Raw genomic sequence first — 55,566 nt, 5'->3', positions numbered from 1 at the left:
CCGCAGATGAACGGCATCGAGACCCTGCGCCGCCTGCGCGCCATGCACTACACCGGCAAGGTGCTGCTGTTCACCGTGTCCGATGCCGAGGACGACATCCGCGATGCCCTGCGCCTGGACGCCAACGGCTACTTGCTCAAGGACATGGAACCGGAGTTGCTGATCCAGTACATCCGCGACGCCCTCAACGGCGCCCTGGTGATCAGTCCCGGCCTGACCCGCGTCATGGCCCAGGCCCTGCGCTCGCCACCGCGCCAGGCCGACGTGGAACTGACCGAACGCGAACGCCAGGTCCTCAAGACCATCGCCGGCGGCTACAGCAACAAGGTCATCGGCCACAAGCTGGGCATCACCGAAGGCACGGTCAAGGTCCATGTGAAGAACCTGCTGCACAAGCTCGGCTTGCGTTCGCGGGTGGAAGCGGCGGTGTGGGCGATGGAGCATTTGCGCGGGGCCGGCTGAGCCCCCTGGAACCCATGAATTAACACACAACCCGTGGCGAGGGAACTTGCTCCCGCTGGGCTGCGCAGCAGCCCCTGGTTCAGCCGCTGAGGTGGATCAGGTCGATCGCATTCAGCCTTTTTGGGGCTGCTACGCAGCCCAGCGGGAGCAAGCTCCCTCGCCACGGGATTTGCGCCAGCAATCAGATCCCATCCCTCTTCCGAGGTAGGCCTGCCGAGGCATAGGCCGACTGCGAGTTGGGCTCTACCATGACGGCACGCGGAGGTACGCCATGCTGACCCACCCTTCCATCGTTTTACTGTTGCGTCGTCATCACCTGTTCAGCCAATTGCCGGAGCGGGTATTCGAGGACGTCTGCAACCTGGCCGTGCTCAAGCGCCTGGCCTGCAACAGCACACTCATGCACCAGGGCGATCCGGCCAAACGATTTTTCTTGCTGGTCAGTGGCCAGATCAAGCTGTTCCGGGTCACCGGCGAGGGCCAGGAAAACCTGGTGGAAATCATCCAGCCCGGGCAGACCTTCGCCGAGGCCCTGCTGTTCAGCCAGGCCCGTTGCTACCCGGTCAGCGCGTCGGCGATCAAGGACAGCGTGCTGGTGAGTATCGAGGGCACGCATTATCGCAAGGCCCTGGAGGACCAGCCCAAGGTCTGCCTGGCGATCCTGGCGAGCATGAGTATTCATTTACACCAGCGGCTCAAGGATATCGATAACTTGACCTTGGCCAGTGCCAGTCGGCGGGTGATCAATTTCCTGTTGCAGGAGCGGGATCCAAGGGATGGCCAGGTGGTGTTGCAAGTGTCCAAGCGGCTGGTGGCTTCGAAGCTGGGGATCCAGCCGGAGACGTTTTCGCGGATTCTTCATCGGTTGGTGGATGGGGGGTTGATTGCCATGGAGCGGCGGCAGATTCGTATCTTGTCCGAAGGTGATTTGGAGGCTTATCAGCAGTAAGCTCGGTGTGTATATCCGTTTCTTCCGGTCGTACACCCATCAACATCTGTGGGAGCAAAGCTTGCTCGCGATAGCGGTGGTTCAGTCAGTGAAGAGGTTGGATGCGCCGGCCTCTTCGCGAGCAAGCTCGCTCCCACAGGGGTTCTGTGTTGGATATAAATTTTGTGCTCACTGAAGACCGAATGTGGGAGCGAGCTTGCTCGCGATAGCGGTGGTTCAGTCAATGAAGATGTTGGATGTGCCGGCCCCTTCGCGAGCAAGCTCGCTCCCACAGGGGTTCTGTGTTGGATATAAATTCTGGGGCCACTGAAGACCGAATGTGGGAGCGAGCTTGCTCGCGATAGCGGTGGTTCAGTCAGTGAAGAGGTTGGATGCGCCGGCCTCTTCGCGAGCAAGCTCGCTCCCACAGGGGATCCATCTCTAACCCACATCAATCAAGGCAATCACCCGAGAAAATACCAATTCCATCTCGGGCTCACCGCAGTCCACCCCAAACCGCTTCCGCAACCCCAGCTGACTCAGAATCACATGCACATCCGCCAGCAATTCATGCTGCCGCAAACACGCCCGGACGCACTGCAACGAACAACCATCCAACGCAATGATCCGCCGCCCTGAGCGCGCCTTGTCAACCAGCGGCGCCACACCCCCGCCCACCCCGACAATGCAGGACATCTCAGCCAGCCCCGCACGATCCAGCCGCAGCGCAACGGTATTGGCCAGTTGCGCCACATTGGAACAACCGGAACACGAATACACCAAGGGAAGCGCGTTCGAAGCTTTCATCAGACCGCCGCCAACCCCTTCCCCGCCCGCTCCAGATTGCGCCAAAGCCACGGCGGCAACACCTCCGGATCAAGACTGTCGATCAAGTTCTTCAACGCCAGCCCCAACTCGGTGTCCCCCTCGATCACCAACCGACGACGAAAGAACAACGTATCCGGATCCTCCTGACGGCTGGCCAGCAACAGGAACTCACGCCAGTTGCCGCTGATGGTGACCTGGGCCTCGGCCCGTTCGGCGATGCGCAATCCATCCCGGGCCAGGGTCAGGTACCAACACAACTTCAGGTCAGGCACCCGCAGGCACAACCAGCGCCCACGCAGTACATCGAAACCACCGTCGCGCAACGGCTCGGCCAGGCAGCGATTGAGCGCCTGCTGCAACGCCAGTCGCTGCACCACGAACGGCACCTTGCCCACCAGCGGCAGCAAGCGATCAGCACCTTTGAGCACCCACTTCTTCGGACTCAACACAGGCCCGCCTCCTCTACCTTCAACATGCCGGCATGGCCGTGCCAATAACCATTGCATCCTTCCACGAACAACGGCGGTGCTTCGCCCTGGCGAACCTTGTCGAAAGCCGTGACCACCTCGGCCATGCCTTGGGCGCGCGGGCTCAGGCGCAGGACGTCGGCACCACAGGCCTGCAGCGCGGTGTAATCGGCCAGCAGGTTCGTGACCTCGCCGGACATCGTCTGGATACCGTTGAGGGTGAACAACTGTTGGCCTTCCTGGCTGCTCAACGCCAGGCCGTCGGGGTAGTTGATGCAGCAGAACTGGCAGTCGTCCTTGGGCCGGTTCTCGGCCCGGGCGGTAAAGCAGCGCGCCGAGTACGCCAAGGGCAGATGCCCATAGGAAAAAATCTCCACTTCGGGCACTTCGCGGTCCATGTCCCGCACTTGCTCCAGCACGTCGCCGATCAGCGCCGCCGAGCACTCCACGGGCGGCACCCAGCGGATCATGCCGCTGTCGAGCAATTGCCCCAGGGCGTGGCCGTTGTACAAGTTCAGCGCCGGGCCGCCAACGAAAGGCAGCTTGCGTTCGGCCATGAACTGCACCGCGCCCATGTCGTTGGCTTCCACCAACAATTGGCCGTTGTCACACAGGCGGCGCAGCGAAGAAAGCTCCGAGGCCGCTTCGATCAGCGTCAGGCTCGACAACACAATCTGTGCCTGGCCGCACGCTTGCAGCTCGCGCGCCAACCCCAGCCACTGATCCAGGGAGAACGCCCGGCGTTTCGAACACACGGTTTCCCCCAGGTAAATCACGTCCAGCGGCAAGGCCGACATCTCGGCGTAGAAATTCCCCAGTTGCGCTTTGTCCCAGTAAAACAGGACCGGTCCCAGGCTGAGTTTCATCTGGCCTCCTTCATTGCCATGATCGATGGTAGGCACCCAGGGTGGTCTGGCTGCCTTCGGACAAACCGGCCAACACCTGGCGCCATTCTTCCCGCACGCGAAACCGTTGCGGCGCGGCCTGGTGGGCATCCAGTGCGGCGCGCCAGACCCGGGTCACTTGCTCGACGTAGGCCGGGCTGCGTTGGCGGCCTTCGATTTTCACCGCTTCAACGCCGATGGCCGTCAGTTCCGGCAGCAGGTCGAGGGTGTCGAGGCTGGTGGGTTCTTCCAGGGCGTGGAAACGCTTGCCGCCGACCAGGAAGCGGCCTTTGCACAGGGTCGGATAACCGGCCGGTTCTTCAGGGGTGTAGCGGTCGATCAGCACTTCGCTCAAGCGTGCGCTCAAGCCTTGGGCGTCTTCGCTCCAGCGTACGGCCTTGGCGGGCGAACAGACGCCGCACAGGTTCGGCGATTCGCCGGTGATGTAGGAAGACAAATGACAACGGCCCTCGGCCATGATGCACAGGCTGCCGAAACCGAAGACTTCGATCGGCACTGGGCTGCCCGCCGCCACCTGCCGCACCTGGGCCAGGGACAGCACCCGCGGCAGTACCGCACGGCGGATGTCGTAGCGCTGGGCGTAAAAAGCCAGGGCGGCTGCGTGTGTGGCCGAGCCTTGTACGGAAAGGTGCAGCGCCAACCGAGGATGGCGCTGGCTGGCGTAGCTGAGCACGCCGGGATCGGCGGCGATCAGGGCATCCACGCCGAAATCGGCGGCACGGTCCACGGCCCGTTGCCAGCGCTCCCAGCCCTTGGGTTGCGGGTAGGTATTGACCGCCACGTAGAGCTTGCGTTGGTGCTGGCGGATATGCGCGACGGCCGCGTCGAACTGCTTGTCGTCCATGTTCAGCCCGGCGAAATGCCGGGCATTGGTGTCATCGCGAAAGCCGACATAGACGGCATCGGCGCCTTGGCGCACCGCCGCTTTGAGGGCAGGCAGATTCCCTGCCGGGCAAACCAGTTGCATGGGGGCAACCTCGTGAGAAAACTAAGGGCGCCGCCAGTCTAGCCAGCCAGCCGGCGGCGACCTTGACGGCAATCAATTGCCGTCAATGCATCAGGCTCGCGAACGGCAGATACAGCACCCGGTCGTGCTTGTGCACCAGCGCCTCACGCTCGACCACTGCCAGGCCATCGGCCCAACAGGCCGCGGTCAGCATCGCTGAACTTTGCTGGGGATGCAGTTCGACACACAACTGGCCGTCGATGCCTGCAACCAATCGGGCTCGCAGGTATTGCCGGCGCCGGTTGCGCTTGAGCCAGTCGAACCCGGCCGGCACCTGCAACGGCACAGGTAACACGTCGCTCATGCCCTGGGCCCGGAACAGGAACGGCCGCACGACGATCAGCGCGGTAATCAACGCCGCCGTCGGGTTGCCCGGCAGCCCGATCCAAGGCTTGCCTTCCACATCGCCAAAGGCCAGGGGCTTGCCCGGCTGGATCGCCAGGCGCCAGAGGTCAATGCTGCCCAAGGTTTCGATAGCGTGCTTGAGGTGATCCTCTTCACCCACCGAGACACCGCCCGAGGTGATCAGCACATCGCATTCGGCAGCGCCCAGGCGCAATGCCTGTCGACTGGCCAAGAGCTGGTCAGGCATGACCCCGAAGTCGTGCACCTCGATCCCCCAACCGCGCAACAGGGCGGCGAGGCTGTGGCGATTGCTGTTGTAGATCTGTCCTGGCGCCAGTGGCTCGCCCGGTTCGCGCAGCTCATCGCCGCTGCTGAGCAAGCCCACTTGCAGGGGGCGATAAACGTCCACCTGGCCGACGCCGGCACCGGCGAGCAACCCCAACTCCTGGGCGCGCAAGCGCGTGCCGGCTTCAAGCAGCCGGTCGCCTCGACGCAGTTCCTCGCCTTCCTTGCGAACATGGTCGCCGCCATTGACCGACGGCAACCAGACCCGCTCGCCATCGACGCGACAGCTTTCCTGCGGCACCACCGTGTCGGCACCCGGTGGCAGCGGCGCACCAGTAAAAATCCGCACGGCCTGCCCGGCCTGCAACGCTTCGCCCGGCTGGTCACCGGCGGCGATGCGCCCGGCCAACAGCAGGTAGCCGCCCTCCACCGGCAGGTCGGCAGCCCGCAGGGCATAACCGTCCATCGCGCTGTTATCCCAGGCCGGCAGGTTCATCGGGCAGATAATGTCAGCGGCCAGCACACGCGCCAGGGCCTGGTCCAGGCCGACCCGTTGCACGGGCGGTGGCGGCGGCGCCTGGTCGAGCAGATGCCGGATCGCTTCATCCACCGGCATCAGCACGCCGCTGTCGCACACCCGGCCGCTCACGAGCGCGTCTCGCACGCCGTCGGGGCGATGCCGCCCTGGGGCTTGAGGTGCGGGGTGAAATTGCACGGGCCGGTGCGGCTGTCCAATTGCCCGGCGAGGATCTGCTCCCAACCGGTCCGGCACGCCCCCGGCGAACCCGGCAAGCAGCACACCAGCACCCCATTGCTCATGCCCGCCAAGGCGCGCGATTGCAGGGTGGACATGCCGATCTCCGCCAGCGACACCTGGCGGAACAACTCGCCAAAACCGTCCACCTGTTTGTCCAGCAACGGTGCCACCGCCTGGGGCGTGTTGTCCCGCGGGGTGAAACCGGTGCCGCCGGTCATCAACACCACCTGGACCTTGGGGTCGGCGATCCATTGGGAGACCTGGGCGCGGATCTGGTAGATATCGTCCTTCACCAGCCCCCGGTCAACGAGCGCGTGCCCAGCGGTTTGCAGCAGATCCGCCAGGGTCTGGCCCGAGGTGTCGGTGTCAAAGGTGCGGGTGTCGCTGATGGTGAGGACCGCGATGTTCAGCGGTTGAAAGTGGCGTTGCGTCAGATGGGCCATGATCAGCCGTCCTGTCAGAAAAGATGGCCCAGCCTGAACCGCAATCGTTGCCGGGCCTATTCCTCCTTGGAGGTACCTCCCTTGGCGTCAGGGTGCCAGGCGGCTGCGCTGCCAGGCGCCATCCTGCCGGCGGTAGTCGAGGCGATCGTGCAAACGGTCGGCGCGGCCCTGCCAGAACTCCAGCCGCTGCGGTTGCAGGCAATAGCCGCCCCAATGCCCAGGTCGCCGCACAGGTTGCTCGGCGAAGCGTTGTTCGGTCTGGGCCAGCAAGGTTTCCAGCGCGGCCCGATCCGGCAATGGACGGCTTTGTGGCGACGCCCAGGCGCCCAGGCGACTGCCTACGGAACGGGATTCGAAATAGGCGTCCGACAGCGCCGGATCAAGCTTGTGGACCGGTCCTTCGATGCGTACTTGCCGTTCCAGCCCCGGCCAGAAAAACGTCATGGCGGCCCAGGGATTGGCCGCCAGGTCCTGGCCCTTGAGGCTGTCGTAGTTGCCGAAAAACGAAAAGCCCTGGGCGTCGAAACCCTTGAGCAACAACACCCGGCAGTGAGGCCGGCCCTGGGCGTCCACCGTCGCCAGGGCCATGGCGTTGGCTTCCACGGGCGGACGTTCGGTATCGCGGGCCTGTTGCATCCAGAGCGCGAACAGGGCCAGGGGATCGTCTGATGCCTGGGCTTCGTCCAGGCCATCACGGGTGTACTGGCGGCGCATGTTGGCCAGGGAAAGAGGCATGAGGGGATCTCCACTGTGGGTTTGGGGCCAGTGTGGAGTCGACTGCGGTGGTTGGCCTTGATCGTTGTCAATGGCGGTTCTTGTGGTGAGTTGAAGGGCGCTATCGCGAGCAAGCTCGCTCCCACAGGTGATCTGCTGTGTTCACAAGATCCCTGTGGGAGCGAGCTTGCTCGCGATGAAGGTAACCCGTTCTGACAGGTAAATGACTACTTAAGCCCCAACCGCCGCGCCAGTTTATGCAGGTTACTCGGGTCAACCTCCAACAACCGAGCCGCCCCCGCCCAGTTCTGCCCGCAGCGTTCCAGAGCCTTGAGGATCGCCTGGCGCTGGCAACCGTCAACCGCCTCACTCAAGGGCTGCACGGGCGCCTCCAATGCTTGCAGGGCCTGTTCCGGCAGCGCCTGTGCAGAGGCGCTACTGGCGTTGACATCCAGGTCCAGCACCTGCGGTTCCAAGGTCATGATCAGGCTGCGACTGGCGCCACGACTCAGTTGCTTCAACGCCGCGCGGCTGATGACATGCTCCAGCTCGCGCACATTGCCAGGCCAGCTGTACGCCAGCAACGCCTGTTCGGCCGCCGGTGACAGGCGCAAGCCGCGCAAGCCCAGGCGCGTGCGGTTCAGTTCGAGGAAGTGCCCGGCCAGCATCAACACATCGTGGCCGCGCTCGCGCAGCGGCGGGATCGGCACCGGGTAGACCGAAAGCCGGTGGTACAGGTCGGCGCGAAACAGCCCATCGCGAATGCTGTCGGGCAAATGCCGGTTGGTGGCGGCGATGATCCGCACATCGACGTGCAGCGGCTTGTCCGCACCCAGGCGCTGGATCTCGCCGTTCTGCAAGGTGCGCAGCAACTTGGCCTGCACGCTCAACGGCAACTCACCGACCTCATCGAGAAACAGCGTGCCGCCATTGGCCGCATCGAAGCGTCCGGCGCGGTCGGTGGTCGCCCCGGAAAACGCGCCTTTGACGTGGCCGAACAACTCGCTTTCGGCCAGGGACTCGGGCAGCGCCGCGCAGTTGACCTGCACCAATGGCTTATGACCGCGCCGGGACAGGCGATGCAGCCGCCGGGCGAACAACTCCTTGCCCACGCCAGTCTCGCCCAGCAACAGCACCGGCAGTTCGGAATCGGCCAGCACATCCAGCTCGTTGAGCAATTGCTGCAAGCCTTCGCTGCGCCCAAGGATCTCGCCCTCCTCGGCTGGCAGGCGCAGGTCGGCCGGGTCGCTGCGCGATGCCCGCAGGCTACGGTTTTCCTGTTCGAGACGGGTGACGCGCACCGCCGCCTCGATCTGCAACGTACAACGCTTGAGTTCCTCCCGGGCGCGGCTGTCGAAGGTGCCGGCGTGCAGCGCATCCAGGGTGATAGCGCCCCAGAGCCGGCCTTCCACGTACAGGCTCACGCCCATGCAGTCATGCACCGGCAGCGGCTCGCCGACGTGGTGGTCGAGCAAGCCGTCATACGGATCGGGCAAACGGCTGTCCGGCTCGAACCAGGTGGGTTCGCGGGAGGCCATGATCGCCGCCAGGCGCGGATGCTGGGCGATCACGAAACGCCGGCCCAGCGCTTCGTGGACCAGGCCCACGGTAGCCACGGGCCTGAGGCTGTCGTCGTCCAGGCGCAGCAGCCCCACGGCACCACTGTTGAAGTACTCCCGCAGGGTCTGCACCAGGCGCTGCAATCGCACCGCATTGGGCAGCTCGACGATCAGGTCGGCGGCCAGGCTTTCACGCAGCATGGTAGTGATGACCCTCCAGGGTTCGTTTGACCCTTCACAGTCAGGGTGACAATCACCCTGTCAATAATTTAGTGCTTTGTTTTCAATCAGTTGAATCTGGCATGCCGGCTGCAAAGAAGCGCTCATCTGTCCCTCCCGGGATTCAACCCAAGGAAACATGATGAACCTCGATCTGCTGGAACAAAGCCTCGGCCAACTGGCCTGCGACATTCCCGGTGCGACCCGTACCTTCCATCATTACAACCTCGACTTCTGTTGCGGTGGGCAAAAATCCTTGCGCGAAGCGGCGCTGGGCAAAGGCTTGAACCCGTTGCTGATCGCCGACGCCCTCAGCACCCTGCAAGCGGCCGGGGAGCTGGGCCATGACTGGCGCAGCGAGCCCCAGGCATTGTTGATCGCCCATATCCTGGAACGCTACCACGCGCGTCATCGCGAACAACTGCCGGAACTGATCCGCCTGGCCCGGCGCGTCGAGACGGTCCATGGCGCCCGGGCCAGTTGCCCCAACGGCCTGGCCGATCACTTGCAGGACATGTATCAGGAACTCGAAGGCCACATGCTCAAGGAGGAACAGGTGCTGTTCCCGATGCTGCAACAAGGCCTGGGCGAACGCGCCTCGGCGCCGATCCAGGTACTGCGCTACGAACACGACCAGCACGGTGAGGCCCTGGAAACCATGCTGGCCCTGACCGACCAGATCACCCCGCCCGCCGACGCCTGCAACACCTGGCGCGCCCTGTACCGCGGGCTGGTGGAGTTTCGTGATGACCTGATGCAGCACATCCACCTGGAAAACAATGTGTTGTTCGTCAATGCGATGAAGCCCGTTCGCTAACGCTAAAACCACACACTACCCCCTGTGGGAGCGAGCTTGCTCGCGATGGCGTCGGATCAGTCAGTATTGAATCGCCTGACCCACCGCCATCGCGAGCAAGCTCGCTCCCATAGGGAATTGGTGGTGTTCAGCCTATTTCACAAACCCCTTGAATCAACTGCGGGCTTTCACTCTCCGCTCAAAACTGCCAATAGAACATCGCCTTCGCCAACACCACGATCAGCACCATATGCCCCAGGATACTGCGCCGCAGCCAGCAGGCGCGGCTGGGTGTCAGGCGTCCGCTCTTGAGCCAGTACGCCAGCCACAGGTAATGCCCGATGATGCTCAGCGCCAGCAGGATCTTCAGGCTCAGCAACAGACCGAAGCTGTTGCCCAGCGGCTGGATCAATGCGCCGCGATGCTGCCAGGCCAGGGCCATGCCGGCGCCGTACAACACCAGCACCACGCCATGCAGCACATGCCGCGAGCGCTGGGCGATCGCCTGGTCAGCGCCGTCCCTGACGATCTGCGTCAAAGGCCCGCGCGCGGCATGCCAGATGAACACCTCGAAAAACAGCGTGCCAATGAAAGCGATGGCCGCCAACAGGTGCGTGACCAGCAAGACCCCGTACATCATCGACCCCCTCGTCCCAATCGGCTCATCCCGGATGCCCATCCACCCGAGCCTTCAACAGCATCGGCCCATAGCGCCAGGCGTAGAGACCGAACGCCAACGTCCAGCACAGCGCCGCCAGCCACAGCCCGGCCAACGGCAACAGCAACACCAACAGCACCCGGCTCAGGCACGCCAGGTTCAGCAGGATGAATGCCAAGGTCATGCCCGCCGGTGGCTCCAGTGGGCGCCCGGTATGGCCCAGGCTGACACGGGCAATCATCGCCAGGATCAAACCGGCCATGGCGCCGATGGTCAGGCTGTGCACTGCCAGGCTCGGGCTCACCGGCACACCGAAATGCCACAGCGCCATGCCCAGGCAGGCCACCGCCAGCCAAGCGTAGGCCAGGTGCAACGACCACAGCAGTGGTACCCGCCACAAATCCCGATCATGCCAACGCACCAGTCGAATCCCGTGCCCCACCGCCAACGCGGCGAACAACAGGCCAACCCAGACGCTGGCCGTCAGCGCCGGGCCGAAGGCATACAACAACGCCACCAGCGCCGCACCCGCCAGTAACAGGCGATCGAGCCATGGCCAAGGGGCCACGCCCTCGACCCGACCGAGGCCGCGCTGGGTAAAGAATGGAATCACGCGGCCGCCAATCAAGCCCATCATGGCCGCCACCAGCCACAGGCCGGTGAGCACGCTTTGGCGCTGCAAGCCCTCGTTGTGCTGCACCAGGCCGTACACGGATAACCCGTCGGCGGCGGCCAACAGCAGCAACACCAGCACAATCGGGTAATTGCGCTTCTGCCGCACGCGCCACAACATCACGCCCATCAACACCGCGACCGCCAGGGCAAAACCCAACTCCAGCAGCGCCAACAACGGCCAAGGCGCATCGACCAGCCAGGCCAGCCGCGCGCCCAGCCACAACAACGCCAGCGTTGCCAGGCGCTTGCCGCTGAGCCCCGGGGTGCCGGTCCAGGTTTGCACCGCGGTCAGCAGGAACCCGGCGATGATCGCCAAGCCGAAACCGAATAACAGTTCATGCCGGTGCCAGGCCAACCAGCCGCCGGCCGGCTGCCAGGCCGACAACCGCCCGGTAAACGCCACGAGCCAGAAAGGAACGGCCAACAACGCCAACACACAACCGGCCAGAAAAAACGGCCGAAACGCCAGGCGCCACAACGGCGCGATGGCCATGGCCTTGCGACGGTCAAGCACTTGCATACACCACTCCTTTGCCTCGCCAGACAGCCAGCGAGGGACGACAAACCAGGGTTCGAATGATCGGCTATCGACGCCGGCCGGCCTTGTCTCAGATCAAGCCAGCGCATCGGCGACCTCCCGTCTCGAACAGGCACTTGCAAGGGGCTTGCCGAAGTGGGTCAGTGTTGGAGTTCAGTAATGCTGTTCAATAAACCCGTGGCGAGGGAGCTTGCTCCCGCTGGGCCGCGAAGCGGCCCTTAAAGCCGCCAAATGCAGGGCATCAGACACTCCGCACCGGCCGATTTACGACTGCTTCGCAGCCGAGCGGGAGCAAGCTCCCTCGCCACAGGTCCATCATTTTTCTTGTGTACCGCATTGTGCTCCCACAGGGACTGTAGCTGAACGGGGTATTTAAGACCCTTTCGTGGTTATTTTTACCCCACTACCCCAGGGTCATTTCTACCCTGTCCAGCCTCAACGCCCCAGGAATCAACGCCCCCAAGCCTGGCCCGGCTCTTGCTCAGGCACGGCATCACCTTTCTTTGCCGGGGTCCTCCATGAAATCCGTCGTCCTGCCGCTCACCTGGTTCGTCGTGCTCACCTGCGTCGTGGCGCTTGCCAGCGGCCTGTCCCTGAGCCTGGTCTGACCCCGCCCTTCTCTTTAGCCATTCCAAGGATCCACGCCATGGTGCTCCACCGCGTCCATCACCAGATTCTGCGCAGCCATCATCTGTTCGAGCCCTTGAACGAAGAACAGCTCGACGAATTGATGAGCAACAGCCAACTGCTGAGCATCGACAGGGGCGACCCGCTGTTCCGCCAGGGAGAGCCGGCGCAGGCGTTTTACTTCGTGATTTCCGGCGCGGTGAAAATCTACCGGCTGACCCCGGACGGCCAGGAAAAAGTCTTCGAAGTGATTGGCGAGCGCCAGACCTTCGCCGAAGCCATGATGTTGATGGACACGCCCAACTACGTCGCGTCCGCCGAAGCCGTCGGCCCGACCCAGTTGTATCGGCTGTCCAACGCCACCTACATGCGTCTGCTGCAAAGCAACAGCCGGCTGACCTTCGCCCTGCTCGGCAAGCTCTGCGTGCGTTTGCACCAACGGGTCAACGAGATTGAAACCCTGTCGCTGAAAAACGCCACGCACCGCGTGGTGCGCTATCTGTTGACGCAACTGGTGCGCCTGCAAACCGTCGACAGTCAGTTCGAACTGCCGATGGCCAAGCAGTTGATCGCCGGGCACTTGTCCATCCAGCCGGAAACCTTTTCACGGATCATCCGGCGCCTGATCGATGAAAAAATCATCACCCAGGACGGTCGCCAGATCGCCATTCTCGATCGCCTGCGCCTGGAGCAATTCGAATGAGCGCGCAGCCCACTTGCCTGTATTGCCAACAGGCCCATCCCGCCGATGCAAGCGAATGTCGCCAGTGCGGCATGCCCCTGCCCGCCGAAGCAGCGATGGCCGGCGAGCGCCGGCTGCGGCGCTTCACCTGGTTTTGCGTCGCCTTGACGATCTTCTGCATCGTCATGTTCTTCTGGCTACCTCGCAGCATCGCCTGAACCCTCAGTCCTGAGTCAATTGCCGGTACAACTGCGGTAGCCGCAGCGGCAGTTGCTCGGGCTGGCGAATCAAGGTGTAGCCGTTGGCCCCGAACATGTACGGCAGGTAATCCCCCGCTTCGCGGTCGATGGTGATGCAGAACGGCGTCAAGCCTTGGCACCGGGCTTCCAGCACTGCCTGGCGGGTGTCTTCCACACCGTAGCGTCCTTCGTAAAGGTCCAGGTCGTTGGGCTTGCCGTCACTGAGCAGCAACAACAATTTGCGCCGGCGCTTGCAGCCCGCCAACCGTTGCGTGGCCTGGCGGATCGCTGCGCCCATGCGCGTGTAGTAACCGGGCTTGAGGCCCTGGATCCGTCCGCGGGTGTGATCGTCGTAACGCTGGTTGAAGGCCTTGAGTTCATGCAGGCGCACCTGCTGGCGACGCAGGGACGAGAACCCGTACAACGCGAAGTCATCACCCAGCACCGACAGGGTTTCACCGAACAGCAACAGGCTGTCGCGGATCACGTCGATCACCCGGTGCTCGTCGTTGAGGTGGGCATCGGTGGACATCGACAGGTCGGCCAGCAGCAGGCAGGCCAGGTCGCGGCGGGTCTGGCGCTGGTCCATGAACAGTCCGCGTTCGCTGCATTGGCCATGCTGGCGCTCGACGTGAAAATCCAGCCAGGCTTGCAGGTCCAGTTCCGAGCCTTGGGTTTGCTGGCGCAGCCATTGGCGGTCGTTACGCAAGTGTTCGAACTGGCGACGCAGGCGCTGGGCCGAGTTTCGCAGGCGTGTGGGCAACGGCTGGGGCTGGCCATCGCGAGGAATGAAGGTTTGCAGGCTGACGAAGTCGTCCTGCAGGCGTTGCTTGCGGTAATCCCATTCCGGCAACAGGATGCCCGCACCCAACGGGATGTCGTCCACATCGGCCGGCGGCAGGTCCAGGTGCAGTTTCAAGCCCCCGCCCTTGCGCACGCGGGTGCGGGACAGGGTCAATTGGTCGAGGTCTTCGGCGACACGAGCGGCGTCCGGGTCTTCGCGGTCATCCGCCCAACGATCCAGGTCCACGTGTTCGGTCCAACTGAACAGGTTTTCCAGGCGCACGATCAGCAGCCCACCGTCACGGCTGCTGTCATCTATTCGTTCGGCGCGCTTGCGACCGCCCTGTTGTTCGCCGGGCGGTGTCGCCAGGTATTGCTCGGACTCCTCGAGGTTGGCGGCCTGGGGATTGGCCAGGTGTTGGGGTGGGTAGAGCCACAGTGGCAACGGCCAGGCGGCCCGCTCGCTGCGGGGAAAATGTTCGACACTGCCCGGTTCGCGCAAGGCTTGGCACAACGCCCGTTCCAAAGCGGCTTCGGCCGGGTTGAGCGTGGCCGGATCGGGGCGCAGGGACAGGTGCGCGTCCACCAGTCGCCGGTAGCGCGGGCGCAGCGCCGGGTAGCGCTTCAACACCGCCAGGGTCCAGCGCTGATTGTCCCGGCCCCAATGCTTCATCGGTCCCGACTGCGCGGCCAGCAAGGCCAGCCAGCGATACAACTCTTGGTTGAGCTCGACGTCAGGGAACGCCGCCAGGCTCGCCGGCAAGCGCAGATTGTCGCCGTCGCACCAGGCCAGGGGCACTTGCTTGCAGGTGCCGGCGATCTGCTGCATCAGGTTGCGCCGCAGCAGCAGGTCGCGGTCACTGACCGCTTCCAGCCCCAGGTGCGGCGCACCGCCGGTGGCCCGAAACAGCACCTGCAGCGAGCGTTGCCGCGGGATTAGCTCGACCCGTGCTTCAGGAAAATCGGCACTGGCCCGGCGGGTGATGAAACGGTGCCAGACACTGCCGACCCATTCTTCCAGCTCGAGGGTGAATGCCATGTTTTACTCTCCTATCGACCCGACTGATTCGCACTGCTCTTGTGGCGAGGGAGCTTGCTCCCGCTTGGCCGGGCTGGCGCTCCAGTGCGAAGCGCCCATCAAAAAGGGTCTGCTGCGCAGCCCAGCGGGAGCAAGCTCCCTCGCCACAAAAGCTCTCTTGCCACGAGTTCAGCGGTGGTCTTTCAAGAAGGCACCACCGCCGCCGGTGCACGCAGGGCCGCGCGGCCACGTTGACGGAAGCTGAACAGGTAGCAGAGCAGCCCGGCCAGGAACCCGACGCCGCTGACCAGTCGCGCCCAGAACAGCGGCTTCAAATGATCCATCGTCGCCATGAACGGCAAGGCACTGCCATCCTCCATCCAACGTTGCAACCAGACCTGGACGACACCGGCCGCGGTGAGGAACAAGGTGATCATCACCATCGACAGGGTCATCAACCAGAAGCCCCAGATTTCCAGGCGCTGGGAACGTTCGTCCGCCGCTTCGCCCAAGCCGCGCAAGCGTGGCATGGCGTAGCTGATCAGCGTCATCACGATCATCGCGTAGGCACCGTAGAAGGCCAGGTGGCCGTGGGCCGCGGTCAGTTGCGAACCGTGGGTGTAGTAGTTGACCGGCGCCAGGGTGTGCAGGAAACCCCAGACCCCCGCGCCGAAGAACGCGGTGATCGTGGTGCCCTTGGCCCACAACGTCGCGGCGCGGTTCGGGTGATGCCGACGGCGGTTTTTCACCATGCTGAAGGCGAAGACCACCATCGCCAGGAACGGCAGCGGTTCCATCGCCGAGAAGATCGAACCGACCCACAGCCAGACCTCGGGCGCGCCGATCCAGAAGAAGTGGTGACCGGTGCCGATGATGCCGGTGATCAGTGCCATGGCGATGATCACGTAGAGCCATTTCTCCACCACTTCCCGGTCCACGCCGGTGATCTTGATCAGGACGAAGGCCAGCATCGAACCCATGATCAATTCCCAGACGCCTTCCACCCAAAGATGCACCACCCACCACCAGTAGAACTTGTCGCGGGCGAGGTTTTCCGGGTTGTAGAAGGAGAACAGGAAGAACACCGCCAGGCCGATCAGGCCGGTCATCATCACCATGCTGACGGTGGTCTTGCGACCTTTGAGCAAGGTCATGCCGATGTTGTAGAGGAACCCCAGGCACACCACGACGATGCCCATCTTGGTGATCGTCGGCTGCTCCAGGAACTCCCGCCCCATGGTCGGCAACAAGTCGTTGCCGGTGAACTTCGCCAGCGTCGCATAAGGTACCGAGAGGTAGCCCAGGATCGTCGCCACGCCTGCGGCGGCGAATACCCAGAACAGCAACAGTGCCAGTTTCGGGCTGTGCAGTTCGCGGTCGGCCTCCTCCGGTATCAGGTAATACGCCGCGCCCATGAAGCCGAACAGCAGCCAGACGATCAGCAGGTTGGTGTGGACCATGCGGGCCACGTTGAAAGGAATCAGCGGGAACAGGAAGTCGCCGACCACGTATTGCAAGCCCATGATCAAACCGAACAGCACCTGCCCGAGGAACAACATCAGGGCAAACACGAAGTAGGGTTTGGCGACGGCCTGCGAGGCGAATTTCAGATGCGGATTAGCCATGCTCATCTCTCAGCCCTCCTTGTTTGGCGGCCAGCCATTGGTGTTGATTTTCGAGCTCCACTTGAGGAACTCGGCGATGTCGTCGACCTCCTGCTCGCTCAGGTTGAACTGCGGCATGGCCCGACGACCCGGAACGTTCAGCGGCTGCATTTTCATCCAGGCCTGCAGGAACGGCTTGAAAGCCTCGTCGCCACCGCGCCGGTTCACCACGTTGCCCAGCTCCGGCGCGAAATACGCGCCCTCGCCCAGCAAGGTATGGCAGCCGATGCAGTTGTTGCGCTCCCAGACGCCCTTGCCGCGTATCACCGATTCCGTCAATTGCGCCTGGTTGCTGCGTTCGGGAAAGGTCTGTTCCGTGTGGTAGGTCAGGGCCAGGAATATCAGGAAGAAGAAGATGCTTCCCCCGAAGTAAATATTCCTGGCCATGCCTTTGGTGAAGGTATCTGACATGGTCACTTCCTCATTGCTTGGCGTGACCATTCTAGGAAGCCAGGGGTCCGGAACCGCTTGATGGCGATCAAGAATCTCCGATGGTTTTGGTGGGTTGTTCCAACACCGCTCGAAAAGACGGGTGAGCTTTTGTGTTTTGCTGGGGTGTTCCAACACTGCCAGAAAGGCAGGTGAGCTTTTGTGGCGAGGGAGCTTGCTCCCGCTGGGTTGCGCAGCGACCCTAAAACCTGCTGGCGCGGTGTGTGTCAGATGGATTGAGTTGTTGCTGGTGGGGCCGCTTCGCAGCCCAGCGGGAGCAAGCTCCCTCGCCACGGGGGGGAATGTCGGGCGTCAGAGCGCGAACGAGATCGCAATCGCCAGCACCACCGCCCAGCTCAACACCAACCGCCGCCACAACCGCGGCGCATGGCGCAGCTCCATGAAACCGTCGGCGATCAGCCAGGCCTTGGTCACCGCGACCGCCAGGATGGCGATGGACACCAACCCGCTGGTGGCGACCTGGCCCAGGGCGACGGTGCCGCTGCTCAGCACGGCCAGCGCCATCCAGCAGGCGATCAAGACACGGGAAGCCGACATGAGCACCTCCGCTCAATCAAGGATGTAGACCACCGGGAACAGCAACACCCAGACCAGATCCACCATGTGCCAATACAGCACACCGGACTCCAGCCCACTGTTGCGCTGCGCCCCATAGCGACCTCGCCGACACCCCTCGGCCAGCCAGGCAAGGATCACCATGCCCAGCAGCACATGGAGGAAATGAAACGCGGTGAGGATCCAGTACAAGGTGAAGAACGTGTCGTGCTCCATCCCCAGCCCGTTCGCCAAGAGATGGGCATACTCCGTGAGTTTGATCGCCACATAACCGCAGGCGAGCAACAACGCCCCGCACAACAACAGCGCGGCTCGACGCGGCCGGTCCTGCCTGACTTGCTCCTGGGCCAGGGCGGCGAACAGGCCGGCGGTGAGCAGGCTGAGGGTCATCGCCAGGCCCGTGGACCGGTCCAGCAACTGCCGGCCCTCGCTGAACATCTGCGGGTACAACGCCTGGGCGACGGTGAACGCCAGGATCAACAGCGCGAACACCGACAACTCGGCGAGGATGAAAAACCACATCGCCAGGTCCCCGGGCAACCGCCGGGACACGCCAACGGCCTCAGCCGAAGTGGACATCGACCACATCCATCAACGCGGCAACGGTCTGCGGGTCGTCACTCAACGGCTCGGCCAGGCAGGCCAGGCAGGCTTGGCGCGGGTCCATGCCCGAGCCGATCATGCGCGCGGCGAAAATCAGCAAGCGCGTCGACGCCACTTCTTCCAGATCATGCTGGTCGAGCCGGCGCAGGGCCTGCCCGAGCCGCACCACTTGGGCGGCCAGTGCCAGGTCCACACCCGCCTCGCGGGCGACGATGCGTTCTTCATCGACCACTGCCGGATAACCAAAGCGCATCGCCACGAAACGCTGGCGCGTACTGGGTTTCATGCCCTTGAGCAGGTTCTGGTAACCGGGGTTGTACGACACCACCAGCATGAACGACGGCGGCGCCTGCAGCACTTCGCCGGTGCGCTCCAGGTACAACTGCCGCCGATCATCGGCCAAGGGATGCAGCACCACCGCCGTGTCCTGGCGCGCCTCGACCACCTCATCCAGATAACAAATGCCGCCCTCGCGCACGGCCCGGGTCAAGGGCCCGTCCTGCCACCAGGTGCCTTGGGCGCCGATCAGGTGACGGCCCACCAGGTCGGCCGCGCTCAAGTCATCGTGGCAAGCGACGGTGTACAGCGGCAATTTCAGGCGGTGGGCCATGTGCTGGACGAAACGGGTCTTGCCACAGCCGGTGGGGCCTTTGATCAGCACCGGCATGCCGTGATGCCAGGCTTGTTCGAACATCGCCTGTTCGTTGTCCTGGGGTTGATAAAAGGGTTCGTCGGGGTGCTGCAAAGTGTGGATAGCGTTCATGGCGAGGGCCTGATCAGACAACACGATTGCCGGCCACGCTACGGTGCCCTGCGACAACCTGGCAAGGGCGGCGGCCGGCAAACTTGATCGCCGTCAAGCGGCTCACCACCGCCCTGGGCATAGCCTTGCATCGCACCAAGAACCTGCGCGCCGAACGTCATTTACAGCGCAGCGCGGGTCATGCCTGAGGAGAAATGGAATGCTGATCAGCCACAAAAAAACGTGGGCCCTGAGGGTGACGGCGCTGTGTACAGCGCTGGTTGCTCCCTACGCCTTCGCCGACCAACCCACCACGCCGGAGTCACCCCGGGTGGTCAAGACCGAAGGCGCACCGGACCTGAGCCAGGCCGACTTCGACTCGGCCAAGGAAATCTATTTCCAGCGCTGCGCCGGCTGCCACGGGGTCCTGCGCAAAGGCGCCACCGGCAAGCCGCTGACACCCGACATCACCCAGTCCCGCGGCCAGGCTTACCTGGAAGCGCTGATCACCTATGGCTCGCCCGCCGGGATGCCTAACTGGGGCACCTCCAACGCCCTGACCAAAGACCAGATCACGGTGATGGCCAAGTTCATCCAGCACACCCCGCCGACACCGCCGGAATGGGGCATGGCCGAAACCCTCAAGACCTGGAAGGTCCTGGTCAAACCCGAGGACCGCCCGACCAAGCAGCTGAACAACCTCAACCTGCAGAACCTGTTCTCGGTGACCCTGCGCGACGACGGCAAGATTGCCTTGATCGACGGTGACAGCAAGAAAATCGTCAAGCTGATCGACACCGGCTACGCGGTGCACATCTCGCGCATCTCGGCGTCGGGGCGCTACCTGCTGGTGATCGGCCGGGACGCCAAGATCGACATGATCGACCTGTGGCCGAAAGAGCCGACCAAGGTCGCGGAAATCAAGGTCGGTATCGAAGCCCGTTCGGTGGAAACCTCCAAATTCAAGGGCTACGAGGACAAGTACACCGTCGCCGGTTCGTACTGGCCGCCGCAGTTCACCATCATGGACGGCGAGACCCTGGAGCCCAAGCAGATCGTCTCGACCCGGGGCATGACCGTCGACACCCAGCAATACCATCCCGAACCGCGTGTCGCGGCGATCATCGCCTCCCACGAGTGGCCGGAGTTCATCGTCAACGTCAAGGAAACCGGCAAGGTGATGCTGGTCAACTACCAGGACATCAAGAACCTCACCATCACCAGCATCGACGCCGCACCGTTCCTTCATGACGGCGGTTGGGACAGCAGCCATCGCTACTTCATGACGGCCGCCAACAACTCCAACAAGGTCGCGGTGATCGACTCCAAGGAACGCAAGCTCACCGCCCTGGTGGATGTCGGCAAGACCCCGCACCCAGGCCGCGGCGCCAACTTCAACCATCCGCTCTACGGACCGGTGTGGGCCACCAGCCACTTGGGCGATGCCGGGGTTTCGTTGATCGGTACCGACCCGGTCAAGCATCCGCAATACGCCTGGAAACAGGTCGCTTCGCTCCAGGGCCAAGGCGGCGGTTCGCTGTTCATCAAGACCCACCCCGCGTCGCGCCACCTGTATGTCGACACCACCCTCAGCCCCGACGCCAAGCTCAGCCAGTCGGTGGCGGTGTTCAACATCGACAAGCTCGACGCCGGCTACACCGTGCTGCCGATTGCCGAATACGCCGGCATCAAGAAAGGCGCATTACGCGTGGTGCAACCGGAATACAACAAGGCCGGCGACGAGGTCTGGTTTTCGGTCTGGAGCGGCCAGGAAGACGAGTCGGCACTGGTGGTGATCGACGACAAGACCCTCAAGGTCAAGAACGTGATCAAGGACAAGCGCCTGATCACCCCCACCGGGAAATTCAACGTCTACAACACCCAACACGACATCTATTGAGCCCCATCAATAAGAGGAAAAATCATGAAGCCTATTCTGATCGCACTGGCCTTGACCGCCGCCTACAGCCTGCCGGCGTTGGCGCAAGACGGCCCGACACTGTTCAAGAGCAAGCCCTGCGCGGCCTGTCACGCCATCGACACCAAAGTGGTGGGCCCGGCGCTCAAGGAAGTCGCGGCGAAAAACGCCGGTGTCGCAGGGGCCGAGGCGGTACTGGCCAAACACATCAAGGAAGGCACGCAAGGCAACTGGGGACCGATGCCGATGCCGGCCAACCCGGTGACTGAGGAAGAAGCCAAGATCCTCGCGGCGTGGGTCTTGACCCTTAAATAACTGGGCAGGATCTGCCTGATACCTGTGGCGAGGGAGCTTGCTCCCGCTGGGCTGCGAAGCGGCCCCAAATAGCACCCTGACGACTCGGTGTGTCAGGCAAACCCAAGGGGCTGCTGCGCAGCCCAGCGGGAGCAAGCTCCCTCGCCACAAAAGCGGTGCAATTTTTTCAGGAGGACGTCATGGAACGACACCGCATCACCACCCCGATAACCGCCCTCCTCTTCGTTTTCTCCGCCTGCGTGCTGGCCGCTCCCGACAGCCAGCGCCAGGCCCAACTGCAACACCTGCTGGACCAGGATTGCGGCGCCTGCCACGGCCTGTACCTGACCGGTGGCCTCGGCCCGCCCCTGACCCACGAAGCCCTGGCCGGAAAATCCCGCGACAGCCTCATCGCCACCGTCACCCTCGGCCGGCCCGGCAGCGCCATGCCCGGTTGGGCCGCGCTGCTCGAACCCGACGACATCCGCTGGCTGGTGGACCGGCTCCTTCAAGGAAAACCCGCCCCATGATCCGTTCTCTCCTGTCCTCCTCGGCCATCGCCCTGCTGCTCTGCGGTTGCGCCCAGACACCGTTGCGCGGCACCGGCGATTTGGGCGTGGTGGTGGAACGCGCCAGCGGCAGCCTGCAAATCATCGAAAGCGACACCCGCACCGCCCTGGGCCGTGTCGAAGGCCTGGGCGACCTGTCCCACGCCTCGGTGGTGTTCTCCCGCGACCAGCGCTACGCCTATGTGTTCGGTCGCGACGGTGGCCTGAGCAAAGTCGACCTGCTGGGCGCACAAATCGAGCGCCGGATCATCCAGGGCGGCAACAGCATCGGCGGTGCGATCAGCCAGGACGGCAAGCTGATCGCCGTCTCCAACTACGAGCCCGGCGGCGTCAAGGTATTCGATGCCCGGACCCTGGAACAGGTCGCCGACATCCCGGCCACGCCGTTGCCCGGCGGCCAGAAACGTTCACGCGTGGTCGGCTTGGTGGATGCACCGGGACAACGCTTCGTGTTCAGCCTGTTCGACACCGGCGAGATCTGGACCGCCGACTTCAGCCAGGGCCTTACCCCGCGCATCGAGCGTTTCACCGCCATCGGCCAGCAACCCTACGACGCCCTGATCACCCCCGACGGGCGTTATTACATGGCCGGGCTGTTCGGCGAGGACGGCATGGCCCAGCTCGACCTCTGGCACCCGGAGCGCGGCGTGAAACGGCTGCTCGGGCACTACGGACGCGGCCAGGACAAGTTGCCGGTGTACAAGATGCCGCATCTGGAAGGCTGGGCCATCGCCGACCAACAAGCCTTCGTACCCGCCGTCGGGCATCACCAGGTGTTGGTGATGAATGCCCAGGACTGGCAGCAGACCGACGCCATCGCCGTGGCCGGCCAACCGGTGTTCGTCACGGCGCGACCGGATGGCCGGCAACTGTGGGTCAACTTCGCTTATCCGGACAACGACCGCGTCCAGGTCATCGACACCCAGACCCACGCCATCGTCGCCGACCTACGGCCAGGCCCGGCGGTGCTGCACATGGAATTCACCGCACGGGGTGACCAGTTGTGGCTGTCCGCCCGGGACGGTGGCGAGGTCCAGGTCTGGAACCCGTATCGGCTCGAACGCCTGGGCAGCCTACCGGCCCTGAGCCCGAGCGGCATTTTCTTCAGCAGTCGCGCACACAAGTCGGGGTACTGACCATGACACCCAGCTCACTGGCCCGGCGCCTGATCGATCGATTCCAGCATGGCCTGCCATTGTGCGCCGAACCCTATCGGGCCATGGCCGAGACCTTGGGCTGCAGCGAAGCCCAGGTCATCGATTGCCTTCAACACCTGCACGTGGCCGGGACCTTATCGCGGGTCGGCCCGGTGTTCGAACACACCCGCGCCGGGGCCAGCACCCTCGCCGCCCTGGCCGTGCCCGAAGACCGCCTGCACCAAGTGGCGGCACGCGTCAGTCAATACCCGGAAGTCAATCACAACTATGCCCGGGAACATCGCTACAACCTCTGGTTCGTGCTGACCGGCCCCAACCGGGCGCACCTGGACAACATCCTCCAGGAACTGGAACACGACACCGGTCTCACGCCCCTGGACCTGCCCATGCTCACCGCCTACCGCATCGACCTGGGCTTTGCCCTGGAGGCCACCCCATGAACATCACCCTGAGCGAACAACAGTCACTGGCCTTGCGCCGTCTGCTGGAAACCGGCCTGCCCCTGACATCCCGTCCCTTCCAGGCCTTGGCCGAACAGATCGAGGCCAGCGAGCCACAGGTGCTCGAACAGGTGCAGCGCTGGCATGAACAGGGCCTGTTCCGTCGTGTCGGCTTGGTGGTCAACCATCGCGCCTTGGGGTTTGCCGCTAACGCCATGCTGGTGCTGGATGTGCCGGACGCCCTGGTCGATGAAGTCGGCCGGCGCCTCGGCCAGGCCCCGGGCATCAGCCTTTGCTACCAGCGTCCACGGCGCCTGCCCCAGTGGCAATACAACCTGTTCTGCATGATCCACGGGCGCCAGCGTGACCGCGTCGAGGCCCAGGTCCAGGCGCTGCTGGAAGAACACCTGCTGGACGACCTGCCCCACCAGCTACTGTTCAGCACGCACCTGTTCAAGCAATGCGGCGGACGTTTCGCCGCACCGGTCGGAGCCCGCAGCGATGGATGACCTCGACCGGCGCCTGATCAATCGCCTGCAATTGGGCCTGCCACTGGTCCGTCATCCTTGGCAGGCCCTGGCCGAGGAACTGGACAGCAATGCGACCGAACTGCTCGACCGCCTGCATGAACTGCTCAACGACGGCGTGCTGACCCGCTTCGGCCCGATGTTCGACATCGATCGCCTGGGCGGTGCGTTCACCCTGGCGGCACTGGCGGTGCCCGAATCGCGCTTCGAAACCATCGCCGAGCTGCTCGCGGACATGCCCGAAGTCGCCCACAACTACCGCCGCGAACACACCTGGAACATGTGGTTCGTGCTCGCCTGCCCCAGCGAACAGGCGATCAACGACACCCTGCTGCGCATCGAGCACCTGACCGGCCTGGTGCCGCTGAACCTGCCCAAAGAGGAGACCTACCATGTCGGCCTGTACTTCCCCGTCTGAGTCGTTGTGGCAAGCGCCGCCATGGCTGGATGAAACGCCCTTGGCCCTGCGTTTGGTGGAACTGACCCAGGCCGGCCTGCCCTTGCTCGAAGACCCCTGGGCCTGGCTGGCCGAACAACTGGGCTTGAGCGTGGAATCCACCCTCGACCTGCTCAAGCGCCTGCAGGCCGAAGGCGCGATCCGGCGCATCGCCGCCGTGCCCAATCACTATCGCCTGGGTTATCGCCACAACGGCATGACGGTGTGGGACGTGGCCGATGCCGATATCGCACGCCTCGGCGCCCTGCTGGGAGCACAGCCCTTTGTCAGCCACTGCTATCGGCGCCCGCGCCGACCCGGTTGGCGCTACAACCTGTTCGCCATGGTCCACGGCCGCAGCCGCGACGAAATCGACCGCTACCGCGAACACCTGCGCTATTTGCTGGGGGACGCCTGCGCCGCCGACGACATGCTGGTGAGCAGCCGTATCCTGAAAAAAACCGGCCTGCGGCTGTCGCCTGTGGGAGCAAAGCTTGCTCGCGAAACAGGGGCGTCGGTTTCTGAAGAGCGGCATCAGCTTCATCGCGGGCAAGCCTTGCTCCCACGGAGCGACTTATGTTGAGGATCAGCCACTACCTGCGAGCCCTGGCCGGGCACTGCCCCGCCCCACGTGTCGCGCCACCGGGCAGCCAGCGCCCGCCGGTGGTGATCTGGAACTTGCTCAGACGTTGCAACCTGACCTGCAAGCACTGTTACGCAACATCCGCCGACAGCGTGTTTCGCGATGAACTGGACACAGCGGCGGCACTCCGGGTCATCGACGACCTGCATGATGCCGGCGTGCGCGTGCTGATCCTGTCCGGCGGCGAACCGTTGCTGCGCGACGATCTGTTCCAGCTCAGTGCCTATGCTCGCGACAAAGGCTTTTTCCTGGCCCTGTCCACCAACGGCACATTGATCGACGCCGCCAACATCGAACTGATTGCCGCGGCGAATTTCGACTACGTCGGCATCAGCATCGATGGCCTGGAAGCGACCCACGATGAATTCCGCCAGCTCAAGGGTAGCTTCGCCAGCTCCATGGCGGCCATCCGGCTCTGCCGCGAGCAAGGGATCCGGGTCGGGTTGCGCACCACCCTCACCCAGCAAAACCATGCCCAGCTGCCACGCTTGCTGGACTTGATGGATGAATACGACGTACAGAAATTCTACCTGTCGCACCTCAACTACAGCGGCCGCGGCAAGCGCAGTCGCAAGCTCGATGCCCAGCAGCAGATGAGCCGCGAGGCCATGGACTTGATCTTCGACAGGGCCTGGCGCGACATCGAACAGGGACGCGACAGTGACTTCGTCAGCGGCAACAACGATGCCGATGCGATCCTCTTGCTGCACTGGGTATCCCGGCACTTGCCCCAGCACTACACCGCACTGGAGCAGATGCTGCGGGCCTGGGGCGGCAATGCCTCGGGCAGCGGCATTGCCAACATCGACAATACCGGCGAAGTCCACCCCGATACCTACTGGTGGCAGCACTCGGTGGGCAACGTGCGCCAGACACCGTTCAAGATCCTCTGGCTCGATCGCCCCGATGCCCTGCTGCTGAAGCTGCGCGAACACCCCCGGGCCGTGGGCGGCCGCTGCGGGCAATGCCGATGGCTGGACATCTGCAACGGCAATACCCGTACCCGCGCCTGGGCCGACGGCGACCTGTGGGGCCAGGACCCCGGCTGCCACCTCAGCGATGACGAAATTGGCGTGCACCCGATCCCCAGCGTTGCGCTGCCCTGCGCCTGATGAACCGACGGCGAACCTGATACCGAACCAAGGAAGTCCCATGCCTGCCTCCATCGTTTTGCCCGCTGCCCTGCAATCGCCCTTCAGACCGGGCGAGGTCGCCCTGGTCGGCGCCGGCCCCGGTGACCCGGGCCTGCTGACCTTGCGCGCATGGAGCCTGTTGCTGCAGGCCGACGCGGTGGTCTACGACCGCTTGATCAGCGCGCAATTGCTCACCCTGATTCCACTCACCTGCGCCCGGCATTACGTCGGCAAGGCCGCCGGCTGCCACAGCCTGCCCCAGCCACAGATCAACGAACTGCTGGCCGACCTGGCCGACCAGGGACAACGGGTGGTGCGGCTCAAGGGCGGCGATCCGTTCATCTTCGGTCGCGGCGCCGAGGAACTGGAGTATCTGCTGGCGCGAGGTATCGATTGCCAAATCGTGCCCGGTATCACCGCCGCGGCCGGTTGCAGCACTTACGCCGGCATTCCCTTGACCCATCGCGACCTGGTCAATTCCTGCCGTTTCATCACCGGTCATTTGCAACGCGAAGGCGACTTGAACTTGCCTTGGCAGAGCCTGGCGGATGACAGCCAGACCCTGGTGTTCTACATGGGCTTGTCGAACCTCGGCACCATTGCCACGCAGTTGATCGCGGCGGGCCTGGCGGCTGATACGCCGGCGGCGTTGATCAGCAACGGCACGCGCCCCGACCAGCAGGTCCTGCGCGGTACTCTCCAGCAATTGCCGGAGCTGGCGCAGGCGTGCGCCGAGGGCCTGCCAACCTTGACGGTGATCGGCAAGGTGGTCGGCTTGTTTGCCCATCAGTTGCTGGAACATCCAGCCCGTCTGCACCCGACCCTCCCGCGCCAGCCAGGTATGACCAGGGTGGCGTCATGAGGCTCGGCTGGCTTGCCCCGTTGCTATGGATCGGCGCCGTCCACGGCGCCTCCGTGCCTGAAGCGGACCTGGCATTGGCTGAACAGACCTACCAGCAACACTGCCAGCAGTGCCACGGGGTCAATCGCATCGGCGCTGCCGGGCCGGCACTGTTGCCGCAAAGCCTGAGCCGGATCAAGCCCGACGAAATTCGCCAGGTGATCGAAAATGGCCGCCCGGCCAGCCAGATGGCGGCGTTCGGTGCGGTGCTCGAGCCTGCAAAGATCGATGGCTTGACCCACTATCTCCAGCGTTCACCCGCCGTCGAACCGACCTGGAGCGAGGACGACACGCGCCGCAGCCATCGCCTGCTGGCGGATGTCGCCAGCCTGCCCGATAAACCCCAGCACCACGCCGACCCGCTGAACCTGTTCGTGGTGGTGGAGGCTGGTGATCATCACGTCGATATCGTCGACGGCGATCGCTTCGAAGTCCTGGCGCGCTTCGCCTCACATTTCGCGGTGCATGGCGGGCCGAAGTTTTCGCCGGATGGACGCTTCGTCTATTTCGCCTCCCGGGACGGCTGGATCAGCCTGTATGACCTGCACAACCTCACGCTCATCGCCGAGGTGCGGGCCGGGCTCAATACCCGCAACCTGGCGGTGAGCAAGGACGGGCGCTGGGTGCTGGTGGGCAACACCCTGCCCGGCAACCTGGTGGTGCTGGATGCCCGCGACCTGTCACTGGTCAAGACCGTTGCAACGGTGGGGCTGGACGGCCAGGCTTCGCGGGTCAGTGCGGTGTATACCGCCCCGCCGCGCAACAGTTTCATCGTGGCCTTGAAAGACGTGAAAGAGGTCTGGGAACTGCCCACCGGACCGAACCCGGACTTCGTGCCCCGGCGGATCGAGGCCGAGGATTACCTCGATGATTTTTCCTTCTCGCCTGATTACCGGCAGTTGCTCGCCACCTCCCGCAAGGCCCAGGGCGGTCAGGTGATCGACCTCGACACCGGGCGGATCGTCACTGACATCGCGCTGCCGGGCATGCCACACCTGGGCTCGGGGACCTATTGGAAACGCGATGGACACTGGGTGTTCGCCACGCCCAACATCAGCAAGGGATTGATCTCGGTGATCGATTTCGACACCTGGAAAGTCATCAAGCAGATCCCCACGCTGGGGCCGGGTTTCTTCCTGCGCAGTCACGCCAACTCCCGCTACGCCTGGACCGATGTGTTCTTCGGCCCGGACAACGATGCCATCCACCTGATCGACAAACAGACCCTGGAAATCGCCCACACCCTGCGGCCCATGCCCGGCAAGACCGCCGCCCATGTCGAGTTCACCCGCGATGGCCGCTACCTGCTGTTGAGCATCTGGGATAGCGATGGCGCGCTGATCGTCTACGACAGCGACACCCTTGAGGAAATCAAGCGACTGCCCATGAACAAGCCTTCGGGCAAGTACAACGTCGGCAACAAGATCGAGTTTGCCGAGGGGACGTCGCATTGAAAAAAAGGGGCTGATGCGCAGCCCCCAATATCAACCGCTCTGAGACACCTGGGTGTCAGGTCTCAGGACTGCTTCGCAGCCCAGCGGGAGCAAGCTCCCTCGCCACAAAAGCAGTGGTCGACTTCATTTTTGAGTACGAGCGCACCCCTGTGGCGAGGGAGCTTGCTCCCGCTGGGCTGCGAAGCGGCCCCAAAGTAGGCCTGACACACCACGTTTCACCCTTACCAGGTAAGCACCGCCCCCACCGCAAACGTGTCGGTATCTTCGTTCTGGGCGCTCGTATCGTGGCCATTGATTTCGAACTGGTTGTACTCGGCCACGAGCTTGAGGTTGTCGTTGATGTCATGGAACAGCGCAATGCCACGGGTTTCGTAATCGGCACCACTGCCCACCACGCCGTTGCCGTCGTCATCGGTCTTGCCGTAGGACAGCGCCAAGCGGTTCTTGCCCAGCTTGTACGAGCCCTGTAACAGATAGCCCTTGCTGTCGACATTGCGCAGGGTCGCTTCACCGGCGTTGTTGGTGAAAAACGGATTGATGCCCTTGGCCTGGAACCCCGAACCGGTGAGCGACAGCCCGCCCATCTTGGCCTGCACCCCGTAGCCCAGGCCTTTGGAAGTCACCGATTCGACCGTGGAATCGGTGTTGTCCGAAGTCTGGTAGCTGCCGTTGAGCCAGCTGTAGATCTTCGCCCCGCCCAGGTCGAACTGGTAGGTGATCTCGCTCTCGGTACGCGGGTTTTCCTGGTAGGCCTTGCCGGTGGCGCTGTTGTCGTTGGTGTCCACCGGGTCCATGATCCCCACCGCCACGCGCAAGCCCTCCATCACTGGCGTGCGGTAGGTGATCTGCGAGGTCGGGAACGGGTACGGATAGCCGCTGCCGATGTTGCCGAACGAGACGCCACCGCCGTCCACCAGCCCCAGGGTATCGCTGACCTGGCCATAACCGGCGAGCAGCTCGTCCAGCAGGATGTTGGAGCGGGCAAACAGGCCGAAGTCCTTGCCGACCAGCACCTCGCCCCACTCCGGATTGGCCACGGTGCCGTAGAACTGGCGCACGTCGATGGCGGTGTCGGTGCCGTTGGTTTCGCTGTCGTTGATGGTCACCCAGAACGAGGCCCGGGCGCCGAGCTTGAGGTCATCGACCTGCTTGCCCATGTTGAAACCCAGGTAGTTGGGCAAAAAGCCCATCTTGACCCGCGCCTGCCGACGGTCGTACTGCTCACCGGCGCGGTCCACGTCGCTGTTGACGTAGAAGGCGTTGATGTAGCCGTCGGTGGAAAAGGTGGTCTGGTCCTTGTCGTACAGCATGATTTCAGCGTGGGCCCAAGGCGTCAGGCCCAGGCTGGAAAGACCGGCGATGACCGCAGGCAAAAAACGCAGGCAGGTATTTTTATTGTTGTGCATGGCGCGCTCCGCAACAGGGGACGGGATGTCGGAGGCGATTATCGAAAGGCGCCAGGGCACGTCATACGCTGCCTTGGGAGCGATTGGCGGATGCTTTGGCAGCGCCGGCCCGGCGCGGCAGTTTGGGTGTAAGACGGCGAGGCTGGCGGGTGCGGTACTTTGGGTGTGGGCCGCAAGGTGGCTTGGGAGGACCAACCCATTGGGCAGTCATAGTGAGTTGGCTGGTTTGGGGCTGCTGCGCAGCCCAGCGGGAGCAAGCTCCCTCGCCACAGGGGTCGCACCCCACACTCAAAATTGAAGTCAGATCCAGCTTTTGTGATGAAGAAACTTGCTCCTACAGGGTTTGCACCGTGTTGCTTTTGTGGCGAGGGAGCTTGCTCCCGCTGGCCTGCGCAGCAGGCCCCTCGCCTTCGGCTCAGAACCGCGGCTTGACGGTCTTCCAATCCGGCCGGTAACGCTGCATCTGCCGCACATCGTCGCGCTGGCGAATGCCGCAACTGAGGAACTGTTCATGCAGCTTGCCCAGTTGATCCCGGTCCAGCTCCAAGCCAAGCCCAGGCGCCCGGGTGATCTTCACGCAGCCGTCGACAATCGGCAGCTTGCCGCCCTTGATCACTTCTTCATCCGGCTCCTGCCACGGGTAATGGGTGTCGCAGGCATAGTCCAGGTTCGGCACCGCGGCCGCGACGTGGGCCATGGCCATGAGGCTGATGCCCAGGTGCGAGTTGGAATGCATCGACACGCCCAGGCCGAAAGTGCTGCACATTTTCGCCAACACCTGGGTGTCCCGCAGGCCGCCCCAGTAATGGTGGTCGGCCAATACGATCTGCACGCTGTCCAGGGCCACGCTGCGGCGGAACTCGTCGAAATCAGTGACCACCATATTGGTCGCCAGCGGCAGCCCCGTGCGCTTGTGTAGCTCGGCCATGCCTTCCAGCCCGGGCGTCGGGTCTTCGTAATACTGCAAGTCATCCCCCAGCAGCTCGGCCATGCGAATCGAGGTCTCCAGGGACCAGTTGCCATTGGGGTCGATGCGCAACGGGTAGCCGGGAAACGCCTGTTTCAGCGCCTTGATGCAGGCGACTTCATGCTCCGGATCGAGGGCGCCAGCCTTGAGCTTGATGCTCTTGAAGCCATAGTCCTGGATCATCCGCCGGGCCTGGGCGACGATCTGCTCTTCGTTGAGCGCCTCGCCCCAATTGTCGGCCGGGTACGGCGAATCGATGTGCTCGGCGTACTTGAAAAACAGGTAGGCGCTGAACGGAATCTCGTCGCGGATCGCGCCGCCCAGCAGGTCCACCAACGGCACGTTCAGGTAATGGGCCTGCAAATCCAGGCACGCCACTTCGAACGCCGAATAGGCATTGCTCACCGCCTTGCTCGCATGGGAACCCGGCGCCAATTCGGCACCGCTGACGCTGGCCGGTTTCTGCGCAGCGACGGTCGCCTGGACGATGGCCCGCAACTGGTTGAGGTTGAACGGGTCCAGGCCGATCAACTGGCTCTGCAATTGCTGCTGGATCGCCAGGGCCGGGGCATCGCCGTAGCTCTCCCCCAGGCCGATGTAACCGTTGTCGCTCTCGATCTCGATGATCGAGCGCAGCGCGAACGGTTCATGGATACCGCTGGCGTTGAGCAAGGGTGGGTCGCGAAAAGCGATGGGGGTGACGGTGACGCGTTTGATCTTCATACAGCGGCTCCCGATGGGCCAGGGTTCAAGGCTTGGTTTTTTTCCGGTCGGCCGGACAGTGAATTCGGCTTATCGCGGCCCGGCTTGGTACGGGCGAAGAAAATCACCACGGCGGCCACCAGGGAAGTGATCGCCAGCCCATACAGTCCGCCCTCGATGGACCCGGTGGTCTGCTCCAGGAAACCGAAGGCCGTCGGTGCCACGAAGCCGCCAAGATTGCCGATGGAATTGATCAGGGCGATCACCGCCGCCGCGATGCGCGCATCCAGGTAGCCCTGGGGAATCGGCCAGAACAGCGCCGAGGCCGCCTTGAAACCGATGGCCGCGAAACAGATCGCCACGAAGGCAAAGATCGGCCCGCCGGTGGTGGACATGAACATGCCGAACGCGGCGATCACCAGCGTCACCGCGACCCAGGCCTGCTGGAATTTCCACTTGCCGGCCAGGGCGGCAAAACCGTACATCGCGACGATGGAAATGATCCACGGAATGGAATTGAGCAGACCGACCTGGAAGTCCCCCAGGTTGCCCATTTTCTTGATCATGCTCGGCAGCCAGAACGTGGCGCCGTAGATGGTCAGGGCGATGGAAAAGTAGATGAAGCAGAACAGCGCGATCTGTCGGTCGGCCAGCAACTTGAACATCGACGGCTTGATCACTTGCGTGGCTTCCCTAGCCCGCTGTTCTTCGGCAATCGCGGCGATCAGGACAGTCTTCTCTTCGGCCGTCAGCCATTTGGCCTGGCTGGGGTGCGATTGCAGCCAGAACCAGACGAACCCGCACAGCACGATGGAGGCAAAACCTTCGATCAGGAACATCCACTGCCAGCCATGCAGGCCCATCCCGCTGATGTGCAGCAAGGCGCCGGAGACCGGGCCGGAAATCACCGAGGCGATGGCCGAGCCGCTGAGGAAGATCGCCATCGCCTTGCCGCGCTCGTTGGCGGGCAGCCATTGGGTGAAGTAATAGATGATGCCGGGAAAGAACCCTGCCTCCGCCGCGCCGAGGATGAAGCGCAGCACATAAAAACTGGTCTCGCCGCGCACAAAGGCCATGGCCATGGCCGCCGCGCCCCAGGTGAACATGATGCGCGTCAGCCAGGCGCGTGCGCCGTAGCGTTGCAAGAGCATATTGGACGGAACTTCGAACAGCGCGTAGCCGATGAAGAACAGCCCCGCACCGAGCCCGTAGGCCGCGGCGCCGATGCCCAGGTCGGTTTCCAGGTGGCTGCGCACGAAGCCGATGTTGACCCGGTCGATGTAGTTGACGATGAACATCACCACCACCAACGGCAATACATGACGTTTGACCTTGGCCGCCGCGAGCGCCAGGGTGTTGTCATGGGTGGAGTCCGTTACGTTATTCAAGGGTGCCTCCCGATCGTTGTTTTTGTGGGGAACGGGACGATGATGGACGCGGCGGATTGTTCCCGTCTAATCTAACTTGGCACTTGATTGATACCTGGATTGAATCAATGTTTGAACTGGCCCAGTTGCGCTGCTTTACCACCGTGGCGACCGAACTCAACTTCCGACGAGCCGCCGAACGCCTGAACATGACCCAGCCACCGCTGAGCCGGCAGATCCAATTGCTGGAGCATCACCTGGGCGTCGAACTGTTCACCCGCAGCACCCGTAGCGTGGCGCTCACCGCCGCCGGCCGGGCGTTTTTCATCGAAGCACAAAACCTGTTGGAACAGGCGCAACAAGCCGCCGTGGCGGCCCGGCGTTTCGCCCAGGGTGACATCGGCTCGGTGACCATCAGCTTCGTCGGCAGCGCGGTGTACGAGTTCTTGCCCAAGGTGATTGCCGAGGCCCGGCTGAAACAGCCCCAGGTCAAAATCGTCCTGGCGGAAATGAACACCTACCAACAGCACGAAGCCCTGCGCGCCCGGCGCATCGACCTGGGCATCGTCCGCTCGCCGCTGCTGGAAACCGGCTACGCCACCGAATGCCTGGTGCGCGAACCCTTCGTGCTGGCGGTGCCTGCGGGTCATCCGCTGGCCAGCGCTGAAACCGTCAGCGTCCAGGACCTGGACGGACAACCGTTCCTGATGTACTCCCACGCCGCCTACCCGCCCTTCAACGAACTGCTCACCGGCATGCTGCGCTCGGCCCGGGTCGCACCGCAATTCGTGCAATGGCTGGGGTCGTCGCTGACGATCCTGGCCCTGGTCAACGCCGGCATGGGCCTGGCCCTGGTACCGCGTTGCGCCAGCAGCGTGGTGTTCAAGCACGTGGTGTTTCGCGAGATCGATTTGGGCGAAGGGGTGCAGAGTGAGTTGCACCTGGTGTGGCGGGAGGACAATGACAACCCGGCGTTTACGATGTTGCTGGAAGGGATTCGGGGGGCGGTTCGGGAAGGCTTGTGAAGGCGGAGCAACAAGGCCCATGGGGTTGGCAGTGGCTGACGGAACCCAACGTTCCACCGGGCTTCGTGGACTTAGGTTGTGGGGGCGCTTGCAGCGCCCCACAACACTACCTGGCGATTACCCAGGCTTGTGGTTATCCAGTACTCGATTGACCGCTAACTCACCCAACATGATGACCCGTTGCAGCACCAGCATCGTTTGGCGTCTTGGGCCGTCCGTCAAATCGGTGAGGTCGCTGACCATCACGCTGGCGGATGCCAAGGATTCGCACGCCTCAACGAGTAACGTTTCGTCATCCACCGCTGCGTCGATGGTGAAGATCGTGCTGGGCCTGCGGGGCTGTATCTGCGTTTTCGTTGCCCCGGGGTTCAGGTAGTGCTTGAGCGCGCGGTCTGCCGCCTCTTTCAACTTTTCAGGGTCGAGAGAGTCGCCGTAGAGTACCGAGTCGATATCCGGGGGGTTGGGAGTTACTTTGAACATAATTGACAATCCTATATTGGAGCTGCAACCGTTCTCTACTAAAAGAAGGGTGGCGGCTGTACGCAGGTTAGTAGACCGGCAGGATTGGCAAAACCCGGCGCGCCCGAGGACGCCCTGCGCACAACCACCATTTAGTTCAGGCATATAAATGACCTGACTGAACAGTGCTCAAGCACTTCACCAAACCTGATGGGCTACTAAACCCGACCACTGATGGGCAGTGGCAGGTAAACGATAGAGGCCAGGGGCAAAGCGCACAAGCCAGCGGATTCTGACGCATGCGTAAGTAAGGACGCAAGGTCTCGTAGCCTTTCAGGCGTAATGTGGAGTGTATTTAAACGTGTCGCGCTGGATATGTTTACGACAATTAAACGGGTCGATTTTTTCTTCGTTATTTATTGGGGCTGTATTGGTGTAAATACAGTGTCTTATGGGAGGCTCCGGGGTCATCGATATTAAACGAGCTCATGCCGTAGATAATACGTTGGCGGATGCTTTGGGGAATGTTCCTACAGTTGGCCGGCTACAACTTGTTGCGTTATCAAATGGCACCTTGCCCGATATTGACCTGCGGTTCCTCATAGACCGATTGGACTTTGATCGTTTGATCGTTCCCACGCTCTGCGTCACCTTCCAGAAGCGGAACGCCGAGCGTCCCTGGCGACATTCCCACGCTGGAGCGTGGGAACGATCGAACTGTGGCCTGTGAAACCCGTGGCGAGGGAGCTTGCTCCCGCTGGGCTGCGAAGCAGCCCCTGGTACTGACACCGAGGTGTGCCAGGTTTATGGGGAGCAGGTTTTTCGGGCTGCTGCGCAGCCCAGCGGGAGCAAGCTCCCTCGCCACATTATCAGCGCTCTTGAGCCATGCGCCCGGCTGGTTTGCCAACGCCTCACTTCAGGTTGTACGATGACCGACGAGCATGCTTCGCTCGCGTTCCTGATACCTACAACAACAAGGAAATCCCCATGAAAAAAGCGACATTGGTCATCGGCTTCTTGTGCCTGTTCGGCGGCTACGCTACGGCCGCTACATCGCCCGAGCAGGAAGTGGCCCAGGCGGTCGATCATTTGACCCAAGCCATGCTGCACAAAGACATCCCCCAGCTCCAGGCACTGGCCGCCGAGAACCTGACCTATGGACACTCCAGCGGCAACATCCAGGACAAGAAAGCCTTCATCGCCGACATCGAAACGGGCAAGAGTGCGTTCAAGACCCTGGAAATGAAAAATCAGAAAATCACCCTGTCCGGTGATGTGGCGCTGGTGCGCAATCACTTCTCGGCCCAGGCGCTCAAGGGCACTGAAGTGGTGCCGACGGAGATCGAGAACTTCCAGATCTGGCAGAAGCAGAAGAATGGCAAGTGGCTGCTGATCGGGCGTCAGGCGTTTCGGTTCTGATAGCGGGCTAGGCCCAGAATCTCTGCGGCAAGCGCATTATTTGAGCGCGTGGTGATCCATTGTGGCGAGGGGATTTATCCCCGCTGGGCTGCGCAGCAGCCCCAACAGCAGCGGGTGTTCAATCTGGCACACCGAGCAGTCTGAGCAAGGACTGCTTCGCAGCCCAGCGGGGATAAATCCCCTCGCCACAGATCACAATCACCTCAAGTCGCGGCCCACTGCTCCCGGTACTGCAGCAGAAAATCCACAAAAGCACGCACCCGCTGCGGTACGTACCGCCCATGGGGATACAGCAACGTGAACGGACGCGAACGTCCCGCGTACGGCGCTAGCACCTCCAGCAACTGCCCGTTGGCCAGCTCCTGTTCCACGATGAATTTGTAGGTCTGGAACAATCCTGCGCCATGCTTGGCCAACGTCACCCCGCCCAGTACATCATCCGAGCAGCAATACCCGCCCTGTCCGAACACTTCCTTCTCCTTGCCCTCGACATTGAACAGCCAGGAAATCCGTCGCCCGCTGCTGGGCAGTTCGAACTGGATGCACTCGTGGTCATCCAGGTCTTCAAGCACCTGCGGCGTGCCGGCCTTGCGCAGATACTCCGGGGAGGCGACCACCACCAGCTTCGCGTCTTCCAGCAGCCGGGCGATCATCGACGAATCGGGTTGGGCCCGCACCCGGATGGCAAGGTCATACCCTTCGGCAACGAAATCGATGTTTCGATTGCTCAGGTGCAGGTCCACCGTCACTTGCGGGTACAGCGCCCGAAAAGCCGGGAGCAAGGGCAGGATGCGATAGTGGCCGTAAGTGGTGGGCAGGCTGATGCGCAGTTGCCCGGACGGCACCGATTGCGCGCCCATCATTTCCTGTTGCGCCTCGACCAGTTGCGTCAGCGCTTGCCGGCATTGCTCGAAATAGATCCTGCCGGCTTCGGTCAGTCGGATGCTGCGGGTGGTGCGCACGAAAAGCCGAGAGCCCAGGCGCTCTTCCAAGCGAAAGATCGAGCGGCTCACTGCCGCAGGCGTAACGCCTGCCAACTGCGCCGCCGCGGTGAAACTGCCCGCCTCTGCCGCGAGGCAGAACAGTTCTATGCTGCCCAACTGCAGGTCTTCGAAATGACGCTTCATGATTCGTTACACCGCGTATCAACTGAAGTTTCCAAATGCCTGTTTATCAGTACGTGGCGTATAAATACAGTGGCCTTGCAACACGCGGGCGTTGGCCTGCGTCCATTTCCCATCAGTTGGAGTGCACCATGCCTTTCGTCAATGTGCGAATTACCCGAGACGGCGTTACCCGTGAACAGAAAGCCCAGGTGATTTCCGAAATCACCGAAACCCTCCAGCGCGTGCTGGGCAAGGACCCGCATTTGACCCATATCGTGATCGAAGAAGTCGACACGGATAATTGGGGATATGCGGGGATGACGACGACGGAGTATCGAAGTCTTCCCAAGGAATAAGGCTTGCCCCTCCCGAGCCCGGTCCAACTGACCGGGCTTTTTTCTGCCTGCCAACCCGCCGACCCTGTGGGAGCGAGCCTGCTCGCGATAGCGGTGTGTCAGTCTATATCAGTACTGACTGGCCTGACGCTATCGCGAGCAGGCTCGCTCCCACAAGGGATTGCTGGCGAACGCGGATTTTGCGATCAGCCGGGAACATTGTGGGAGCGGGCTTGCTCGCGAAGACAGAGTTTCAGTCAGAACTCTGTAGCTGACACACCGCCTTCGCGAGCAAGCCCGCTCCCACAGGGATTTATGGGTGTTCGAAATTGATTACATGACGTATCAACTCAAGTACCGGAAGCCTTATTTATCAAACCCTGGCGCATCAATACCCTGAGCTCAACCACCGCCAACACAGGCGCACCGGTTCAACTCAATGTGATCAGGAGTCAATCATGAGCCTCAACAAAACCGTCATCATCACCGGCGCTTCCAGCGGTATCGGCCTGGGCTTGGTCAAGGCATTCCTCGCTCGAGGCTACAACGTGGTGGGCAACGCCCGCTCCCCGTCCGGCCTGGACGCCGCCGCCGCCGAGCTTGGTCACCCGGCCGGTTTCCTCGGCGTGGCTGGCGACATCTCCGACCCGGCCACCTCAACCGCCCTCATTAGCCAAGCCGTCGAGGCGTTCGGCGCCGTTGACGGGTTGGTGAACAACGCTGGTTTCTTCCTGCCAAAACCCTTCGTCGAATACAGCCCCCAGGACCTGGACGCGCTGCTGGACACCAACCTCAAGGGGCTCGTCTTTGCCAGCCAGGCCGCTGCCGCGCACATGATCGGGCGCCAGCAAGGCTTCATCATCAACATCTCAGCTGCCGTGGCCCTGCAACCGAACATCCAGGTGCCGGCCGCGCTGCCGGTGCTGATCAAGGGCGGTGTCAACCAGATGACCCGCGCCCTGGCCCTGGAACTGTCGCCCCACAACATCAAGGTCAACGCGGTTGCTCCTGGCATTATTGACACGCCGATGCACGACCCGGCGCACCGCGACTTCCTCAACCACCTGGCCCCGGCCGGTCGTGTGGGCACCATCGAGGAAATTGCCGAGGCCGTGTTGTACCTGGCGGGTGCTGATTTCACGACCGGCGCGATACTGCCGGTGGACGGCGGGATGAGCACAGGCAAGTGGTAAACAGGCAAGTGGCAAAAAACAAAAACCCCGGAGGCCAGGCCTTCGGGGTTTTCGTGACGCAACGGATTCAGAGCGTGTAGGAGATACCAGCCTGCACGGTTCGCGGTGCGCCTGGATAGGCGTAGACGCCACCGAATGCACCTTCTTCGTAGTCGGCGTCAAACAGGTTCTTCAGGTCCAGGTTAACGCGGATCCGCTCATTGACCTTGTAGTAGCCGAGCAGGTCGACGACGGTGTAATTGTCCATGGTAAAGGTGCTGGCCGCCGTGTTGCCGGCCCGCTCATCAACGTACTTGGCGCCCAGGCCCAGGCCGAGACCCTTGAGGCCGCCGTCCTGGAACTCGTAGACGTTCAACAGGCTGAAGGAGTTCTTGGGCACGTTGAGCAAGCGGGTGCCGGACGGGATATTGATGTCCTTGGTCACTTCGGCATCCACATACGCATAACCGCCGATCACGCGCCATTCCGGCGTCAGGTTGCCCGCCACGTTCAAGTCAAAGCCACGGCTGCGCACTTCCCCGGCGGCCACGTTGAAGGTGGGATCCAACGGGTCGGGCGTGAGCACATTGCGCTTTTCAATCTGGTAGATCGCCGCGTCGACGCTCAACTGACGATCCGGCGCTTCCCACTTGACGCCCATTTCATAGGACTTGCCCTCTTCCGGCTTGAATCCCCCGCCTTGAAGGGCGGCACCGGTGTTGGGTTTGAACGAGCGGGCGGTATTGGCATAGACAGCCACGGTATCGGTCAGGTCGTAGATCACTCCCAGGCGTGGGGTGACGGCATTTTCAGTCTTGTCCCAGTTACGGCTACCGGGCCGAGCCTGAGGGACGAAGGATTCGTACTCATGCTCGAAATGCTCGAAACGCGCCCCTGCCAACACCTTCAAACGCTCAGTCAACGCCACCTGATCCTGGACGAACATACCAAACGTCTTGAGATTTTCCTGGTCATTGGTAGGCGTGCGCGTCAATGCCGGGCGTGGCTGGCCATGCACCGGATCGAAGATATCGATCGGGTAGGCACCTGTGCCGCCAGCGGAACGCCGGATGATCGACTGGTAATCGTAGTCTTCATACTCGATCCCCGTCAGCAACGTATGCTCGAACCCGCCAGTAGAAAAATGCCCAGTAAGGTTGAGTTGGGTGTCCCGGTCGGTCCATTCCAGCTTGCGGTAGTTGAAGTTACGACCCAGAGTGCGCCCATCTGGACCGATGCCGTTGCCTTCCACCGCGTTGCCCTGCAAGGTGCCGTCGAGCCACTGGGTGCCGCCGGCCAGGGTCCAATCGTCGTTGAGCATGTGCTCGAAACGCACCTGCAGCATGTTGTTGTCGTTGTGCAGCTTGCCCACGTCTTTCTCGCCGAAGAACGTATCCCGCGACGCGGTGCCACGTTGGCCGGCGTAATGGGTCAGGCCACGGTCCAGCGGCGCATTGTTGCGCATGAAATCGCCTTCGAAGGTCAAGCGCGTGGTGTCGTTGACCTGCCAGCTCACCACCGGCGCGATGCCGTAACGCTCGGTCTCGACGTGGTCGCGGAACGTATCGCCGCCCTCACCCACCACGTTCAAGCGATAAGCCAGGCGCCCTTCTTCGTCCAACGGACCGGACGCATCGAGCGTGCCGCGACGCATCCCCTGGTCGCTGACCTGGCTGCCCAGGGTCACCGTGCGCTCGGCCAACGGCTGCTTGGACACCACGTTGAAGGTACCGCCCGGGTCGCCACGGCCATAGAGCATGGTAGCCGGGCCACGCAGGACTTCCAGGCGTTCGATGGTGTTGGCGTCCGGCATGTTCGGGTAGCCACGGTTGATCGGGAAACCGTTGCGGTAGAACTCGCCGGTGGTGAAACCGCGGACGGTGAAGGTGGTCAGGCCCTGGCCGCCGAAGTTGTTCGCCCGGCCTACGCCGCCGGCGTAATCGAGGGCGTCTTGCAGGCGCGTGGCACTGAGGTCTTCAACGACATCGCGGGAAACGACGGAAATGGATTGCGGGGTTTCATGGATCGCCGTGTCGGTACGGGTCGCACTGGCCGAACGAGTGGCGTGATAGCCCTTCACCGGGCCCTGCGCCGTTTCATAGTCTGGATTGCCGACGATATCGGTGGCTTGCAACTCCAGGGAGGCCGGCTTGGCAGGGATCGGCTCTTCGGCCCAGGTGGGAATGGAATAAGCTTGGAGCACACACAGTGAAACGAGAATCCGACGCATCGATGCACAATCCTAATGGAAAAAAGCCTCCACATCGGGAGGCTGACAAGAATGTGTCGCGAAAGATACAGTAACTCATTGTTGTTTGATATCTATTCCCATTAACACCCATGTTTTTTGTGACCGGTCAGTCCGTCATCGCGAGCAAGCTCGCTCCCACAGGGGGTTGTGGTGCACATGAGCTCCGTGTCACCGAAAATCCAATGTGGGAGCGAGCTTGCTCGCGATGGCGCCGGATCAATCTGCCCAAACCCTACTGCCCCACCGCAATCGACTCCTCCTCGACACGCTGGAAAAACCTCTGCGCACGAACATCCTGGGTATAAGCCACATTCAACCGCAGCCAATCACACACCTCCCCTTGCGGCAGGAACGTCGAGCCCTGGGACAGTTGGATCTGCAGTTCCCGGGCGATCTGCTGCACCCGCTGCGCCGCCAGGCAGCGCGGCCTGGCCCAGATGAACAGGCCCCCCATCGGCTCGGCAAAGATCTCCCAGTGGGCCGGGTCCAGTTGGCGCAGCGTACTTGCCATCTGCTTGTTCAGGCGCTGGCGCAAGCGCTGGATCAGCTTGCGGTAGGCACCGTTGGCCAGCAACGTCGCCACTACGTTTTCCGCCAGCAATGAACAACCGATACCGGTCACCATCTTGACCTCGGCCAGGCGCTGGATGATGTCGGGCTGGGCCACCACGTAACCGATGCGCAGCGAGCTGGACAGCGTCTTGGAAAAGCTCGCCAGGTAGATCACCCGCTCCAGTGCGTCCAGGGAAGCCAGGCGCGACGTCGGGCCATTCTGGAAGTCGGCGTAGATGTCGTCCTCGATGAGGCGAAAGTCATGGGCCGTCGCCAGTTGCAGCAAGCGGTAGGCCACGCTCGGCGCCAGGCTGGTGCCGGTGGGGTTCTGGTACATGCTGTTGATGAAGAAGTACGAGGGTTTGTACTCGCCGAGTAACTGTTCCAGGCGGGCGATGTCCGGGCCTTGGGCGGTTCTCGGCACGGCCACGGTCTTCACTCCGTGCAATTTCAGCAAATTGAACAGGTTGTAGTAGCCGGGGCTTTCCACCAGCACCAGGTCACCGGGCTTGAGCAGGGTTCGCACCAGCAGGTCGAGGCCCTGGCTGGCGCCTTGGGTGGTGATGATCTGTGTCGGGTCGACGTGGATGTCGATCAGACCCAGGCGTTTTTGCAGGTGCAGGCGCAGATGAGGCGAACCCAACGGGGTGCTGTAGTTGAACAATGCGTGGTTGTCGCTGCGCACCACTTGGCGGATCGCCTGGCCCAGGTCGGCGTCGTCGCGCCAGGCGTCAGGCAGCCAACCGCAACCGAGCTTGAGCTGGGTCGATTCATTGTCGAACAACTGCCACGACGGGTTATCTGTATCAGGTGGCGGTTGCACCGGCCGGGCCAACTGTTGCGCGACAAAAAAGCCCGCGCCATGCCGGGACTCCAGCACCCCGCTGGCCACCAGTTGGTCATAGGCCTTGATCACGCTCGACAGGCTCAGGCTATTTTCCCGAGCCAGTTGGCGAATCGACGGCATTCGTGCGCCGGGGCGAATGCCATGGGCGTCGATCCAACCCGTGAGGTGCGTCACGAGCTGGCGGATCACCGGCTCGGCAACGTTGCGATCAATCTTCAGGTCCACGGTGGGCACTCTTGGTCAAGTGTTCTCGATTTTCCGGAAAACAGTTAAACACAAATGGCTGGCGGCTGTTCCTTGTTTGCGTTGTGCCCGGCAGTGATAGTCCCCGGGACTTCATGCACACCCTTTAAGGAACACCTTTGAACCCATCGCATCGACATTCCTGGGGACTGGCCTTCGGTCTTTGCCTGATCACCCTCGCGGTCAACCTGCAGGCGCCGCTGTACACCACCTATGCGCAGTTGTCCGGCTACGGCGCCGGGGCCACGGCGGTGGCGTTTTCCGGTTATGTGCTGGGCGTGCTCCCGGTGCTGCTGGCGTTCGGTGGGCTGGCGGACCGGGTGGGCCGCAAACCGTTGATCCTGGTCGCCCTCGGGCTGTCGATGCTGGCGACGCTGGTGACCATCCTCTGGCCGAACCTGGTGGCGCTGGGCGTGGCGCGCCTGATGATGGGGGTCGGCACCGGGCTGGCTTCGGCTACGTCGACCGCCTATATGGCCGAGCTCATGGCAACCAGCGATACCCGCGCACCGGCCAACCGGGTGACCGCCAGCACTTCCCTGGGCTTTGGCCTGGGGGCAGCGTTGACCAGCCTGTTCCTGTTCGTCCATCACAGCGCCACGCCTGGCAGCTTCTGGTTGCAGCTCGCGTTGGCCGCCCTGGCGATCGTCGTGGTCTGGCGGCTCCCGGACCCGGTGCTGAAAATCAAAGACGCGCCGCTGCTGCGCCTGCCGTTGTTTCCCGCTGGCAGCCTGCCCTACAGTTTTTCCATGCTGTTGGCCTGGGCGACGTCGGGCCTGGTCATCGCCCTATTGCCGTCCGTGCTGGCGACCCATGATTTGCAGCGCTGGTCTGGCCTGTCGACCTTCACGGTCATCAGTTGCGGCTTGCTCTTCCAGCCTTGGGTGCGACGTCTGCAACCGGCCAGGGCTACGTGTCTGGGCCTGTTGATCCTGCCCGCGAGCTACGCGTTGCTGGCCTGGGGCGCGAGCGTCGGCTCGCTGTTCGCCGTGCTGCTGGGGGCATTGGGGGCCAGCAGCGCCTGCTACGGTTTCCTTTACCTGGGCGGGTTGTCGGCCATCACGGCCATGGCTGGGGCGGAAAAGGCCCGGGTCAGTGCCGGGTTCTTCCTGTTCGCCTATGTCGGGTTCAGCATTCCGGTGGTGGTGACCGGGTTGCTGGCTGACGCTTTCGGCGCTGACGTGGCGTTGATCGTGTTTGGCCTGGCGTTGTTGGCGGGGGCGGTTGTCACGGGATGGCGCATCGTCCGAACGCAGGCTTATGTAGCCCACCTGTCCCATGGCTAAACATAAAACCTTTGTGGCGAGGGAGCTTGCTCCCGCTCGATTGCGCAGCAATCGCAAAATCTCGGGTCTGCTGCGCAGCCCAGCGGGAGCAAGCTCCCTCGCCACAGAGTCCACTTTATACCCGGTACAAACAGGGCTGGCTGACGCCGCCCCGGGACACTCGGTCCGGCAAAGTCGTATACCATATCCCCACCTAAGCCGAACGACCCGCTGCCGTGACTTTATCCAAGTTCAACCTGCCTGACCTGGGCAACACCCCGTCCACCTCGGAAATCATCACCCGCCACCTGCGCGATGCCATCGTGGCCGGGCATTTTGCCGAGGACGAGCCGATTCGCCAGGATGACATCGCCCGGCAGTTCAACGTCAGCAAGATTCCCGTGCGCGAAGCCCTCAAGCGTCTCGAGGCCGAGGGCCTGGTGATGTTCCAGCGCAATCGCGGGGCGATGGTGACACGCATTTCCGAGGCGGAGTTGGCGCAGATGTTCGAAGTGCGCATGCTTCTGGAAGACAAAGTCCTGCGCCTGGCGATTCCCAACATGACCGAAGACACCTTCGCCCGCGCCGAAAGCATCTGCCAGGAGTTCATCGGTGAAGACGACGTCGGGCGCTGGGCCGAACTGAACTGGCAACTGCATGCCTGCCTCTACGAGCCAGCGCAACGGCCCTTCATGGTGAACCTGATCCGCTCGGTGCACGACAAGCTGGAGCGGTACTTGCGCATGCAGATGAGCCTGTCGGCCGGTAAGGACCGTGCCGATCATGAGCACCGGGAAATCATCAAGGCCTGCCGCGCCGGTGATGTCGAACAGGCCGTGGCGCTGCTGGACGAGCACATCGCCGGGGTCTGCGAAACCTTGTTCAAGTTCCTGCCTTCCAGCCATTGATACATTGGTACTGTGCCGATTTCGTCATCGGCGATAGTTAAAACCCTCAAGCCGTCATCCCCTGGCGCGGGCCACGCTTACCGTCACTCATCTGAACGGACGTGGCCCTCCCATGAAACGCATCACCGTGATCGATTCCCATACGGGCGGCGAACCGACCCGCCTGGTCACCGACGGTTTTCCTGACCTGGGCCAGGGCACCATGGCCGAGCGCAAGCAACGCCTGGCCACGGAGTTCGACACCTGGCGCAGCGCCTGCGTGCTCGAACCCCGGGGCAGCGATGTGCTGGTGGGGGCGCTGCTCTGTGAGTCGGTGGACCCGAGCGCCTGTGCCGGCGTGATCTTTTTCAACAACAGCGGCTACCTGGGCATGTGCGGCCACGGCACCATCGGCCTGGTGGCGTCCCTGGCCCACCTGGGCAGGATCGGCCCCGGCGTGCACAACATCGAAACCCCGGTGGGCACGGTACAGGCGACCTTGCACGAAGACCGCTCGGTCAGCGTGCGCAACGTGCCGGCCTACCGTTACCGCCAGGCGCTGGCCCTGGAGGTGCCCGGCATCGGCCCGGTGGTGGGCGACGTGGCCTGGGGCGGCAACTGGTTTTTCCTGATCGCCGAGCATGGCCAGCGTGTCGCCGGCGATAACCTCGACGCGTTGACCGCCTACACCTACGCCGTGCAGCAAGCCTTGGAGCAGCAGGGTTTTCGCGGTGAGGATGGCGGCCTGATCGACCACATCGAACTGTTCGCCGACGACCCGCAAGCGGACAGCCGCAACTTCGTGCTCTGCCCGGGCAAGGCCTATGACCGCTCCCCGTGCGGCACCGGCACCAGCGCCAAACTGGCGTGCCTGGCCGCCGATGGAAAACTGCAACCCGGGCAGATCTGGCGCCAGGCCAGCGTCATTGGCAGCGAGTTCGAAGGCTCCTACGAACAGGCGGGCGAGCGCATCGTGCCGACCATTCGCGGTCGCGCCTACATCAGCGCCGAAACCACCCTCATCATCGAAGCGGATGACCCGTTCGCCTGGGGCATTCGTCTGTGAGCGAGGGCCATGTCGCCGACGTGATCATCATCGGTGCGGGCATTATCGGTGCGGCCTGCGCCCAGGCATTGGCCCGACGTAGCGTCAACGTGCTGGTGCTGGACGCCGGTTGGCACGGCGCCACGGCGGCTGGCATGGGGCATTTGTTGGTGCTGGATGACAACCCGGCGGAACTGGCCCTCAGCCAATACTCCCTGCAACGCTGGCGCGAACTGGCGCCAGCCCTGCCCGCCGATTGTGCCTGGCGCAATAACGGCACCTTGTGGCTGGCGACCAATGCCGAGGAAATGGCGGTGGCCCACAGCAAATACCTGAACCTGCTGGCCCATGGCGAAGCCTGTGAGCTGATCGGCCGCGCCGCCCTGCATCAGCGCGAACCCGAACTGCGCCCAGGGCTGGAAGGCGGGTTGCTGATCAAGGGCGACGGCATCCTCTACGCCCCGGCCGCCGCTCGCTGGATGTTGGACGCGCCCAGGATTCGCCAGCAGCGGGCACACGTCAGCGAAGTCGACGGGACTCGCGTGCGCCTCGACGACGGGCGTTGGTTGAGCGCCGATGCGGTGGTGCTCGCCAATGGTATCCAAGCCACCGAGTTGTGCCCGGAACTGCCCATCGAACCGAAGAAGGGCCACCTGCTGATCACCGATCGCTACCCCGCCACCGTCACTCACACCCTGGTGGAGCTGGGCTACGTCACCAGCGCCCACAACGCGAGCGGGCCGTCGGTGGCATGCAATATCCAGCCACGCCCGACCGGGCAATTATTCATCGGCGCCTCGCGACAGTTCGGCACCGTCGACCCGCAGGTGGAAGGCTGGATGCTGGCAAAGATGCTCAAGCGCGCCGTCGACTACATGCCTGGGTTGGCGCATCTGAACGGCATCCGGGCCTGGACCGGTTTTCGCGCGGCGAGCCCCGACGGCTTGCCGCTGGTGGGCCAACATCCGCAGCGCAAGGGGTTGTGGCTGGCGGTGGGTCACGAGGGGTTGGGCGTCACCACCGCGCCGGCGACCGCCGACCTGCTGGTGGCGCAGTTGTTCGACGAAACCTCGCCACTGGCCGCGCAACCTTACCTGCCGCAGCGTTTTTTGGGAGAACCGGCCCATGCCTGAAGCCCGGCATACTTCCCCCGTTTGCTCCGGGAATGGGGTCAACTCTGTGGCGAGGGAGCTTGCTCCCGCTGGGGCGCGAAGCGGCCCTGTTTTGGGTCTGCTGCGCAGCCCAGCGCGAGCTTGCTCCCTCGCCACGGTTTTTGGGTGCGCTCACGACATTCGCTTAGCCAAGGAGGATTGGACCCATGCCTGAAGTGTTCCTGGATGGCCGCCCGCTGTCAGTCGCCAACGGCACCAGCGTCGCGGCGGCATTGGCGTTGGGCGCGGACGGTTGCAGTCGCACCTCGGTCAGCGGCCAGCGTCGAGCGCCGTTGTGCGGCATGGGCATCTGTCAGGAATGTCGGGTGCTGATCGATGGCCGGCGCCGCCTGGCCTGCCAGACCCTGTGCCTCGATGGCATGCAGGTGCAGACCCGACCATGAACGAAGCCACCGACCTGCTGATCATCGGCGCCGGCCCCGCCGGCATGGCTGCCGCCCTCGCCGCGGCCAGCAGCGGCGCGCACATCGTGTTGCTGGATGACAACCCACTGCCCGGCGGGCAGATCTGGCGCGACGGTCCCCAGGCCAACCTGCCCAGCGCAGCCCGGCACCTGCGCGATCAACTGCGAAACTGTGCCAACGTCCGCTGCCATGCCGGCACTCGCGTAATCGCCTGCGCGGCGGATAAAACCTTACTGGTGGAAGATACCGAGCGAGGCTGGCAGATCCGCTACGAACGCTTGATCCTCTGCACCGGCGCCCGTGAGTTGCTGCTGCCGTTTCCCGGCTGGACCCTGCCCGGCGTGACCGGCGCTGGCGGGTTGCAGGCGCTGGTCAAAGGCGGCTTGCCGGTGCGCGGCGAACGGCTGGTCATCGCTGGCAGCGGCCCCTTGCTGTTGGCCAGCGCCGCCACGGCAAAACACCAGGGCGCACAGGTGCTGCGCATCGCCGAGCAAGCCAGCTTCGGCGCCGTGGCCGGTTTCGCCGGGCAACTGCCGCGCTGGCCGGGGAAGTTTTTCCAATCGTTCAGTTTGTTCGACTCGCACTACCGAACCGACACCCACGTGGTGGAGGCGCTCGGTCGAGAACGGCTCGAGGGCGTGCGTCTGCAACAGCAAGGCCAGACGATTGAACTGGCCTGCGACCGGCTCGCCTGTGGCTTCGGGCTCATTCCCAATACCCAGTTGGGCCAGGCCCTGGGCTGCGCGGTTGAAGGCCAGGCGTTGGTGGTTGACGCCTGGCAAGCGACCACGCGCCATGAACATTACGCCGCCGGGGAATGCACCGGTTTCGGCGGCAGCGAACTGGCATTAGTGGAAGGCGCCATTGCCGGCCATGCCGCCGTCGGCAATAGCGCAGCCGCCCAGCAGCTATGGCCTCGCCGCGCGCGTTGGCAAGGTTTCGCCCGGGCCTTGAACACGGCCTTCGCCCTCGATCCACGGCTCAAGTCCCTGGCCCGCGACGACACCCTGGTTTGCCGCTGTGAAGACGTGCCTTATGGCGAACTGGTCGGCCACGAAAACTGGCGCGAAGCGAAACTGGCCAGCCGCTGCGGCATGGGCGCCTGCCAAGGCCGAGTGTGCGGTGCTGCACTGGAACACCTGTTCGGCTGGACACCACCGGCACCACACCCGCCCTTCAGCCCGGCGCGGATCGAGACCCTGCTGGAGTTGGAAGAAACCCCACCCAGCTGATCCCACACAGACTCTTCTGTGGGAGCGGGCTTGCTCGCGAATGCGTCGGCACATCCGGCATCGATGCTAACTGATCCACCGCTTTCGCGAGCAAGCCCGCTCCCACAGTAGAACGCGTGGACCTGGACTTCCTGCCTCGATGACTTTGCCCCTATGATCCCTGAGTCCCCTCAGGAATCTGGCGCCATGTACCCCTCGCTCACCTCCCTCGCCCCCTGCGACCTCGACACCCTGTTGCGCAGCCTGCAGCCCATCGCCCCGCTGCTGGACACCCTCGCCGACGTGGTGTTTTTCATCAAGGACCGGCAGGCCCGCTACGCCTTCGTCAACCAGACCCTGGCCCGGCGCTGCGGTTTCAAACACAGTGGCGGCCTGCTCGGTCTCACTGCCGAGCAGGTGTTTCCCGAGCGCTTCGGCCCGCTGTACACCGAACAGGATCGCCGGGTGCTGGCCAGCGGGCGGGAGTTGGCCGACCAGCTCGAACTGCATTTGTATTACGGCAACCAACCGGTGTGGTGCCTGACCCACAAGCTCGCCCTGCACGACCCAAGCGGCCAGATCGTCGGCCTGGCCGGCATTTCCCGCGACCTGCAACTGCCGCAATCGAGCCACCCGGCGTTTCACAAACTGGCGGCGGTGGACGCCTATATCAAGCAGCACTTCGCCCGCCCCATCAGCCTCGCCGAGCTGACCGCCATTGCTGAATTGTCGGTGGCGCAGTTGGAGCGGCACTGCAAGCGCATCTTCCAACTCACGCCACGGCAGATGATTCACAAGGCACGCCTGGAGGAAGCCTCGCGGCTGTTACTCGACCAAGACCTGCCGATCACCGAGATCGCCCTGCGCTGCGGCTACACCGACCACAGCGCCTTCAGCCGCCAGTTCCGGGCCCTGACCAGCCTGTCGCCGAGCCAATACCGTGAGAGTCAGCGCTGATCGTGTTCCCTGATGGGGCGTCGGCTCCCATGGCTGCTCCCATCTGTAACACCCCAAGCCAACGTAGCAACTTGCCCAGATGCGCCACCGCTCGGCGAAAACACCTCTAGATCAACCCTCCAATGCCATTACGGCGCCTCAGGTCAAAACAGGCATGCTGATTGCTTATCTAATATCGTATACGAAATCCTCAATACGATATCTCACCGCATTTATTCGACAGCGAGGCATTTATGAAAAACCCTGCATTGGCCGTAGCCCTCAGCGTTGTCCTTACCCCGCTTTTCATGGCCCCCGCCCACGCCGACAAGCTCGACGACATCATCGGCTCCGGCAAGCTACGTTGCGCCGTGACCTTGGACTTCCCACCCATGGGCTTTCGCGATGAAAGCAACAAACCGGCGGGGTTCGACGTGGATTATTGCCACGACCTGGCGAAGGTCCTCGGTGTCGACGCCGAAGTGGTGGAAACCCCGTTCTCCGACCGCATCCCCGCGCTGCTGTCCGGCCGCGCCGATGTCATCGTCGCCTCCACCTCCGACACCTTGGAGCGGGCCAAGACCGTCGGCCTGACGGTGCCCTACTTCGCGTTCCAGATGGTGGTGCTGACCCGCGACGACACCGGTATCAACAGCTACGCCGACCTCAAGGGCAAGAAACTCGGCAACACCAGCAGTACCTACGAAGCCATCGCCTTGGAAAAGGACCAGAAGAGCTGGGGCAGCGGCAGCTTCCGCGCCTATCAATCGCAGAACGACACCCTGCTGGCCGTCGCCCAGGGACACATCGATGCCACCGTGGTGACTAACACCGTCGCCGCCGCGACCCTCAAGTCGGGCAAATACAAGGGCTTGAAGATTGCCGGTGACGCCCCCTACGTCATCGACTACGTGTCCCTCGGCGCCAAGCGCAGCGAGTACGGTCTGCTCAACTACCTGAACCTCTTCGTCAATCAGCAGGTGCGCACGGGTCGCTACAACGAGCTGTTCGTCAAATGGGTCGGCACCGACATCCCGCCGGCCAACCTGACCGTTCCCCAGGTCTACTACTGAGGATTGGCCCATGCCAAGCACGCCTGTCCGTGTGAAAGGCCGCAGCCTGGTGGAGGGTGCCGCCCAGGGCGCCCTGCTGTTCGCCGAGGTGGGCCTGAGTTTCTGGGGCGGGGTCGATCCGGCCAGTGGCGAGGTCATCGACCGCCACCACCCCTTGAGCGGCGAGCGCCTGGCCGGGCGCGTCTTGGCGATTCCCAGCGGACGCGGCTCCTGCACCGGCAGCAGCGTCTTGATGGAACTGATCAGCAACGGTCACGCACCCGCGGCCCTGGTGTTGGCCGAAGCCGATGAAATCCTGACCCTGGGCGTGCTGGTGGCGCAGGTGATTTTCCAGCGGTCCCTGCCGGTGTTGTGCGTGGGACACGAGGCCTTCAATGGGCTGCGTGGCCAGGGTTTTGTCCGCCTCGAAGGCGATGTCCTGACCCTCACCGGGCGCCGCCCGAACGACGGTTGGCAAGGTTCGCAAGCACCGTCGGCGTCGCCCATTTTCTCGACCCTGGACCTGAGCGAACAGGACCGGGCATTGCTCGACGGTACCCACGGCAAGGCGGCCCAAGTGGCGATGCACATCGTGCTGCGCATGGCCGAGATCCAGGGCGCCACGCAGTTGCTGGACGTGACCCAGGCCCACATCGACGGTTGCATCTACACCGGCCCGGCCAGCCTGCGCTTTGCCGAACAACTGGTGCAGTGGGGGGCGAAGGTTCGCGTCCCCACCACCCTCAATGCCATTTCCGTGGACCAGCGTCGCTGGCGGGAACTGGGCGTCGATCCAGCCCTGGGCGAACCGGCCAGTGCCTTGGGCGATGCCTACATGGCGATGGGCGCGCAACTGAGTTTTACCTGCGCGCCCTACCTGCTGGAGACCGCGCCAAAGGCCGGCGAACAAATCGTCTGGGCCGAGTCCAACGCGGTGGTCTACGCCAACAGCGTGCTGGGTGCGCGCACGCAAAAGTACCCGGACTTCCTCGACATCTGCATCGCCCTGTGCGGACGGGCACCGTTGACCGGCTGCCATCTCGACGACGAACGCAAGGCCCGGCTGATTGTCGACGTGCCGACGCTGGGTCAGGTCGATGACAGTTTCTATCCGCTGCTGGGCTATCACATCGGCAGCCTGGCGGGCCGGCGCATCCCGTTGATACGCGGCCTGGAACACGCCGCGCCGAGCCTGGACGACCTCAAGGCCTTCGGTGCCGCGTTCGCCACCACCAGCGCCGCACCGTTGTTCCACATCGCCGGGGTCACCCCGGAAGCCCTCGACCCTGCCGATGTCCTGGAGAAGGACGTTACCTTGCCGCAGGAAAGCGTCGATGCCGCAAGTCTGCTTGCCAGTTGGCGCGAGCTCAACAGCGCCCGGGACAATTGGGTGGACGTGGTGTCCCTGGGCAATCCGCATTTCTCCCTCAGCGAATTCGCCGCCCTCGCGACCTTGTGCGCGGGCCGGATCAAGCATCCGTATGTGGTGCTGGCCATCACCTGCGGCCGAGCAGTGCTGGAACAAGCGCGCAAAGCCGGATACCTGACCGCCATCGAGGCCTTTGGCGCGGTGCTGGTGACCGACACCTGCTGGTGCATGTTGGGTGAGCCGGTGATCCCGCCCCACGCCACCACGTTGATGACCAACTCAGGTAAATACGCCCACTACGCACCGGGCCTGGTCGGTCGCGGGGTGCATTTTGCCGCCCTCGCCGACTGCGTCGAGGCCGCCTGCACTGCCGCGACCCACGGCCAGCCGCCGACGTGGCTGCAACCCACTGCCCGCACGGGAAGTCCGACCCATGTTTGACTACAGCTTCCAATGGCGCCCGGCCTTGCGCGCGCTGCCCGACATGCTCGCCGGGGCCTGGGTGACCTTCGAGACCGCCGCGCTGTCGATGATTTTCGGCGTGCTGATCGCCCTGGTGCTGACGGTGATGCGCCAGGCCCCGAATCGCCTGCTGCGGGGCGTGGGCAATGGCTGGGTGTCCATCGCTCGCAACACGCCCTCGCTGTTCCAGATCTACATCCTCTATTTCGGCCTCGGCTCCCTCGGGCTGCACGTCAGTTCCTGGCTGGCCTTGCTGGCCGGAATCACCTTCAACAACGCCGGCTACCTGGCGGAAAACTTTCGCGGTGGCCTCAAGGCCGTGCCCGGTACGCAAATGCGCGCCGCCCGCTCCTTGGGAATGAGCGCCTTCCAGGCCTACCGGATGATCATCGTCCCGCAATTGTTGCGCATCGTCTTCTACCCGCTGACCAACCAGATGGTCTGGGCGGTGCTGATGACGTCCCTGGGGGTGGTGGTCGGCCTGAACAACGACCTCACCGGCGTGACCCAGGAATACAACGTCAAGACCTTCCGCACCTTCGAATACTTCGCCCTCGCGGCGCTGCTGTATTACCTGATCGCCAAGCTGATCGTCGGGTTGGCCCGGCTGTTGTCCTGGCGGCTGTTCCGTTATTGAGGGCGGGTCATGTTTTCTACAAGCCTTACCGTTAACGACGTGTTGTATCTGCTTGAGGGGGCCTGGGTCACCGTGCAATTGACTGCGTGGTCGATCGTGCTTGGCACGCTGGCCGGCTTGCTGTTCGGCCTGCTGCGGGCGCTGTTGCCGCGAGCCAGCCTGCCGCTGGCCTGGCTGCTGGACGTGTTTCGCAGTGTGCCGCTGCTGATCCAGTTCGTGTTGTTCAACTCCCTAAAGAGCATCGTTGGCCTGAACCTCAGCGCGTTTGCCGTCGGTTGCATCGTGCTCGGGGTCTACGCCGCCGCGTACTTCACCGAGATCGTCCGCGGAGGCGTGCTGGCGGTGCCGTTGAGCACCCGCCGGGCCAGCCGGTCGCTGGGCCTGAGCTATGGGCAGGACCTGCGGTTCATCGTCCTGCCGATTGCCACGCGGGTGGCGTTTCCCGGCTGGCTGAACCTGGTGCTCGGTGTGATGAAGGACACCGCCCTGGTGATGTGGATCGGCATCGTCGAATTGCTGCGGGCCTCGCAAACCATCGTCACGCGCATTCAGGAACCCCTGCTGGTGCTGTGCATCGCGGGCCTCATTTACTACGTCATGAGCCTGGTGGTCGCCCGCCTCGGCGCACGCCTGGAAAGAAGGTGGCAGGAAAATGATTGAGATCGAAAACGTGCACAAGTCCTTCGGTGACCTGGAAGTGGTCAAGGGTGTGAGCCTGACCGTGGACAAGGGTGAAGTGGTGTCGATCATCGGCGGTTCCGGCTCTGGCAAGTCGACCCTGCTGATGTGCATCAACGGCCTGGAGCCGATCCAGAAAGGCAGCATCCGCGTGGACGGCATCGAGGTCCATGACCGCGCCACCGACCTCAATCGCCTGCGGCAAAAGATCGGCATCGTCTTCCAGCAATGGAACGCCTTCCCCCACCTGACCGTGCTGGAAAACGTGATGCTGGCACCGCGCAAGGTGTTGGGCAAAAGCAAACAGGACGCCGAGGCCCTGGCGGTGAAACAGCTTGAGCACGTGGGCCTGGGGGACAAACTCAAGGCCTTCCCCGGCAAGCTTTCCGGCGGCCAGCAACAGCGCATGGCCATCGCCCGGGCATTGGCGATGTCGCCGGACTACATGCTCTTCGACGAAGCCACCTCGGCGCTGGACCCGCAACTGGTGGGCGAAGTGCTGGACACCATGCGCATGCTCGCCGAGGACGGCATGACCATGGTGCTGGTGACCCACGAGATCCGCTTCGCCCGGGACGTGTCCGACCGCGTGGCGTTTTTTTGCAATGGCCGGGTCCATGAGATCGGGCCGCCGGACCAGGTGATTGGCAATCCGGTGCAGCCGGAGACGGCGGCTTTTCTCAAGTCGGTGAAATAGCGGATGGCCCTATCGCGAGCAAGCTCGCTCCCACACGGACTTGTGTACACGATTGAACCCTGTGGGAGCGAGCTTGCTCGCGATGAGGCCCGACCAGACAACACAAGGATTTGATCCATGCGCTCATCCAGAATCATCCATGTCATCAGCTGCCACGCCGAAGGCGAAGTCGGCGATGTGATCGTCGGCGGTGTCGCGCCGCCCCCCGGCGCCACGGTGTGGGAGCAGTCACGCTGGATCGCCCAGGACCAGACCCTGCGCAATTTCGTCCTCAATGAGCCCCGCGGCGGGGTGTTCCGCCACGTCAACCTGCTGGTGCCGGCCAAGGACCCGCGGGCGCAAATGGCCTGGATCATCATGGAACCGGCCGACACGCCGCCGATGTCCGGCTCCAACTCGCTGTGCGTCGCCACCGTGTTGCTGGACAGCGGCATCCTGCCAATGACCGAACCCCAGACCCGCCTGGTGCTGGAAGCCCCGGGCGGCCTGATCGAAGCCATGGCCGACTGCCGCGACGGCAAGGTGCAACGGGTCGAGATCAAGAACGTACCCTCCTTTGCCGACCGCCTCGATGCCTGGATCGAAGTCGAGGGACTGGGTTCGTTGCAGGTGGACACCGCCTACGGCGGCGACAGCTTTGTCATCGTCGATGCCCAGCGCCTGGGTTTTGCCATTCGCCCCGATGAAGCCGCCGAGCTGGTGGCCGTGGGCTTGAAGATCACCCGCGCCGCCAATGAACAACTGGGCTTCGTGCACCCGCTGAACCCCGACTGGTCGCACATCTCGTTCTGCCAGATCGCCGCGCCCATCGTCCGTGAGGACGGCATCGCTACGGGCGCCAACGCCGTGGTGATCCAGCCCGGCAAGATCGACCGCTCCCCCACCGGCACTGGCTGCTCGGCGCGCATGGCGGTGTTGCAGGCCAAGGGCTTGATGCAGGTCGGCGAGCGGTTTATCGGCCGCTCGATCATCGGCTCCGAATTCCACTGCCGCATCGACTCACTGACCGAGGTGGCCGGACGCCCGGCGATCTATCCGTGCATCGCCGGACGGGCGTGGATCACCGGGACCCATCAGTTGCTGCTCGACCCGGCCGATCCGTGGCCCCAGGGCTATCGGCTTTCGGACACCTGGCCCGGCGCATGACGTTCAGATTCACCCAAACCCTTGTGGCGAGGGAGCTTGCTCCCGCTGGACTGCGAAGCAGTCCTGAAGGCTGACAACTCGGTGTGTCAGTCAGATCCTGGGGGCCGCTTCGCGACCCAGCGGGAGCAAGCTCCCTCGCCACAAAAGCACTATCAAAAACGGAGACAACCCATGAGCAAACGCATCAACTGGAGCGGCGTCTTCCCTGCCGTCACCACCCAATTCAACGATGACTTTTCCATCAACCTGGAAAAAACCCACCAAGTGATTTCCAACGTCATTCGCGATGGCGTTTCCGGCCTGGTGGTCTGCGGGTCGGTGGGGGAAAACACCT

At 63.2% G+C, this 55,566-nt stretch carries 57 protein-coding genes (2 of these 57 cut by a window edge); 34 read left to right on the top strand and 23 right to left on the bottom strand.

Annotated elements, in window-relative coordinates; all coding sequences use genetic code 11:
- Nucleotides 1–462, top strand: the 3' portion of a protein-coding gene (gene narL / locus ACLH0I_RS14410; protein WP_060742094.1) for a two-component system response regulator NarL. 186 nt of this gene lie to the left of the window's left edge; only the last 462 of its 648 coding nucleotides appear in the window; its start codon lies beyond the left edge, outside the window; its stop codon occupies nt 460–462.
- A gap of 271 nt (nt 463–733) precedes the next feature.
- The gene (locus ACLH0I_RS14405) at nt 734–1,411 is read left to right on the top strand and encodes a Crp/Fnr family transcriptional regulator (RefSeq protein WP_186705779.1); all 678 of its coding nucleotides are present in this window, start codon (nt 734–736) and stop codon (nt 1,409–1,411) included.
- A gap of 420 nt (nt 1,412–1,831) precedes the next feature.
- Here the strand turns inward: ACLH0I_RS14405 and ACLH0I_RS14400 are convergent, their stop codons facing one another.
- The 8 genes from ACLH0I_RS14400 to norR all read right to left on the bottom strand — a co-directional run bounded on the left by ACLH0I_RS14400 (nt 1,832) and on the right by norR (nt 8,900).
- Nucleotides 1,832–2,197 (bottom strand): putative zinc-binding protein, encoded by a 366-nt coding sequence (locus ACLH0I_RS14400; RefSeq protein ID WP_186705778.1) that lies wholly within the window; start codon nt 2,195–2,197, stop codon nt 1,832–1,834.
- Nucleotides 2,197–2,667, bottom strand: coding sequence for an SCP2 domain-containing protein (locus tag ACLH0I_RS14395; RefSeq protein WP_092347921.1), 471 nt, complete (start codon nt 2,665–2,667; stop codon nt 2,197–2,199). Before ACLH0I_RS14395 ends, ACLH0I_RS14400 begins: the two co-directional genes overlap by 1 nt.
- Nucleotides 2,661–3,551, bottom strand: a complete 891-nt coding sequence (locus tag ACLH0I_RS14390; RefSeq protein ID WP_411387446.1) for a U32 family peptidase — start codon at nt 3,549–3,551, stop codon at nt 2,661–2,663. The genes ACLH0I_RS14395 and ACLH0I_RS14390 overlap by 7 nt, the downstream gene beginning before the upstream one ends.
- A gap of 10 nt (nt 3,552–3,561) precedes the next feature.
- Nucleotides 3,562–4,557, bottom strand: coding sequence for a peptidase U32 family protein (locus ACLH0I_RS14385; protein WP_053119545.1), 996 nt, complete (start codon nt 4,555–4,557; stop codon nt 3,562–3,564).
- An 82-nt stretch (nt 4,558–4,639) separates the two neighbouring features.
- Nucleotides 4,640–5,875, bottom strand: a complete 1,236-nt coding sequence (gene glp / locus ACLH0I_RS14380) for a gephyrin-like molybdotransferase Glp (RefSeq protein ID WP_411387445.1) — start codon at nt 5,873–5,875, stop codon at nt 4,640–4,642.
- Nucleotides 5,872–6,426 carry a molybdenum cofactor biosynthesis protein B gene (moaB, locus tag ACLH0I_RS14375; RefSeq protein ID WP_411387444.1) on the bottom strand — a complete coding sequence of 185 codons (555 nt, stop codon included), beginning with the start codon at nt 6,424–6,426 and terminating at the stop codon, nt 5,872–5,874. The genes glp and moaB overlap by 4 nt, the downstream gene beginning before the upstream one ends.
- Nucleotides 6,427–6,513: 87 nt before the next feature.
- Nucleotides 6,514–7,161 carry a pyridoxamine 5'-phosphate oxidase gene (gene pdxH, locus ACLH0I_RS14370; protein WP_411387443.1) on the bottom strand — a complete coding sequence of 216 codons (648 nt, stop codon included), beginning with the start codon at nt 7,159–7,161 and terminating at the stop codon, nt 6,514–6,516.
- 206 nt (nt 7,162–7,367) lie between these two features.
- Nucleotides 7,368–8,900 (bottom strand): nitric oxide reductase transcriptional regulator NorR, encoded by a 1,533-nt coding sequence (norR, locus tag ACLH0I_RS14365; RefSeq protein ID WP_411387442.1) that lies wholly within the window; start codon nt 8,898–8,900, stop codon nt 7,368–7,370.
- Between the two features lie 160 nt (nt 8,901–9,060).
- Between norR and ytfE the strand changes: the two genes are divergently transcribed.
- Complete coding sequence (gene ytfE / locus ACLH0I_RS14360) at nt 9,061–9,735, top strand: iron-sulfur cluster repair protein YtfE (protein WP_411387441.1); 675 nt, start codon at nt 9,061–9,063, stop codon at nt 9,733–9,735.
- 178 nt (nt 9,736–9,913) lie between these two features.
- Here ytfE and ACLH0I_RS14355 read toward each other — a convergent pair whose 3' ends face one another.
- Both ACLH0I_RS14355 and ACLH0I_RS14350 read right to left on the bottom strand, forming a co-directional pair.
- Entirely contained in the window at nt 9,914–10,351 is a 438-nt protein-coding gene (locus tag ACLH0I_RS14355) for a hypothetical protein (RefSeq protein ID WP_411387503.1), read from the bottom strand.
- A 25-nt stretch (nt 10,352–10,376) separates the two neighbouring features.
- Nucleotides 10,377–11,567, bottom strand: a complete 1,191-nt coding sequence (locus tag ACLH0I_RS14350) for an NnrS family protein (RefSeq protein WP_411387440.1) — start codon at nt 11,565–11,567, stop codon at nt 10,377–10,379.
- Between the two features lie 664 nt (nt 11,568–12,231).
- On the opposite strand from ACLH0I_RS14350, the gene ACLH0I_RS14345 reads away from it, so the two are divergent.
- Both ACLH0I_RS14345 and ACLH0I_RS14340 read left to right on the top strand, forming a co-directional pair.
- Nucleotides 12,232–12,915 (top strand): Crp/Fnr family transcriptional regulator, encoded by a 684-nt coding sequence (locus tag ACLH0I_RS14345; RefSeq protein WP_186705769.1) that lies wholly within the window; start codon nt 12,232–12,234, stop codon nt 12,913–12,915.
- Nucleotides 12,912–13,112, top strand: coding sequence for a protein DnrP (locus tag ACLH0I_RS14340; RefSeq protein ID WP_411387439.1), 201 nt, complete (start codon nt 12,912–12,914; stop codon nt 13,110–13,112). Before ACLH0I_RS14345 ends, ACLH0I_RS14340 begins: the two co-directional genes overlap by 4 nt.
- Nucleotides 13,113–13,116: 4 nt before the next feature.
- Here ACLH0I_RS14340 and ACLH0I_RS14335 read toward each other — a convergent pair whose 3' ends face one another.
- The 6 genes from ACLH0I_RS14335 to ACLH0I_RS14310 all read right to left on the bottom strand — a co-directional run bounded on the left by ACLH0I_RS14335 (nt 13,117) and on the right by ACLH0I_RS14310 (nt 18,900).
- On the bottom strand, nt 13,117–14,955 hold the full coding sequence (locus tag ACLH0I_RS14335) for a nitric oxide reductase activation protein NorD (protein WP_411387438.1): 1,839 nt from the start codon (nt 14,953–14,955) through the stop codon (nt 13,117–13,119).
- A gap of 182 nt (nt 14,956–15,137) precedes the next feature.
- Nucleotides 15,138–16,565: a cbb3-type cytochrome c oxidase subunit I gene (locus ACLH0I_RS14330; RefSeq protein WP_411387437.1), complete on the bottom strand. Its 1,428-nt coding sequence runs from the start codon at nt 16,563–16,565 to the stop codon at nt 15,138–15,140.
- Between the two features lie 3 nt (nt 16,566–16,568).
- Entirely contained in the window at nt 16,569–17,009 is a 441-nt protein-coding gene (locus ACLH0I_RS14325; RefSeq protein ID WP_003202495.1) for a c-type cytochrome, read from the bottom strand.
- 330 nt (nt 17,010–17,339) lie between these two features.
- A complete protein-coding gene (locus ACLH0I_RS14320) occupies nt 17,340–17,585 on the bottom strand; it encodes a cytochrome C oxidase subunit IV family protein (protein WP_411387436.1) in 246 nt (81 codons plus the stop codon).
- 12 nt (nt 17,586–17,597) lie between these two features.
- Nucleotides 17,598–18,182: a cytochrome c oxidase subunit 3 family protein gene (locus ACLH0I_RS14315; RefSeq protein WP_411387435.1), complete on the bottom strand. Its 585-nt coding sequence runs from the start codon at nt 18,180–18,182 to the stop codon at nt 17,598–17,600.
- Nucleotides 18,166–18,900: a CbbQ/NirQ/NorQ/GpvN family protein gene (locus ACLH0I_RS14310; protein ID WP_411387502.1), complete on the bottom strand. Its 735-nt coding sequence runs from the start codon at nt 18,898–18,900 to the stop codon at nt 18,166–18,168. Before ACLH0I_RS14310 ends, ACLH0I_RS14315 begins: the two co-directional genes overlap by 17 nt.
- Nucleotides 18,901–19,168: 268 nt before the next feature.
- On the opposite strand from ACLH0I_RS14310, the gene nirS reads away from it, so the two are divergent.
- The 11 genes from nirS to ACLH0I_RS14255 all read left to right on the top strand — a co-directional run bounded on the left by nirS (nt 19,169) and on the right by ACLH0I_RS14255 (nt 28,420).
- Nucleotides 19,169–20,848 (top strand): nitrite reductase, encoded by a 1,680-nt coding sequence (gene nirS / locus ACLH0I_RS14305; protein WP_186704968.1) that lies wholly within the window; start codon nt 19,169–19,171, stop codon nt 20,846–20,848.
- Between the two features lie 24 nt (nt 20,849–20,872).
- Nucleotides 20,873–21,181: a c-type cytochrome gene (locus ACLH0I_RS14300; RefSeq protein WP_250963162.1), complete on the top strand. Its 309-nt coding sequence runs from the start codon at nt 20,873–20,875 to the stop codon at nt 21,179–21,181.
- Nucleotides 21,182–21,360: 179 nt separating this feature from the next.
- Entirely contained in the window at nt 21,361–21,690 is a 330-nt protein-coding gene (locus ACLH0I_RS14295; protein WP_250963163.1) for a c-type cytochrome, read from the top strand.
- Complete coding sequence (locus ACLH0I_RS14290) at nt 21,687–22,865, top strand: cytochrome D1 domain-containing protein (protein ID WP_411387434.1); 1,179 nt, start codon at nt 21,687–21,689, stop codon at nt 22,863–22,865. The genes ACLH0I_RS14295 and ACLH0I_RS14290 overlap by 4 nt, the downstream gene beginning before the upstream one ends.
- A gap of 2 nt (nt 22,866–22,867) precedes the next feature.
- Nucleotides 22,868–23,326 carry an Lrp/AsnC family transcriptional regulator gene (locus tag ACLH0I_RS14285; RefSeq protein WP_411387433.1) on the top strand — a complete coding sequence of 153 codons (459 nt, stop codon included), beginning with the start codon at nt 22,868–22,870 and terminating at the stop codon, nt 23,324–23,326.
- Entirely contained in the window at nt 23,323–23,835 is a 513-nt protein-coding gene (locus ACLH0I_RS14280) for an AsnC family protein (protein ID WP_250963166.1), read from the top strand. Before ACLH0I_RS14285 ends, ACLH0I_RS14280 begins: the two co-directional genes overlap by 4 nt.
- Complete coding sequence (locus ACLH0I_RS14275; protein WP_250963167.1) at nt 23,828–24,271, top strand: Lrp/AsnC family transcriptional regulator; 444 nt, start codon at nt 23,828–23,830, stop codon at nt 24,269–24,271. Before ACLH0I_RS14280 ends, ACLH0I_RS14275 begins: the two co-directional genes overlap by 8 nt.
- The gene (locus tag ACLH0I_RS14270; protein WP_411387432.1) at nt 24,246–24,872 is read left to right on the top strand and encodes an Lrp/AsnC family transcriptional regulator; all 627 of its coding nucleotides are present in this window, start codon (nt 24,246–24,248) and stop codon (nt 24,870–24,872) included. Before ACLH0I_RS14275 ends, ACLH0I_RS14270 begins: the two co-directional genes overlap by 26 nt.
- Nucleotides 24,866–26,044, top strand: a complete 1,179-nt coding sequence (gene nirJ, locus ACLH0I_RS14265; protein WP_411387431.1) for a heme d1 biosynthesis radical SAM protein NirJ — start codon at nt 24,866–24,868, stop codon at nt 26,042–26,044. The genes ACLH0I_RS14270 and nirJ overlap by 7 nt, the downstream gene beginning before the upstream one ends.
- A gap of 40 nt (nt 26,045–26,084) precedes the next feature.
- On the top strand, nt 26,085–26,927 hold the full coding sequence (gene cobA, locus ACLH0I_RS14260) for a uroporphyrinogen-III C-methyltransferase (RefSeq protein WP_411387430.1): 843 nt from the start codon (nt 26,085–26,087) through the stop codon (nt 26,925–26,927).
- Nucleotides 26,924–28,420, top strand: coding sequence for a cytochrome D1 domain-containing protein (locus ACLH0I_RS14255; RefSeq protein WP_411387429.1), 1,497 nt, complete (start codon nt 26,924–26,926; stop codon nt 28,418–28,420). The genes cobA and ACLH0I_RS14255 overlap by 4 nt, the downstream gene beginning before the upstream one ends.
- A 221-nt stretch (nt 28,421–28,641) precedes the next feature.
- Here the strand turns inward: ACLH0I_RS14255 and ACLH0I_RS14250 are convergent, their stop codons facing one another.
- The 3 genes from ACLH0I_RS14250 to ACLH0I_RS14240 form a co-directional block, all read right to left on the bottom strand.
- Nucleotides 28,642–29,826, bottom strand: coding sequence for a porin (locus ACLH0I_RS14250; RefSeq protein WP_411387428.1), 1,185 nt, complete (start codon nt 29,824–29,826; stop codon nt 28,642–28,644).
- 415 nt (nt 29,827–30,241) lie between these two features.
- Nucleotides 30,242–31,516, bottom strand: a complete 1,275-nt coding sequence (locus ACLH0I_RS14245; RefSeq protein ID WP_250963173.1) for a glucarate dehydratase family protein — start codon at nt 31,514–31,516, stop codon at nt 30,242–30,244.
- Nucleotides 31,513–32,883 (bottom strand): MFS transporter, encoded by a 1,371-nt coding sequence (locus tag ACLH0I_RS14240; RefSeq protein ID WP_411387427.1) that lies wholly within the window; start codon nt 32,881–32,883, stop codon nt 31,513–31,515. The genes ACLH0I_RS14245 and ACLH0I_RS14240 overlap by 4 nt, the downstream gene beginning before the upstream one ends.
- Nucleotides 32,884–32,990: 107 nt before the next feature.
- Between ACLH0I_RS14240 and ACLH0I_RS14235 the strand changes: the two genes are divergently transcribed.
- The gene (locus tag ACLH0I_RS14235) at nt 32,991–33,887 is read left to right on the top strand and encodes a LysR substrate-binding domain-containing protein (RefSeq protein WP_053184675.1); all 897 of its coding nucleotides are present in this window, start codon (nt 32,991–32,993) and stop codon (nt 33,885–33,887) included.
- Nucleotides 33,888–34,004: 117 nt separating this feature from the next.
- On the opposite strand, the gene ACLH0I_RS14230 is transcribed toward ACLH0I_RS14235, so the two are convergent.
- Complete coding sequence (locus ACLH0I_RS14230) at nt 34,005–34,367, bottom strand: DUF6124 family protein (RefSeq protein WP_411387426.1); 363 nt, start codon at nt 34,365–34,367, stop codon at nt 34,005–34,007.
- 966 nt (nt 34,368–35,333) lie between these two features.
- On the opposite strand from ACLH0I_RS14230, the gene ACLH0I_RS14225 reads away from it, so the two are divergent.
- Complete coding sequence (locus ACLH0I_RS14225; protein WP_250963176.1) at nt 35,334–35,765, top strand: nuclear transport factor 2 family protein; 432 nt, start codon at nt 35,334–35,336, stop codon at nt 35,763–35,765.
- Between the two features lie 203 nt (nt 35,766–35,968).
- Here ACLH0I_RS14225 and ACLH0I_RS14220 read toward each other — a convergent pair whose 3' ends face one another.
- On the bottom strand, nt 35,969–36,892 hold the full coding sequence (locus ACLH0I_RS14220) for a LysR substrate-binding domain-containing protein (protein ID WP_411387425.1): 924 nt from the start codon (nt 36,890–36,892) through the stop codon (nt 35,969–35,971).
- Between the two features lie 128 nt (nt 36,893–37,020).
- On the opposite strand from ACLH0I_RS14220, the gene ACLH0I_RS14215 reads away from it, so the two are divergent.
- On the top strand, nt 37,021–37,227 hold the full coding sequence (locus tag ACLH0I_RS14215; protein ID WP_025213530.1) for a tautomerase family protein: 207 nt from the start codon (nt 37,021–37,023) through the stop codon (nt 37,225–37,227).
- Between the two features lie 437 nt (nt 37,228–37,664).
- Nucleotides 37,665–38,399: an SDR family NAD(P)-dependent oxidoreductase gene (locus tag ACLH0I_RS14210; protein ID WP_186728586.1), complete on the top strand. Its 735-nt coding sequence runs from the start codon at nt 37,665–37,667 to the stop codon at nt 38,397–38,399.
- 67 nt (nt 38,400–38,466) lie between these two features.
- Here ACLH0I_RS14210 and ACLH0I_RS14205 read toward each other — a convergent pair whose 3' ends face one another.
- Entirely contained in the window at nt 38,467–40,608 is a 2,142-nt protein-coding gene (locus ACLH0I_RS14205) for a TonB-dependent siderophore receptor (RefSeq protein ID WP_411387424.1), read from the bottom strand.
- Nucleotides 40,609–40,861: 253 nt separating this feature from the next.
- Nucleotides 40,862–42,253, bottom strand: a complete 1,392-nt coding sequence (locus ACLH0I_RS14200; RefSeq protein ID WP_411387423.1) for a PLP-dependent aminotransferase family protein — start codon at nt 42,251–42,253, stop codon at nt 40,862–40,864.
- A 137-nt stretch (nt 42,254–42,390) separates the two neighbouring features.
- Here ACLH0I_RS14200 and ACLH0I_RS14195 point away from each other — a divergent pair, with 137 nt between their 5' ends.
- The 14 genes from ACLH0I_RS14195 to ACLH0I_RS14130 all read left to right on the top strand — a co-directional run.
- Nucleotides 42,391–43,557 (top strand): MFS transporter, encoded by a 1,167-nt coding sequence (locus ACLH0I_RS14195; RefSeq protein ID WP_411387422.1) that lies wholly within the window; start codon nt 42,391–42,393, stop codon nt 43,555–43,557.
- A gap of 215 nt (nt 43,558–43,772) precedes the next feature.
- Nucleotides 43,773–44,444 carry a GntR family transcriptional regulator gene (locus tag ACLH0I_RS14190; protein ID WP_411387421.1) on the top strand — a complete coding sequence of 224 codons (672 nt, stop codon included), beginning with the start codon at nt 43,773–43,775 and terminating at the stop codon, nt 44,442–44,444.
- Nucleotides 44,445–44,556: 112 nt separating this feature from the next.
- On the top strand, nt 44,557–45,489 hold the full coding sequence (locus ACLH0I_RS14185; protein ID WP_411387420.1) for a 4-hydroxyproline epimerase: 933 nt from the start codon (nt 44,557–44,559) through the stop codon (nt 45,487–45,489).
- Complete coding sequence (locus ACLH0I_RS14180; RefSeq protein ID WP_411387419.1) at nt 45,486–46,601, top strand: NAD(P)/FAD-dependent oxidoreductase; 1,116 nt, start codon at nt 45,486–45,488, stop codon at nt 46,599–46,601. Before ACLH0I_RS14185 ends, ACLH0I_RS14180 begins: the two co-directional genes overlap by 4 nt.
- A gap of 185 nt (nt 46,602–46,786) precedes the next feature.
- Nucleotides 46,787–47,023 carry a 2Fe-2S iron-sulfur cluster-binding protein gene (locus ACLH0I_RS14175; protein WP_250963184.1) on the top strand — a complete coding sequence of 79 codons (237 nt, stop codon included), beginning with the start codon at nt 46,787–46,789 and terminating at the stop codon, nt 47,021–47,023.
- Entirely contained in the window at nt 47,020–48,276 is a 1,257-nt protein-coding gene (locus ACLH0I_RS14170; protein ID WP_411387418.1) for an FAD-dependent oxidoreductase, read from the top strand. Before ACLH0I_RS14175 ends, ACLH0I_RS14170 begins: the two co-directional genes overlap by 4 nt.
- A gap of 186 nt (nt 48,277–48,462) precedes the next feature.
- The gene (locus tag ACLH0I_RS14165) at nt 48,463–49,212 is read left to right on the top strand and encodes a helix-turn-helix domain-containing protein (protein WP_411387417.1); all 750 of its coding nucleotides are present in this window, start codon (nt 48,463–48,465) and stop codon (nt 49,210–49,212) included.
- A gap of 233 nt (nt 49,213–49,445) precedes the next feature.
- A complete protein-coding gene (locus ACLH0I_RS14160; protein ID WP_186728578.1) occupies nt 49,446–50,264 on the top strand; it encodes a transporter substrate-binding domain-containing protein in 819 nt (272 codons plus the stop codon).
- Nucleotides 50,265–50,274: 10 nt separating this feature from the next.
- Entirely contained in the window at nt 50,275–52,053 is a 1,779-nt protein-coding gene (locus ACLH0I_RS14155; protein WP_411387416.1) for an aconitase X, read from the top strand.
- Nucleotides 52,046–52,711 carry an amino acid ABC transporter permease gene (locus ACLH0I_RS14150; RefSeq protein ID WP_057452167.1) on the top strand — a complete coding sequence of 222 codons (666 nt, stop codon included), beginning with the start codon at nt 52,046–52,048 and terminating at the stop codon, nt 52,709–52,711. Before ACLH0I_RS14155 ends, ACLH0I_RS14150 begins: the two co-directional genes overlap by 8 nt.
- A gap of 9 nt (nt 52,712–52,720) precedes the next feature.
- Entirely contained in the window at nt 52,721–53,371 is a 651-nt protein-coding gene (locus ACLH0I_RS14145) for an amino acid ABC transporter permease (protein WP_411387415.1), read from the top strand.
- Complete coding sequence (locus tag ACLH0I_RS14140; protein WP_092172955.1) at nt 53,364–54,086, top strand: amino acid ABC transporter ATP-binding protein; 723 nt, start codon at nt 53,364–53,366, stop codon at nt 54,084–54,086. Before ACLH0I_RS14145 ends, ACLH0I_RS14140 begins: the two co-directional genes overlap by 8 nt.
- Before the next feature lie 117 nt (nt 54,087–54,203).
- Nucleotides 54,204–55,232, top strand: a complete 1,029-nt coding sequence (locus tag ACLH0I_RS14135; protein WP_411387414.1) for a trans-3-hydroxy-L-proline dehydratase — start codon at nt 54,204–54,206, stop codon at nt 55,230–55,232.
- Nucleotides 55,233–55,403: 171 nt separating this feature from the next.
- Nucleotides 55,404–55,566 carry the beginning of a dihydrodipicolinate synthase family protein gene (locus tag ACLH0I_RS14130; protein ID WP_186704937.1) on the top strand. It continues 755 nt past the right edge of the window, so 163 of the gene's 918 nt are visible here — the first part of the coding sequence; it begins with the start codon at nt 55,404–55,406; its stop codon lies off the right edge, out of view.

The sequence above is a fragment of the Pseudomonas sp. MPB03 genome (assembly GCF_046605385.1).
GTDB lineage: Bacteria > Pseudomonadota > Gammaproteobacteria > Pseudomonadales > Pseudomonadaceae > Aquipseudomonas > Aquipseudomonas zanjanensis.
The sequence above is the reverse complement of the archived record's forward strand: the minus strand, read 5'-3'. Positions and strand labels throughout refer to the sequence as shown.

Coding starts and splice junctions, on each gene's coding strand:
- ACLH0I_RS14245 (WP_250963173.1), bottom strand. CDS start 31,516: ATGAAGATCAAACGCGTCACCGTCACCCCCATCGCTTTTCGCGACCCA.
- ACLH0I_RS14205 (WP_411387424.1), bottom strand. CDS start 40,608: ATGCGTCGGATTCTCGTTTCACTGTGTGTGCTCCAAGCTTATTCCATT.
- ACLH0I_RS14275 (WP_250963167.1), top strand. CDS start 23,828: ATGGATGACCTCGACCGGCGCCTGATCAATCGCCTGCAATTGGGCCTG.
- ACLH0I_RS14325 (WP_003202495.1), bottom strand. CDS start 17,009: ATGTCAGATACCTTCACCAAAGGCATGGCCAGGAATATTTACTTCGGG.
- ACLH0I_RS14315 (WP_411387435.1), bottom strand. CDS start 18,182: ATGTCCACTTCGGCTGAGGCCGTTGGCGTGTCCCGGCGGTTGCCCGGG.
- nirS (WP_186704968.1), top strand. CDS start 19,169: ATGCTGATCAGCCACAAAAAAACGTGGGCCCTGAGGGTGACGGCGCTG.
- ACLH0I_RS14215 (WP_025213530.1), top strand. CDS start 37,021: ATGCCTTTCGTCAATGTGCGAATTACCCGAGACGGCGTTACCCGTGAA.
- ACLH0I_RS14385 (WP_053119545.1), bottom strand. CDS start 4,557: ATGCAACTGGTTTGCCCGGCAGGGAATCTGCCTGCCCTCAAAGCGGCG.
- ACLH0I_RS14390 (WP_411387446.1), bottom strand. CDS start 3,551: ATGAAACTCAGCCTGGGACCGGTCCTGTTTTACTGGGACAAAGCGCAA.
- ACLH0I_RS14280 (WP_250963166.1), top strand. CDS start 23,323: ATGAACATCACCCTGAGCGAACAACAGTCACTGGCCTTGCGCCGTCTG.
- ACLH0I_RS14230 (WP_411387426.1), bottom strand. CDS start 34,367: ATGTTCAAAGTAACTCCCAACCCCCCGGATATCGACTCGGTACTCTAC.
- ACLH0I_RS14165 (WP_411387417.1), top strand. CDS start 48,463: ATGTACCCCTCGCTCACCTCCCTCGCCCCCTGCGACCTCGACACCCTG.
- ACLH0I_RS14350 (WP_411387440.1), bottom strand. CDS start 11,567: ATGCAAGTGCTTGACCGTCGCAAGGCCATGGCCATCGCGCCGTTGTGG.
- ACLH0I_RS14170 (WP_411387418.1), top strand. CDS start 47,020: ATGAACGAAGCCACCGACCTGCTGATCATCGGCGCCGGCCCCGCCGGC.
- nirJ (WP_411387431.1), top strand. CDS start 24,866: ATGTTGAGGATCAGCCACTACCTGCGAGCCCTGGCCGGGCACTGCCCC.
- cobA (WP_411387430.1), top strand. CDS start 26,085: ATGCCTGCCTCCATCGTTTTGCCCGCTGCCCTGCAATCGCCCTTCAGA.
- ytfE (WP_411387441.1), top strand. CDS start 9,061: ATGAACCTCGATCTGCTGGAACAAAGCCTCGGCCAACTGGCCTGCGAC.
- ACLH0I_RS14295 (WP_250963163.1), top strand. CDS start 21,361: ATGGAACGACACCGCATCACCACCCCGATAACCGCCCTCCTCTTCGTT.
- ACLH0I_RS14185 (WP_411387420.1), top strand. CDS start 44,557: ATGAAACGCATCACCGTGATCGATTCCCATACGGGCGGCGAACCGACC.
- ACLH0I_RS14300 (WP_250963162.1), top strand. CDS start 20,873: ATGAAGCCTATTCTGATCGCACTGGCCTTGACCGCCGCCTACAGCCTG.
- ACLH0I_RS14250 (WP_411387428.1), bottom strand. CDS start 29,826: ATGCACAACAATAAAAATACCTGCCTGCGTTTTTTGCCTGCGGTCATC.
- ACLH0I_RS14255 (WP_411387429.1), top strand. CDS start 26,924: ATGAGGCTCGGCTGGCTTGCCCCGTTGCTATGGATCGGCGCCGTCCAC.
- ACLH0I_RS14155 (WP_411387416.1), top strand. CDS start 50,275: ATGCCAAGCACGCCTGTCCGTGTGAAAGGCCGCAGCCTGGTGGAGGGT.
- ACLH0I_RS14340 (WP_411387439.1), top strand. CDS start 12,912: ATGAGCGCGCAGCCCACTTGCCTGTATTGCCAACAGGCCCATCCCGCC.
- ACLH0I_RS14150 (WP_057452167.1), top strand. CDS start 52,046: ATGTTTGACTACAGCTTCCAATGGCGCCCGGCCTTGCGCGCGCTGCCC.
- ACLH0I_RS14400 (WP_186705778.1), bottom strand. CDS start 2,197: ATGAAAGCTTCGAACGCGCTTCCCTTGGTGTATTCGTGTTCCGGTTGT.
- ACLH0I_RS14310 (WP_411387502.1), bottom strand. CDS start 18,900: ATGTTCGAACAAGCCTGGCATCACGGCATGCCGGTGCTGATCAAAGGC.
- ACLH0I_RS14135 (WP_411387414.1), top strand. CDS start 54,204: ATGCGCTCATCCAGAATCATCCATGTCATCAGCTGCCACGCCGAAGGC.
- ACLH0I_RS14220 (WP_411387425.1), bottom strand. CDS start 36,892: ATGAAGCGTCATTTCGAAGACCTGCAGTTGGGCAGCATAGAACTGTTC.
- ACLH0I_RS14290 (WP_411387434.1), top strand. CDS start 21,687: ATGATCCGTTCTCTCCTGTCCTCCTCGGCCATCGCCCTGCTGCTCTGC.
- ACLH0I_RS14145 (WP_411387415.1), top strand. CDS start 52,721: ATGTTTTCTACAAGCCTTACCGTTAACGACGTGTTGTATCTGCTTGAG.
- ACLH0I_RS14140 (WP_092172955.1), top strand. CDS start 53,364: ATGATTGAGATCGAAAACGTGCACAAGTCCTTCGGTGACCTGGAAGTG.
- ACLH0I_RS14330 (WP_411387437.1), bottom strand. CDS start 16,565: ATGAGCATGGCTAATCCGCATCTGAAATTCGCCTCGCAGGCCGTCGCC.
- ACLH0I_RS14175 (WP_250963184.1), top strand. CDS start 46,787: ATGCCTGAAGTGTTCCTGGATGGCCGCCCGCTGTCAGTCGCCAACGGC.
- ACLH0I_RS14320 (WP_411387436.1), bottom strand. CDS start 17,585: ATGTCGGCTTCCCGTGTCTTGATCGCCTGCTGGATGGCGCTGGCCGTG.
- ACLH0I_RS14235 (WP_053184675.1), top strand. CDS start 32,991: ATGTTTGAACTGGCCCAGTTGCGCTGCTTTACCACCGTGGCGACCGAA.
- ACLH0I_RS14210 (WP_186728586.1), top strand. CDS start 37,665: ATGAGCCTCAACAAAACCGTCATCATCACCGGCGCTTCCAGCGGTATC.
- ACLH0I_RS14345 (WP_186705769.1), top strand. CDS start 12,232: ATGGTGCTCCACCGCGTCCATCACCAGATTCTGCGCAGCCATCATCTG.
- norR (WP_411387442.1), bottom strand. CDS start 8,900: ATGCTGCGTGAAAGCCTGGCCGCCGACCTGATCGTCGAGCTGCCCAAT.
- ACLH0I_RS14285 (WP_411387433.1), top strand. CDS start 22,868: ATGACACCCAGCTCACTGGCCCGGCGCCTGATCGATCGATTCCAGCAT.
- ACLH0I_RS14225 (WP_250963176.1), top strand. CDS start 35,334: ATGAAAAAAGCGACATTGGTCATCGGCTTCTTGTGCCTGTTCGGCGGC.
- ACLH0I_RS14355 (WP_411387503.1), bottom strand. CDS start 10,351: ATGTACGGGGTCTTGCTGGTCACGCACCTGTTGGCGGCCATCGCTTTC.
- moaB (WP_411387444.1), bottom strand. CDS start 6,426: ATGGCCCATCTGACGCAACGCCACTTTCAACCGCTGAACATCGCGGTC.
- ACLH0I_RS14160 (WP_186728578.1), top strand. CDS start 49,446: ATGAAAAACCCTGCATTGGCCGTAGCCCTCAGCGTTGTCCTTACCCCG.
- ACLH0I_RS14405 (WP_186705779.1), top strand. CDS start 734: ATGCTGACCCACCCTTCCATCGTTTTACTGTTGCGTCGTCATCACCTG.
- ACLH0I_RS14270 (WP_411387432.1), top strand. CDS start 24,246: ATGTCGGCCTGTACTTCCCCGTCTGAGTCGTTGTGGCAAGCGCCGCCA.
- ACLH0I_RS14335 (WP_411387438.1), bottom strand. CDS start 14,955: ATGGCATTCACCCTCGAGCTGGAAGAATGGGTCGGCAGTGTCTGGCAC.
- pdxH (WP_411387443.1), bottom strand. CDS start 7,161: ATGCCTCTTTCCCTGGCCAACATGCGCCGCCAGTACACCCGTGATGGC.